34 protein-coding genes and 3 pseudogenes are annotated in these 41119 nt (G+C 73.6%); 16 read left to right on the top strand and 21 right to left on the bottom strand.

Features of this window, described 5'->3' with window-relative positions:
• The 6 genes from ACFWAR_RS30985 to ACFWAR_RS30960 all read right to left on the bottom strand — a co-directional run.
• The coding region (locus ACFWAR_RS30985) for a DEAD/DEAH box helicase (protein WP_385784234.1) at positions 1-1578 on the bottom strand (1578 nt) is incomplete at its 3' end.
• A 101-nt stretch (positions 1579-1679) separates the two neighbouring features.
• Positions 1680-1883, bottom strand: a complete 204-nt coding sequence (locus ACFWAR_RS30980; RefSeq protein ID WP_330329894.1) for a cold-shock protein — start codon at positions 1881-1883, stop codon at positions 1680-1682.
• A gap of 219 nt (positions 1884-2102) precedes the next feature.
• The gene (locus ACFWAR_RS30975) at positions 2103-3260 is read right to left on the bottom strand and encodes an acetyl-CoA C-acetyltransferase (protein ID WP_385784230.1); all 1158 of its coding nucleotides are present in this window, start codon (positions 3258-3260) and stop codon (positions 2103-2105) included.
• 20 nt (positions 3261-3280) lie between these two features.
• Positions 3281-3895, bottom strand: coding sequence for a TetR/AcrR family transcriptional regulator (locus ACFWAR_RS30970; protein WP_385784228.1), 615 nt, complete (start codon positions 3893-3895; stop codon positions 3281-3283).
• Positions 3896-3958: 63 nt separating this feature from the next.
• Complete coding sequence (locus tag ACFWAR_RS30965) at positions 3959-4747, bottom strand: SDR family oxidoreductase (RefSeq protein WP_385784225.1); 789 nt, start codon at positions 4745-4747, stop codon at positions 3959-3961.
• A complete protein-coding gene (locus ACFWAR_RS30960) occupies positions 4744-5892 on the bottom strand; it encodes an acyl-CoA dehydrogenase family protein (RefSeq protein ID WP_385784223.1) in 1149 nt (382 codons plus the stop codon). Before ACFWAR_RS30960 ends, ACFWAR_RS30965 begins: the two co-directional genes overlap by 4 nt.
• 62 nt (positions 5893-5954) lie before the next feature.
• On the opposite strand from ACFWAR_RS30960, the gene ACFWAR_RS30955 reads away from it, so the two are divergent.
• From ACFWAR_RS30955 to ACFWAR_RS30945, 3 genes are read left to right on the top strand one after another with little or no spacing between them, the layout of a single operon-like run.
• A complete protein-coding gene (locus ACFWAR_RS30955; RefSeq protein WP_385784220.1) occupies positions 5955-6848 on the top strand; it encodes an enoyl-CoA hydratase in 894 nt (297 codons plus the stop codon).
• Positions 6848-8011 carry an acyl-CoA dehydrogenase family protein gene (locus ACFWAR_RS30950; protein WP_385784217.1) on the top strand — a complete coding sequence of 388 codons (1164 nt, stop codon included), beginning with the start codon at positions 6848-6850 and terminating at the stop codon, positions 8009-8011. Before ACFWAR_RS30955 ends, ACFWAR_RS30950 begins: the two co-directional genes overlap by 1 nt.
• Complete coding sequence (locus ACFWAR_RS30945) at positions 8011-8985, top strand: acyl-CoA dehydrogenase family protein (RefSeq protein WP_385784214.1); 975 nt, start codon at positions 8011-8013, stop codon at positions 8983-8985. Before ACFWAR_RS30950 ends, ACFWAR_RS30945 begins: the two co-directional genes overlap by 1 nt.
• A gap of 129 nt (positions 8986-9114) precedes the next feature.
• Here ACFWAR_RS30945 and ACFWAR_RS30940 read toward each other — a convergent pair whose 3' ends face one another.
• The 4 genes from ACFWAR_RS30940 to ACFWAR_RS30925 all read right to left on the bottom strand — a co-directional run bounded on the left by ACFWAR_RS30940 (position 9115) and on the right by ACFWAR_RS30925 (position 12992).
• Positions 9115-9840 (bottom strand): class I SAM-dependent methyltransferase, encoded by a 726-nt coding sequence (locus ACFWAR_RS30940; protein ID WP_385784245.1) that lies wholly within the window; start codon positions 9838-9840, stop codon positions 9115-9117.
• Between the two features lie 366 nt (positions 9841-10206).
• Positions 10207-11124, bottom strand: coding sequence for an alpha/beta hydrolase (locus ACFWAR_RS30935; RefSeq protein WP_385784211.1), 918 nt, complete (start codon positions 11122-11124; stop codon positions 10207-10209).
• Positions 11121-11849, bottom strand: coding sequence for an SDR family NAD(P)-dependent oxidoreductase (locus ACFWAR_RS30930; RefSeq protein WP_385784242.1), 729 nt, complete (start codon positions 11847-11849; stop codon positions 11121-11123). Before ACFWAR_RS30930 ends, ACFWAR_RS30935 begins: the two co-directional genes overlap by 4 nt.
• A gap of 12 nt (positions 11850-11861) precedes the next feature.
• Complete coding sequence (locus tag ACFWAR_RS30925; RefSeq protein WP_385784208.1) at positions 11862-12992, bottom strand: LLM class flavin-dependent oxidoreductase; 1131 nt, start codon at positions 12990-12992, stop codon at positions 11862-11864.
• 112 nt (positions 12993-13104) lie between these two features.
• Between ACFWAR_RS30925 and ACFWAR_RS30920 the strand changes: the two genes are divergently transcribed.
• Positions 13105-13710, top strand: a complete 606-nt coding sequence (locus ACFWAR_RS30920; protein WP_385784205.1) for a helix-turn-helix transcriptional regulator — start codon at positions 13105-13107, stop codon at positions 13708-13710.
• Here the strand turns inward: ACFWAR_RS30920 and ACFWAR_RS30915 are convergent.
• Positions 13611-14171 (bottom strand): flavin reductase family protein, encoded by a 561-nt coding sequence (locus ACFWAR_RS30915; protein WP_385784202.1) that lies wholly within the window; start codon positions 14169-14171, stop codon positions 13611-13613. The two genes, ACFWAR_RS30920 and ACFWAR_RS30915, sit on opposite strands and share 100 nt — an antisense overlap.
• A gap of 95 nt (positions 14172-14266) precedes the next feature.
• Between ACFWAR_RS30915 and ACFWAR_RS30910 the strand changes: the two genes are divergently transcribed.
• The 4 genes from ACFWAR_RS30910 to ACFWAR_RS30895 all read left to right on the top strand — a co-directional run bounded on the left by ACFWAR_RS30910 (position 14267) and on the right by ACFWAR_RS30895 (position 18419).
• Positions 14267-15898 carry a FadD3 family acyl-CoA ligase gene (locus ACFWAR_RS30910; RefSeq protein WP_385784199.1) on the top strand — a complete coding sequence of 544 codons (1632 nt, stop codon included), beginning with the start codon at positions 14267-14269 and terminating at the stop codon, positions 15896-15898.
• The gene (locus ACFWAR_RS30905; RefSeq protein ID WP_385784197.1) at positions 15895-17040 is read left to right on the top strand and encodes an acyl-CoA dehydrogenase family protein; all 1146 of its coding nucleotides are present in this window, start codon (positions 15895-15897) and stop codon (positions 17038-17040) included. The genes ACFWAR_RS30910 and ACFWAR_RS30905 overlap by 4 nt, the downstream gene beginning before the upstream one ends.
• 15 nt (positions 17041-17055) lie before the next feature.
• On the top strand, positions 17056-17784 hold the full coding sequence (locus ACFWAR_RS30900) for a VWA domain-containing protein (protein ID WP_385784194.1): 729 nt from the start codon (positions 17056-17058) through the stop codon (positions 17782-17784).
• Between the two features lie 131 nt (positions 17785-17915).
• Complete coding sequence (locus ACFWAR_RS30895; protein WP_385784191.1) at positions 17916-18419, top strand: pyridoxamine 5'-phosphate oxidase family protein; 504 nt, start codon at positions 17916-17918, stop codon at positions 18417-18419.
• A 156-nt stretch (positions 18420-18575) separates the two neighbouring features.
• Here the strand turns inward: ACFWAR_RS30895 and ACFWAR_RS30890 are convergent.
• The 4 genes and pseudogenes from ACFWAR_RS30890 to ACFWAR_RS30875 form a co-directional block, all read right to left on the bottom strand.
• Positions 18576-19196 (bottom strand): annotated as a pseudogene (locus tag ACFWAR_RS30890) (DUF1906 domain-containing protein); the annotation flags it as partial.
• Positions 19197-20039: 843 nt separating this feature from the next.
• The gene (locus ACFWAR_RS30885) at positions 20040-21134 is read right to left on the bottom strand and encodes a hypothetical protein (protein WP_385784188.1); all 1095 of its coding nucleotides are present in this window, start codon (positions 21132-21134) and stop codon (positions 20040-20042) included.
• Positions 21131-21352, bottom strand: a complete 222-nt coding sequence (locus ACFWAR_RS30880) for a hypothetical protein (RefSeq protein ID WP_354384501.1) — start codon at positions 21350-21352, stop codon at positions 21131-21133. The genes ACFWAR_RS30885 and ACFWAR_RS30880 overlap by 4 nt, the downstream gene beginning before the upstream one ends.
• 95 nt (positions 21353-21447) lie before the next feature.
• A complete protein-coding gene (locus ACFWAR_RS30875; RefSeq protein WP_385784185.1) occupies positions 21448-22653 on the bottom strand; it encodes a DNA sulfur modification protein DndB in 1206 nt (401 codons plus the stop codon).
• Positions 22654-22995: 342 nt separating this feature from the next.
• Between ACFWAR_RS30875 and ACFWAR_RS30870 the strand changes: the two genes are divergently transcribed.
• Positions 22996-23247 carry a hypothetical protein gene (locus tag ACFWAR_RS30870; protein WP_385784182.1) on the top strand — a complete coding sequence of 84 codons (252 nt, stop codon included), beginning with the start codon at positions 22996-22998 and terminating at the stop codon, positions 23245-23247.
• A 177-nt stretch (positions 23248-23424) separates the two neighbouring features.
• Here the strand turns inward: ACFWAR_RS30870 and ACFWAR_RS30865 are convergent, their stop codons facing one another.
• The 3 genes from ACFWAR_RS30865 to ACFWAR_RS30855 form a co-directional block, all read right to left on the bottom strand.
• Positions 23425-24885: a glutamate synthase subunit beta gene (locus ACFWAR_RS30865; protein ID WP_385784180.1), complete on the bottom strand. Its 1461-nt coding sequence runs from the start codon at positions 24883-24885 to the stop codon at positions 23425-23427.
• Positions 24878-29437, bottom strand: coding sequence for a glutamate synthase large subunit (gene gltB / locus ACFWAR_RS30860; RefSeq protein WP_385784239.1), 4560 nt, complete (start codon positions 29435-29437; stop codon positions 24878-24880). Before gltB ends, ACFWAR_RS30865 begins: the two co-directional genes overlap by 8 nt.
• A gap of 373 nt (positions 29438-29810) precedes the next feature.
• Positions 29811-30542 (bottom strand): VIT1/CCC1 transporter family protein, encoded by a 732-nt coding sequence (locus tag ACFWAR_RS30855; RefSeq protein ID WP_385784177.1) that lies wholly within the window; start codon positions 30540-30542, stop codon positions 29811-29813.
• A 449-nt stretch (positions 30543-30991) separates the two neighbouring features.
• Here ACFWAR_RS30855 and ACFWAR_RS30850 point away from each other — a divergent pair, with 449 nt between their 5' ends.
• From ACFWAR_RS30850 to ACFWAR_RS30820, 7 genes are read left to right on the top strand one after another with little or no spacing between them, the layout of a single operon-like run.
• Positions 30992-31969 (top strand): ADP-ribosylglycohydrolase family protein, encoded by a 978-nt coding sequence (locus ACFWAR_RS30850; protein WP_385784237.1) that lies wholly within the window; start codon positions 30992-30994, stop codon positions 31967-31969.
• A complete protein-coding gene (locus tag ACFWAR_RS30845; protein ID WP_385784174.1) occupies positions 31966-33198 on the top strand; it encodes an ADP-ribosylglycohydrolase family protein in 1233 nt (410 codons plus the stop codon). The genes ACFWAR_RS30850 and ACFWAR_RS30845 overlap by 4 nt, the downstream gene beginning before the upstream one ends.
• The gene (locus ACFWAR_RS30840; protein ID WP_385784172.1) at positions 33195-34340 is read left to right on the top strand and encodes an ADP-ribosylglycohydrolase family protein; all 1146 of its coding nucleotides are present in this window, start codon (positions 33195-33197) and stop codon (positions 34338-34340) included. Before ACFWAR_RS30845 ends, ACFWAR_RS30840 begins: the two co-directional genes overlap by 4 nt.
• On the top strand, positions 34337-35764 hold the full coding sequence (locus tag ACFWAR_RS30835) for an ADP-ribosylglycohydrolase family protein (RefSeq protein ID WP_385784169.1): 1428 nt from the start codon (positions 34337-34339) through the stop codon (positions 35762-35764). Before ACFWAR_RS30840 ends, ACFWAR_RS30835 begins: the two co-directional genes overlap by 4 nt.
• The gene (gene rbsK, locus ACFWAR_RS30830; RefSeq protein ID WP_385784166.1) at positions 35761-36666 is read left to right on the top strand and encodes a ribokinase; all 906 of its coding nucleotides are present in this window, start codon (positions 35761-35763) and stop codon (positions 36664-36666) included. Before ACFWAR_RS30835 ends, rbsK begins: the two co-directional genes overlap by 4 nt.
• Positions 36663-37886: a CaiB/BaiF CoA transferase family protein gene (locus tag ACFWAR_RS30825; protein ID WP_385784164.1), complete on the top strand. Its 1224-nt coding sequence runs from the start codon at positions 36663-36665 to the stop codon at positions 37884-37886. The genes rbsK and ACFWAR_RS30825 overlap by 4 nt, the downstream gene beginning before the upstream one ends.
• On the top strand, positions 37883-38704 hold the full coding sequence (locus ACFWAR_RS30820; protein WP_385784161.1) for an HpcH/HpaI aldolase/citrate lyase family protein: 822 nt from the start codon (positions 37883-37885) through the stop codon (positions 38702-38704). Before ACFWAR_RS30825 ends, ACFWAR_RS30820 begins: the two co-directional genes overlap by 4 nt.
• A gap of 74 nt (positions 38705-38778) precedes the next feature.
• Here ACFWAR_RS30820 and lgt read toward each other — a convergent pair whose 3' ends face one another.
• The 3 genes and pseudogenes from lgt to ACFWAR_RS30805 form a co-directional block, all read right to left on the bottom strand.
• A complete protein-coding gene (lgt, locus tag ACFWAR_RS30815; protein ID WP_385784158.1) occupies positions 38779-39774 on the bottom strand; it encodes a prolipoprotein diacylglyceryl transferase in 996 nt (331 codons plus the stop codon).
• Between the two features lie 328 nt (positions 39775-40102).
• Positions 40103-40939: pseudogene (locus tag ACFWAR_RS30810) on the bottom strand (DsbA family protein); the annotation flags it as partial.
• 43 nt (positions 40940-40982) lie between these two features.
• Positions 40983-41119: pseudogene (locus ACFWAR_RS30805) on the bottom strand (tryptophan synthase subunit alpha); the annotation flags it as partial.

The raw sequence follows: 41119 nt of genomic DNA, 5'->3' as shown, positions 1-41119 counted from the left end.
GGTCGACGCGCCGCCGCCGGAGCCGCCGCTGCGGCGGCTCTGGCCGCCCGCGCCGGAACCGGAGGTCGCCGAGACCGAGGCCGTGCCGCGGGCGCGGCGCGGACGCTCGCCCGAGCCCGAGGCCGAGCCCGCGCCGCCACCCTGCGGGGCGCCGGAGCGGCGACGGCCGCCACCCTGGCCGCCGCTCTTGGCCGCGGTGCGCGGCTTGGCGGGGGTGGGCTGCGGCACTTCGAGCACCACGGGGATGCCGGAGGGCACGCGGGCGCCGGTGAGGCGGACCAGTTCCTCGTCCGAGGAGCGGATCTGCGCGGTGCGGGGGTTGATGCCCGCGTCCGACATGAGTCGGGTCATCTCGCGCTTCTGCTCGGGCAGGACCAGGGTGATGACGCTGCCGGACTCGCCGGCGCGGGCGGTGCGGCCGCCGCGGTGCAGGTAGTCCTTGTGGTCGGTCGGCGGGTCCACGTTGACGACCAGGTCGAGGTCGTCGATGTGGATGCCGCGGGCCGCGACGTTGGTGGCGACCAGCGCGGTGACCTCGCCCGTCTTGAACCAGTCGAGGGTGCGGTTGCGCTGCGGCTGCGAGCGCCCGCCGTGCAGGCCGGAGGCGCGGACGCCGTCCGCGAGGAGCTTCTTGACCATGCGGTCGACCCCGCGCTTGGTGTCGACGAACATGATCACCCGGCCGTCACGAGCGGCTATGCGCGTGGCCACGGCCTTCTTGTCGGTCTCGTCCATGACGTACAGGACGTGGTGCTCCATCGTGGTGACGGCGCCGGCCGACGGGTCGACCGAGTGCGAGACCGGGTCGTCCAGGAACATCTTGACGAGCTTGTCGACGTTCTTGTCCAGGGTCGCGGAGAACAGCATCCGCTGACCGCCGGGCTCGACCTGCTTGAGCAGCGCGGTGACCTGCGGCATGAAGCCCATGTCGGTCATCTGGTCGGCTTCGTCGAGGACCGTGATCGAGACCTGGTCGAGGACGGCGTCGCCGCGCTCGATGAGGTCCTTGAGGCGGCCGGGGGTGGCGACGAGGACCTCGGCGCCGCGGCGCAGGGCGCCGGACTGCCGGTTGATCGACATGCCGCCGACGACGGTGGTGATGCGCAGGTTCACGGCGGTGGCGTACGGCGTCAGCGCGTCCGTCACCTGCTGGGCCAGCTCGCGGGTCGGTACGAGGACCAGCGCGAGCGGCGCCTTCGGCTGGGCGCGGCGACCGGCCGTACGGGCCAGCAGGGCCAGGCCGAAGGCGAGGGTCTTGCCGGAGCCGGTGCGCCCGCGGCCGAGGAGGTCACGGCCGGCGAGGGAGTTCGGGAGGGTGGAGGCCTGGATCGGGAACGGCTCGGTGACGCCCTGGGCCGCGAGGGTCTTCAGCAGCGCCGCGGGCATGTCGAGGTCCTCGAACGCGGCCACCGGCGGGAGGGCCGGTGCGATCGGGTCCGGCATGGTGAATTCCTGCGGCCGGGCAGGCTGGGCGGAACCGCCCTTGGGCCGGCCGCCGCCAGCCTTCGGACGTCCCTGGGCAGCACCCCGACCCCTGACGGGACGGCGGCTGGGACGTGCGGAGCTGGAGCTGGTCATGCGGGAAAGCCCTCCTGGAACCGGCAGAAAACTTATTGACGGAACAACACACAAGCCGGGGCCCGCACCTCGCGGTGCGGACCCCGGCCGTGCGAAGAGCGTCAGGCAGGCAGGATGTTCTCGGCCTGCGGGCCCTTCTGACCCTGGGTGACCTCGAAGGACACGCGCTGGCCCTCCTGGAGCTCACGGAAGCCCTGGGTGGCGATGTTCGAGTAGTGCGCGAAGACGTCCGGGCCGCCGCCGTCCTGCTCGATGAAGCCGAAGCCCTTTTCCGAGTTGAACCACTTCACGGTGCCAAGTGCCATTTTTAAATCTCCTGAATAGGTGGCAAGGGCCCCATCCGGAAGATGCCGGAAACAAAATAAGCGCCTGAGGAGCAATCCCGTCAGGCGCACATAAAGTTCATGGGTACCACAACTGCAACGTCTCCAACGTACCACAGGAAGACCGTGGGGCTCGGATCCGAGTGTGTGACGCATGTCGCCCGCGGGGCGCCCCGGCGGTCCGCCGGGGCGCGCCGCCGGTCAGAGCCGCTCGATGATGGTCACATTGGCCTGACCTCCGCCTTCGCACATCGTCTGGAGCCCGTAGCGGCCCCCCGTGCGCTCCAGCTCGTGCAGCAGGGTCGTCATCAGTTTGACCCCGGTGGCCCCCAGCGGGTGCCCCAGCGCGATGGCTCCGCCGTTCACATTCACCCGTTCGGGATCGGCTCCGGTTTCCTTGAGCCAGGCGAGGACGACCGGCGCGAAGGCCTCGTTGATCTCCACCAGGTCGATGTCGCCCAAGGACATCCCGGTCTTCTTCAATGCGTACGCCGTCGCGGGAATGGGTGCGGACAGCATGCGGATGGGATCCTCGCCGCGGACCGAGAGGTGGTGAATGCGGGCCCGCGGGGTCAGACCGTGTTCGGCGACGGCCCGCTCGGAGGCGATGAGCATCGCGGCCGCGCCGTCGGAGACCTGGGAGGAGACGGCCGCGGTGATGGTGCCGCCCTCCACGACGGGTTTCAGCCCCGCCATCTTCTCCAGGGTGGTGTCCCGGCGCGGGCCCTCGTCGGTGCGGACGTCCCCGTAGGCGACGGTCTCGCGGTCGAAGCGGCCCTCGTCGATGGCGCGCAGGGCCCGCTGGTGCGAGCGCAGCGCGAACTCCTCCATGTCGAGGCGGGAGACGCCCCACTTCTCGGCGATGAGCTGGGCCCCGTGGAACTGGTTGACGGGGGCGTCGCCGTAGCGGGCACGCCAGCCCCGCGAGCCGATGTAGGGGCCGTCCGTGAGGCCGAGCGGTTCGGCGGCCTGCCGGGAGGCGAAGGCGATCGGGATCATCGACATGTTCTGGGTGCCGCCCGCGACCACCAGGTCCTGGGTGCCGGACAGGACGCCCTGCGCGGCGAAGTGGACGGCCTGCTGCGAGGAGCCGCACTGGCGGTCGATCGTGACCCCGGGGACCTCCTCGGGGAGCCCGGCGGCCAGCCAGGCGGTCCGGGCGATGTCCCCGGCCTGCGGGCCCACGGTGTCGAGGCAGCCGAAGACCACGTCCTCGACGGCGGCCGGGTCCACCCCGGAGCGCTCCACGAGGGCGCGCAGGACGTGGGCGCCGAGGTCGGCCGGGTGGACCCCGGACAGCCCTCCCTTGCGCCGGCCCACGGGGGTGCGTACCGCGTCGACTATGTAGGCCTCGGGCATCGGGACTCCTAGGTGAGGGTTCAGGTACGGAGCGCGATCCCGTCCAGCACCATCGAGAGGTACTGGCGGGCGATCTCCTCGGGGCTGTGCTGGCCGCCCGGCCGGTACCAGGAGGCCGCCACCCACACCGTGTCGCGCACGAAGCGGTAGGTGAGGCGGATGTCCAGGTCGGCCCGGAAGACCTCGGCGGCGACCCCCCGCTCCAGCGTCCCCAGCCACGCCTTCTCGAACTTGACCTGCGAGTCCGAGAGGTAGTGGAAGCGGGGCTGCGCGGACAGGTGCCGGGACTCCTTCTGGTAGATCGCGACGGCGGCGCGGTGCCGGTCGATCTCCCGGAAGGACTCGGTGACGAGGGCCTCGATGGTCTCCCTGGGGCCGAGCCCGGCGTCGAGCACGGTGTCGTAGCCCTGCCACAGCTCGTTCAGGAAGGTCGAGAGGATCTCGTCGAGCATCGATTCCTTGGAATCGAAGTGGTAGTAGAGGCTGCCGGCGAGCATCCCGGCGGCGTCGGCGATCTTGCGGACGGTGGTGGCGTTGTAGCCCTGGGCGGCGAAGACCTCCGCGGCGGTGGCGAGGAGCTCCCGTCGGCGCTCCGGCGAGGCCGTCACCTGCTGCTTCTTCTGGTTCGTTGGCACGCGCCCATTGTGGTCCCAGTGGTCCTCGTGGTCCTACGTCGTCCGACACCGCCCTGCGCCGTCCTACGCGTGCTGGCTGCTGACCGATACGGTCTCGCCCGTCATGTACGACGAGTAGCCGCTGGCCAGGAACACGATGACGTTGGCGACCTCCCACGGCTCGGCGTAGCGCCCGTAGGCCTCCCGGGCCGTCAGTTCGTCCAGGAGCTCCTCGCTGGTGACCTTCACCAGGTGCGGGTGCATGGCCAGGCTGGGCGCGACCGCGTTGACCCGGACGCCGAACTCGGCGGCCTCCAGGGCCGCGCAGCGGGTCAGCGCCATCACCCCGGCCTTGGCGGCGGCGTAGTGGGCCTGCCCGGCCTGGGCGCGCCAGCCGATGACGGAGGCGTTGTTGACGACGACCCCGCCGGTGCCGGCGGCCTTGAGGGAGCGCAGGGCGGCGCGGGTGCAGCGGAAGGTGCCGTTGAGGGTGACGTCGAGGACCTTGGTCCACTGCTCGTCGGTCATGTCGACGAGGGCGGCGGTGCCGCCCAGCCCGGCGTTGTTGACGACGACGTCCAGGCCGCCGTGGGTGGCCTCGGCGAGTGCGAACAGGGCCCGGACCTGGTCCTCGTCGGTGACGTCGCAGGGCAGGGAGGTGATCCGGTCGGCGCCGAACTCGGCGGCCAGCGCCTGCTCGGTCTCCTTGAGGCGGCGGGCGTGCGCGTCGCTGATGAGCACGCGGGCCCCCTCCTCCAGGAAGCGGCGGGCGGTGGCCCCGCCGATCCCGGCGCCGGCCGCCGCGGTGATCACGGCCGCGCGGTCCGCGAGCAGGCCGTGCCCGGCGACGTAGCGGGGAGCGGTGGCGTTCATGCCCGAACCTCCTTGGGAAGGCCGAGGATCCGCTCGGCGATGAGGGTGCGCTGGATCTCGTCGGAACCGGCGTAGATGGTGTCGGCCCGGGAGAAGAGGAAGAGCCGCTGCCAGTCGTCGAGGTCGTACGGGTCCCCCGCGTCCCCGGCCGCGAGGAGCGAGGCGGCTCCGCGCACGTCCATGGCCAGCTCGCCCAGGTCCCGGTGCCAGCGCGCCCAGGAGAGCTTGGCCAGCGGGGGCGCGGTGTCGGGGCGCAGGGCGGCGGCGTGCAGGGCGTCCAGGCCGATCCCGGCCCGGACGAGGCGGTCGCGCAGCAGCGGGTCGGCCAGCGCGCCGCACGCGCGGGCCGCCTCGACGAGGGCGTCGAACTCGCGGCGGAAGCCGACCTGTTGGCCGAGGGTGGAGACCCCGCGTTCGAAGCCGAGGGTGGCCATGGCGACGGCCCAGCCGTCGCCGGGCGCGCCGACGACGTGGGCGGCGGCGGTGCGGGCGCCGTCGAAGAAGACCTCGTTGAACTCGCTGGTGCCGGTGAGCTGGACGATCGGGCGGACCTCCACGCCGGGCTGGTCCAGCGGGACCAGCAGGTAGGACAGGCCCGCGTGGCGGCGGGAGCCTGGGGTGGTGCGGGCGAGGACGAAGCACCACTGGGCCTCGTGGGCCAGCGAGGTCCAGGTCTTCTGGCCGTCGACGATCCACTCGCCGCCCCGCAGGGCGGCGCGGGTGCGGACGGCCGCGAGGTCGGAGCCGGCGTCCGGCTCGCTGTAGCCCTGGCACCACAGTTCCTCGGCGGCCCGGATCGGCGGCAGGAAGCGCCGCCGCTGTTCCTCGGTGCCGTGGGCGACGAGGGTGGGGCCGAGGAGCTGTTCGCCGATGTGGCCGACCCGGGCGGGGGCGTCGGCGAGGGCGTACTCCTCGTGGAAGGCGATCTGCTGCTCGGTGTTCGCGCCGCGGCCGCCGTGCTCGCCGGGCCAGCCGACGCAGGTCCAGCGGTGGGCGGCCATGTGCCGTTCCCAGGCGAGGCGTTCGGCGAAGGCCTCGTGCTCCCGGCCGGGTCCGCCGCGCCCCTTGAGCGCCGCGAACTCGCCGGTGAGGTGGGTCCGTAGCCACTCCCGAACCTCGGTGCGGAACTCCTCGACGCTGCTCATGGGCGTACGTTAACCTACCAAACACTTGTTAGGGAAGGTCACTCGTGAAGGATGGATGCCGCATGCCCGCGCAGCCCCCCGGCGACAGCGCCGATCCCGAAGGCGCCGGTTCCGAAGGCGCCGAGCCGCCGGTCCGCTACGAGCGCCGCGGCCCGGTCGCGTACGTGACGATGGACCGCCCCCGCTACCGCAACGCGCAGAACAGCGCGATGACCTACGCCCTGGACACCGCCTTCTACCGCGCCGCCGACGACCCGGAGGTCAGGGCCGTCGTCCTCGCCGGTGCGGGCGAGCACTTCTCGGCGGGCCACGACATCGGCACCCCCGAGCGCGACGCCCACCTCCCCTTCGAGCGGCGGGCCGGCCTGTGGTGGGACCACACCGGCCGCAGCGGCGCCGAATCCCGCTTCGCCCGCGAGTCCGAGGTCTACCTGGGGATGTGCCGCCGCTGGCGGGAGCTGCCCAAGCCGGTGATCGCCTCCGTACAGGGCGCGTGCGTGGCGGGCGGGCTGATGCTGGCCTGGATCTGCGACCTGATCGTGGCCAGCGAGGACGCCTTCTTCGCGGACCCGGTCGTGCGCATGGGGATCCCCGGGGTCGAGTACTTCGCGCACCCGTGGGCGATGCCCCCGCGGATCGCCAAGGAGTTCCTCTACACCGGCGACCGGATGCCCGCCCGGCGGGCGTACGAGGTCGGCATGGTCAACCGGGTGGTGCCCCGCGCGGAGCTGGCGGCCGAGACCGACCGCCTCGCCCGGCGGATCGCCGAGATGCCCACCTTCGGACTGGCCCTGACCAAGCGGGCCGTCAACCAGGCCGAGGACCTCCAGGGCCTGCACAGCGGCATGGACTCGGTCTTCGGCCTGCACCACCTGGCGCACGCGCACAACGCCGAGACGGCGGCCGACTCGCTCGGCGGAATGAACATCGCGGCGATGAAGGAGGCGACCCGCTGATGGACCTGACCCACACGGCGGAAGTGACCGCTTTCCGGGCGCAGGCCCGGGACTGGCTGCGCGCGCACGTGCCCGCGCGGCCGCTGCCCTCGCTGGAGACGGCCGAGGGCTTCGCCGCGCACCGGGAGTGGGAGGGCCTGCTCGCGGCGGACCGCTGGTCGGTGGTGTCCTGGCCCGAGGAGTACGGCGGCCGGGGCGCGGACATCGTGAAGTGGCTGGTCTTCGAGGAGGAGTACTTCGCCGCCGGGGCGCCCGGCCGGGTCTCGCAGAACGGCATCAACCTCCTCGCCCCCACCCTCTTCGACCACGCGAGCCCCGCCCAGCGGGCCCGCGTCCTGCCGCCGATGGCGCGCGGCGAGGTGATCTGGGCGCAGGCCTGGTCGGAGCCGGAGTCCGGCTCCGACCTCGCCTCGCTGACGTCGCGCGCGGAGCGCACCGAGGGCGGCTGGCTGCTCTCGGGGCAGAAGACCTGGTCCTCGCGGGCGGCCTTCGCGGACCGCGCCTTCGGCATCTTCCGCACGGAGGCGGGCACGCCCAAGCCCCACCAGGGGCTCACCTACCTGATGTTCGACCTGCGGGCCCCTGGGGTGACGGTGCGGCCCGTCGGGCGCCTGGACGGGAAGCCGGCCTTCGCGGAGCTGTTCCTGGACGGGGTGTTCGTGCCGGACGAGGACGTGATCGGCGAGCCGGGTCAGGGGTGGCGGATCGCGATGTCCACGACGGGCAACGAGCGCGGGCTGACCCTGCGCTCCCCCGGCCGCTTCCTGGCGGCGGCGGACCGGCTGACCGCGCTGTGGCGGGAACGGGCGGACGCCGGGGAGAGCCCGGAGGGCGCCGGTGCCGCGCTGCGCGACCGGGTCGCGGACGCGGTGATCGGGGCGCGCGCCTACGAGCTGTTCACCTGGGCCAACGCCTCGCGGTTCGCGGCGGGCGAGACGATCGGCGCCGAGTCGAGCCTGAACAAGGTGTTCTGGAGCGAGTACGACATCGCCCTGCACGAGAGCGCGCTGGACCTGCTGGGCCCGGACGCGGAACTGGCGGACGGGCCGTGGGCGGAGCCGTGGCTCTTCTCGCTGGCCGGGCCGATCTACGCCGGGACCAACGAGATCCAGCGCGACATCATCGCCGAGCGGCTGCTCGGCCTCCCGAAGGGCCGCCGCTGATGCGCTTCCTGCCGACCGACGAGCAGTCGGACTTCGCCCGCACCCTGCGCGCGCTGCTGGGCGCCGCGGACGTGCCGACCGCCGTACGGTCCTGGTCCGCCGGGGCGTACGGGCCGGGGCGGGCCCTGTGGTCCCGGCTCGCGGACACCGGGCTGCTCGCGCTGGCGGCGCCCGAGGAGTACGAGGGGCTGGGGCCGCTCCCCGTCGAGCTGGCCCTGGGCTTCGTGGAGCTGGGGCGCGCGGCGGTGCCGGGGCCGCTGGTGGAGACGGCGGCGGCGGTGCGGCTGCTGTCGGAGCTGGGGGACGCGGGGCTGGCGAAGCGCTTCGTTCCGGCTCTGGTCTCGGGCGGGGCGGTGGCGACGCTCGTCCTCGCGGACGGGGGGGCGTACGCGGTGGACGCCGGGGCGGCCGACCACGTCTTCGTCGTCTCCGGAGCGGGGGAGCTCCGGCTCGCCGCCGGGCCGGGGACCGAGCTGGCCTCCCTGGACCCGGCCCGGCACCTGTCGCGGCCCGCCCCCGGCGGCGAGCTCCTGGCCGCGGGGCCGCACGTGACGGCGGCGGCCGCGGCCGCCCTGCGGTGGGCGCGGCTGCTGACGGCGGCGCAGTGCCTGGGGGTGGGCGAGGCGCTGCTGGCGCGGACCGTGGAGTACGCGAAGCAGCGCACGCAGTTCGGGGTGGCCATCGGGTCCTTCCAGGCGGTCAAACACCGGCTGGCGGACACGCTGATCGGGCTGGAGTTCGCCCGGCCGTTGGTGTGGGCGGCGGCGCTCGGCCTGGTCCCCTGGGAGATCGCGGCGGCCAAGGTCGCGGCCGGCGAGGCCGCGTACCGGGCGGGTCGGACCGCGCTCCAACTCCACGGCGCGGTCGGCTACACGGAGGAGCTGGACCTCTCCCTCTGGCTCCGCAAGGCCCGCCCCCTCCGCGACGCCTGGGGCACCCCCTCCCAATGCCGAGCCGAAATCCTCCCCCACTAGCCCCGAACTCCGCCCGGGGCACGCCCTCAAACGCCGGACGGGCTGGGAGTGGCCCAGGCCAACTCAGCCCCGCTGGACAGCCGACCCGGGCCGATTCAGCCCCGCCGGCGTTTGAGGCGCTGCCCGGGGTCAGGGGTGGGTTACCGACAGGGTGACGACGTACGGTTCGTCGATCTGGCCGTCGGGGAAGAGGGCCAGGAGGCGGGCCCGCTCGGCCGCGCAGAAGTCCGCGGTGGGCCCGGCCCCCAGCACCAGGAAGGCCGAGTGACTGGCCAGGTTCGCCAGGTGCACGTCGACCGGTACCCGCCTCCCCCACCGCACCCGACGCGTGACGAAGTCGAGCCCCGCCGGCAACCCCCGCGCCGCCACCCCCGGCTGCGCCGACAAGCAGGCCGCCACCCGCGCGTCCTGCTCGGCGACCCACGGCACGGACAGGTCCAGGTCGTTCCACCACAGGGCCAGCGCCCCGCCCTCCCGCAGCACCCGCCGCACCTGCGGCACCGACCGCGCCGGATCGGTCCAGTGCCATGCCTGCGCGTAGGTGACCAGGTCGAAGGCCCCGTCGGCCAGCGGCAGCCGGTCCCCGTCCCCCCGCACCAGCGGTATCCCCGGGTGCCCCCGCCGCAGCTCGGCCGCCATGCCGTCACCCGGCTCGACGGCGACGACCCGGGCCCCCCGCGCCCGCAGCAGCGCACTGGCGATCCCGGTCCCGGCCCCCACGTCCGCGACCCGCGCCCCCTCCAGCGACCGCCCGGTCAGCTCCTCGACGGCGTCGAACAACTCCGGCGGATACCCGGGCCGGTTGGCCCCGTACAGCCCGGCGGCGGCGTCGAAGGACCGCGCCCGCTCCCGCACGTGGTCCCGCGCACCCCGGAACTCGTGCACGACCTCGATCCGCCCGACGATGTGCGCGTTGAACTCCGCCAGCTCCTCCGCCGGCACCCACAGCTCCAGGATCGTCTCCCCGCCCGCCTGTTGGACCGGGTACCGGGCGAGGAACTCCGTGTCCACCTCGAAGCGGGTCACGAAGCCCGCCCCGTCGTGCTTGACGTTCCAGTCGCGGGCGATGCGGATCGCGTAGTCCTCGTTCATGACCGGGTAGAAGATCGGCTGCTCGGGCAGCCGCGGCGGCCAGGCCCGCCAGTCGGCCGCCGCCACCAGCTCCAGCTCGACGGGCCCGGTGGGCCGCCACAAGGTCGTCGTAGTCGTCATCTCCCGACCCTAGGTGACCTTGCGCGCCACCCACTCGGCCGCCCCCGCCAGCGCCTCGGCCGCGGCCGGGAGCGGGGTGCCCAGGAAGCCGTGGAAGACGCCCGGGAAGAGCCGGACCTCGCACTCCACCCCCGCCGCCGCGAGCCGCCGCGCGTACGCCAGCCCCTCGTCCCGCAGCACGTCGCAGTCGGCCAGCACCACCAGCGCCGGCGGCAGCCCGGCCAGGTCCGCGGCGGCCAGCGGCGAGACGTACGGGTGCGCCGGATCCGCGGCCGGGCCGAGGTAGCTCTCCCAGTACCAGCTCATGTGCGCGGCCGTGTGGAAGTGGTCGCGGGCGTACGTCTCCACCGACGCGGAGGCCATCGAGGCGTCCAGCGGCGGGTACACCAGCAGCTGCGCCGCCACGAGCCCGGGCGCGCGCAGTGCGGTGACGGCTGCCAGGTTGGCCCCGCTGGAGTCCCCCGCGACCACCACCGCGCCGGGGTCGCAGCCGAGGTCGCCGGTCCGGGCACGGGCCCACAGCAGCACGGTCAGGGCGTCGTCGGGCGCCGCGGGCCAGGGGTGTTCGGGGGCGAGCCGGTAGTCCGCCGAGACCACCACCGCCCCCGACCGCGCGGCCAGCGTCCGGCACGTCGCGTCGTGCGTGTCGGGGCCGCACATCACCCAGCCGCCGCCGTGGAAGTACACCACCAGCGGGCGCCCGACCGCCCCCGGCGCCGGATCGTAGACCCGCACCGGCACCCCGTCGGCCACCGCCTCGCGTACGGCGGCCACCTCCGGCCCGGGTCGGGCCGCGGCGGCGCCCGCGGCGGCCGCGGCCCGCAGCGCACCGGCGTCCCCCGGCGGCGGGAAGTGCGCCGACATCGCGGCGCACGCCTCCCGCGCCCGCGGGGACAGCGCCTCGGGGCGGGCGCGCGGGCGCGTCATCGGGCCGTCATCCCGCCGTCGACGGTGAACTCCGCGCCCGTGATGTAGGCGGAGGCGTCCGAGCACAGGAACCGCACCAGCTCGGCGACCTCCTCCGGCCGTCCCATCCGCCCCAGCGGCAGGTGCGACCAGTCCCGGCCCGCCACCGCCCCGGCGACCATCGGCGTGTCGATCGCCCCCGGGTGCACGGAGTTGACCCGGATCCCGTCCCCGGCCAGGTCCAGGGCCGCCGAGCGGGTCAGCCCGCGCAGGGCGAACTTCGTGGAGCCGTAGGCCGCGTGGCCCGGTATCCCGACCAGCCCGGCGGTGGAGGAGATGTTCACGACGGAGCCGCCCCCGGCCGCCCGCAGCAGCGGGGCCACCGCCTGGATGCCGAGGAAGGGTCCCAGCAGGTTGACCCGGAGCAGCGCTTCGAAGTCCTCGGCGCTCTGCCGCTCCACGTGGGCGGTGCGCCACAGGGCCGCGTTGTTGACCAGGGCCGAGACGCCCCCGTACGCGTCCACGGCGGCCCGCACCACACCGGCCCAGCTCTCCGCGTCGGCCACGTCGTGCCGTACGTACAGCCCCTGGTCGCCGAGGGACGCGGCGACCTCGCGGCCCTCCTCCTCGCGGATGTCGGTGACGACGACCCTGGCTCCGGCCTCCGCGCACAGCCGGGCCTCCGCGGCGCCCTGGCCGCGCCCGGCGCCGGTGATGACGACGACCTTCCCGTCCAACGAGACCATCGCTCCCACGGGTCAGCCCTCCAGCGCGCGGAAGTGGGGGATGACCTTCTCGCCCCACTGGCGGATGGTCTCCATGCAGACGTCCTGCGGGACGGTGCCCATCTGGATCAGGCACATCACCTCGTCGACACCGATCTCGCGGAGCTGCTCGACGTAGGCGATCGCGGTCTCGGCGCTGCCGTAGGCGTGTTCGGCGTTGTAGGTGCCGGTGTCGACGGGGCGGGCGGGGATGTTCGCCTCGTGGAGCCGGGCGACGAGTTCCTCGCGGCCCTTGTGCAGGGCGGCGGCGTGCTGCTCGGCGCTCTCGTCCTCGGCGTATCCGGTGGGCTCGGGGCCGTTGCCGTACCAGTGCGCGATGGACTCGGCGAAGAAGCGCTGGCCGCGGGTGCCCAGCCGCAGGGCGCGCTCGGCGTCGTCGAGGACGATGGTCGGGCAGAGGGCGGAGAGGTGGTCGTTGACGACGTCCGACACGAACCGCTCGCCGCTGCGGGTGGCGATGGCCTCGTCGTAGACCTTGCGCATCGCGCGGACGTCGTCGGCGCCCGCGAAGCCCATCACCAGGGCGCCGATGCCGAGTTCGGCGGCCAGCTTGAGGGTGTCGTGCTTGGAACAGGCCATGAAGAGCGGCGGGTGCGGGTCCTGGACCGGGCGGGGCAGGACCGCCCCGGGGCCGATGTCGATCGAGCCGTGCCACTCGAACCGCTCCTCCTTCCACGCGGAGGAGAAGATCCGCAGGGCCTCCTCCATCTGCGGGTAGGTGTCCTCGGGGCGCACCCCGTACATGGACATCTCCTGGCGGGTGGCGCCGCGCCCGGCGCCGATGTCCACGCGGCCGCCGCAGAGCACGTCGAGCATCGCGGCGCGTTCGGCGACGCGCACCGGGTGCTGGTAGCCGAAGGGCATGGTGACCACGCCGTGGCCGATGCGGATCCGCTCGGTCCGGGCGGCGACCCAGGTCAGGAAGATCTCGGAGGCGCTCATGTGGGCGTACTGGGTGAGGGAGTGGTGCTCCACCGCCCAGATCCGGTCGAAGCCCATCCGCTCGGCGTGGACGGCCTGTTCGACGCAGTCGTGGATGACCTGGCGTTCGCGTTCGGGGGTGGGGTCGACGAGCTGCGCCTCGAAGATCATCGAGAACTTCACGGTGGGATCCCTCCATCACGTACATCCGCGAGTATTCCTAATAGGAATACTTCTAGCAGGCATATCCCGCAGGGGGAAGGGCGCCGCCGGGACCGGTCGTAGACTGCGGTCCGTGGCAGAAGAGACGAACAGGCGCGCGCTCCCCGCAACGAGCTGGGCGGTGCTCGGGCTGCTCTCCTTCGGGGAGGAGCTGTCCGGCTACGACCTGAAGAAATGGTCGGACTGGTCGCTCAAGTTCTTCTACTGGAGCCCCTCCTTCAGCCAGATCTACAGCGAACTCAAGCGCCTGGAGAAGGCCGGCTACGCCTCCTCGCGCCTGGTCGCCCAGGAGACCGGCACCCGCGACAAGCGGGTCTACCGGATCACCGACGAGGGCATGGACGCCGTGCGCGACTGGGCCCGCCGGGCCCCCGTCGACCCGCCCGTCCTCAAGCACGGGCCGATGCTGCGCCTGTGGCTGGGGCACCTGCTGGAGCCGGAGCAGATGCGCGAAGTGCTCGCGCGCCACCAGGAGTTCGCGGAGCAGATGCGCCTGCGGGCGGTCGCGGACGTCGAGGGCGCCAAGGGCGAGGCGGCGTGGGCCTACCCCACCCTCACCCTCAAGTGGGCCGAGCGGTACTACGCCTCCGAGCGCGACCTCGCCGCCGCCATGCTGGAGGACATCGAGGCGCTGGAGGCGGAGCGCGGATCCGCCGCCCCGGGCGGCAACACCCCGTAGGCGCGCCGGAAGTAGAGCAGCGGGGCGACCTCCCGATGCGCGGCCAGGGCGGTGACCCGGCCGAGCACGATCGCGTGGTCGCCCCCGTCCAGGACGCCCTCCAGCACGCACTCGACCGTCGCGAGGACGCCGTCGAGCAGGGGCGCGCCGTTGCCGCCCGGCCGCCACGGCACCCCGGCGAACTTGTCGCCCCCGGTCACCGCGAAGCGTCGGCACAGCTCCCGCTGGTCCGCGGCCAGGATGTTGACGGCGAAGCGGCCGGCCGCGCGGATCCGGGGCCAGCTGGACGAGGTGCGCGCCGGGCAGAAGCAGACCAGCGGCGGATCCAGGGACACCGAGGAGAAGGACTGCACGGCCATCCCGACGGGACGGCCGTCGCCCTCGCACGCCGTGATCACGGCGACGCCGGTGGCGAAGCTGGAGAGCGCGGACTTCATGTCCACGGGAGCAGGGACCAGCATGGCGACCTCCGGAGATATTCCTACTAGGTATATGCCTAACCGAAACAGCTGTGATTGGATACCGCCCACGCTCGCTCGTCAAGTAGGGAGGGTCCGTGTCCAGCCCCCGCCAGACTCCGCAGCACCCCGCACCGCCCGCCACCCTGGCCCGGCTGCCCGCGTACGCCGCCGCCGCGTACGGGGAACTCGAAGCGCTCGCCGACGGGGAGGTCCGCTGGACCTTCGCCCGGCTCGACACCGAGATCGCCGCGGCCGCCCGCGCCGCCGTCGCCCTGGGCGTCCGGCCCGGCGACCGGGTCGCGCTCTGGGCCCCCAACAGCCGCCAGTGGATCACCGCCGCGCTCGGCGCGGTCGGGGTCGGCGCGGTCCTCGTCCCCGTCAACACCCGCTACAAGCCCGCCGAGGCCGCCGACGTCGTCCGGCGCAGCGGCGCCCGCGTCCTCTTCACCGAACGCGGCTTCCTCGGCACCGACTACGTCGACGCCCTGCACGGATCCGGTGAGGACCTCGGCGACCTCGCCGCCACGGTGGTGCTGCGCGGCGGCGGCGCGCAGGACTCCCCCGCCGGGGCACCGGTCCACTCCTGGGCGGCGTACCTGCGCGCCGGGGAGCAGGTCCCGGAGCGGGAGCGGCTGGCCCGGCTGGCCGCCGTACGCCCCACGGACCTCAGCGACATCCTCTACACCTCCGGCACCACCGGCCGTTCCAAGGGCGTGATGACCACCCACGGCCAGAGCGTGCGCCTCTACGACTCCTGGTCGCGGCTGGTCACCCTGCGCCCCGGCGACCGGTACCTGCTGGTCAACCCGTTCTTCCACACCTTCGGCTACAAGGCGGGGGTGCTCGCCTGCCTGCTGCGCGGGGTGACCATGCTCCCCGAGGCGGTCTACGACAGCGACCGGATCCTGCGCCGGATGGCCGCGGAACGGGTCAGCTGCCTGATGGGCCCGCCGACCGTCTTCCACGGCCTGCTCGAACACCCCGGCCGGGCGGCCCACGACCTGTCCGCGCTGCGGCTGGCGGGCACCGGCGCGGCCGCCGTGCCGACCGCGCTGGTCGAGCGGATCCGCGGGGAGCTGGGCGCCCCGGACGTGTTCACGGCGTACGGACTGACCGAGTCCGGCGGCGTCGTCTCCGTCTGCCCGACCGACGCGGACGCCGCGACCCTCGCCCACACGGTGGGGCTGCCGCTGCCCGACACCGAGGTGCGGATCGCGGATCCGCTGGGCCGGGTGCTGCCCGCCGGGGAGCCCGGCGAAGTGCAGGTGCGCGGCTACCACGTGACCACCGGCTACCTCGACGACCCGGCCGCGACCGCCGAGGCGGTGCTCGCGGACGGCTGGCTGCGCACCGGGGACATCGGGGTGCTGGACCCGCGCGGCTACCTCGCCATCACCGACCGGCTCAAGGACATGTACGTGGTGGGCGGGTTCAACGCCTACCCGGCGGAGGTGGAGAACGTGCTGCTGACCCATCCCGCGATCACCGACGCGGCGGTGGTGGGCGCCCCCGACGAGCGGCTCGGCGAGGTCGGGGTGGCCTTCGTGGTCACCACCGAACCGCTCACCGCGGCGGAGCTGACCGCCTGGACCCGGGAGCGGCTGGCCAACTTCAAGGTCCCCCGGCGCTTCACCACCGTGGCCGAGCTGCCGCGCAACGCCGGCGGCAAGCTCCAGAAGGCCCCGCTGCGGCGGGCCGCGCGCGGGGAGCGGGAGGAGCGGCCGTGAGGACCCTGGAGCGGACCCCGGAGCAGCGGGACCTGGGCGCGGCCGTACGGTCGGTGCTCGCCCGGCACCCGGGCGCGGCGGCCTGGTCCCCGCTGACCGGCCGGGTGGGCGCGGCGGCGCTGGCGGTGCCCGAGGAGTACGGCGGGGCGGGCTGCGGGAGCGTCGAGGTGGGCGTGGTCATGGACGCGCTGGGGGGTGCGCTGAGCCCCGTACCGTACCTGGGCTCCGCGGTGCTGACCGTGGGCGCGCTGGTGGCGGCGGGGGACGCGCGGGCCTGTGCGCGGCTGCTGCCGGATCTGGCCGGGGGGACGGCGACCGGGGCGCTGGCCTGGGCGGAGCACGGCAGTTGGGAGCCCTCGGCCCTGCGGACCCGGGCCGTGCGGGATCCGGCGCGGGGGTGGCTCCTGACCGGCGCCAAGGAGCACGTCCTGCCGGGCGCCGGGGCCGGGGTCCCCGAGGTCGTGCTCGTCCTCGCGCGGGGCGGTGCGGGTGCGGGCACGGGTACGGGTGCGGATTCCGGGGACGGCGGGGACTCCGGGGACGGCGGGGCGCTCTCGCTGTTCCGGCTGACCGGGCCGCCCGCCGCCTGGCGGATCCGCTCGACCATGGATCCGAGCCGCCCGCTCGCGGAGCTGGCCCTGGACCGGACCCCGGCCGCCCTGGTCGGCGCCGAGGGCGACGGGGAGCGGGTGCTGGCCCGGGTGCGGGACCTGGGCGTCACCGCACTGGCCGCGGAACAGGTCGGGGCGGCCGCGCGGGCCCTGGCGGTGACGGTGGGGTACGCGGGGGAACGGGTCCAGTTCGGCCGCCCGATCGGCTCCTTCCAGGCGGTCAAGCACCGGCTCGCCGACATGTACGCGGCCGTGGAGAACGCCCGCGGCCTCGCCCTGGCGGCCGCGGCGGCGGACGCGGCGCCCGGCCCGGCGGCGGCCGCCGGTTCGGCGTGCGGGGAGGCGTACTCCTGGGTGGCCGGGGAGATGATCCAGCTGCACGGCGGGATCGGGATCACCTGGGAGCACGAGGCGCACCGGTTCTTCAAGCGCGCCCACGGCGCGGCGCGGCTGTTCGGCGGCCCGTCCGCGCACCGCGCGCGGCTGGCCGCACGACTGACCGCACGACCGGGTCCGACCGGGGCCCGTTGACGTACCCTCGGGGCCATGACCGGTAGTGCGATAAACCTGCGCAAGATGGAAGAAACCGCTCCGGCGCTCGTCAGCCTGTACAAGAGCGCCGGGGTGTCCCTGCGCAAGCACGGCCTGGACGGTCAACGGGCCGCGGTCTACCTGGTACTGGACTACTCCGGCTCGATGCGCCCGTACTACGCCGACGGCACCGTGCAGGCCTTCGCGGACCGGGTGCTCGGACTGTCCGCGCACCTGGACGACGACGGCCGGGTCCCGGCGGTCTTCTTCTCCACGGACGTCGACGCCGTCGAGGAGATCTCGCTGGAGCGGCACGCGGGCGCGGTGGGCCGGATCGTGGCGGGCCTCGGGCACATGGGCAAGACGTCCTACGACGCGGCGATGGACGCGGTCATCGACCACTACCTGGACAGCGGGGCGACGGATCCCGCCCTCGTGGTCTTCCAGACGGACGGCGGCCCCCTCAACAAGGCCGCGGCGGAGCGCCACCTGTGCAAGGCGGCCCGGTTGCCGCTCTTCTGGCAGTTCGTCGGCTTCGGCAACACCCGCAGCACCCAGTTCGACTTCCTGCGCAAGCTGGACGAGCTGCCGGTCCCCCGGGCGCGCGTCGTCGACAACGCGGGCTACTTCCACGCCGGGGAGGACCCGCGCGCGGTGCCGGACGCGCAGTTGTACGACCGGCTGGTCTCGGAGTTCCCGTCGTGGTTGGCCGCGGCGCGGACGGCGGGCATCGTGCGCGACTGAGCGGCGGGCATCGCGGCAGCTCAGCGGCGGGCACCGTGGGCGGCTGCGCGGCGGGCACCGTGCACGCCTGCGCGGTCGGCACCGTGCGCGCCTGCGCGGTCGGCGCCCGGACCAGGCGCTTTCATGGCGGTATGACGACGAACAACTGGGCACATTTCGCCGCGGCCGAACCGGAACTCGCCGAAGCGGTCCGGGCCCGCTTCGGGCAGTACGCGCACCACGTCCTGGCGACCCTGCGCAAGGACGGCTCGCCGCGGGTCTGCGGGCTGAACGCCACCTTCCGGGGCGGCGAGCTGTGGCTCGGGATGATGCCGGGGTCGATGAAGGCCATGGACCTGCGGCGCGATCCCCGGTTCGCGCTGCACACCAATCCGGGTGCGGACGAGTCGATGCCCGACGGGGACGTACGCGTCTGCGGGCGGGCCGTGGAGATCCTGGACCCGCCCGAGCTGCACCGCTTCGCCGAGGAGTCAGGCGAGCCGCCGCACCCGTCCCACCTGTTCCGGGTGGAGCTGACCGAGGTGGTCCTGACCGGGATCGACGGGGACGACCTGGTGGTGCGCGCGTGGACCCCGGCCGCCGGGCTGCGCACGATCCGCCGGGGGAACGACGACGACCCCGCCCGGGAGGAGTGAGGCGCGGTCGCCCTCCGGGACCTCGTCGTCGTACGCGTCCTCGTCCTCCCACGGGGCGGGGGCGACCGGCACCGGGGCCGGGACCGGGACCGGCTCGGGGGCCGGACCGGTCCCGGGGAGGGCGATCGCGGCCGGGTTCACGTCGACCTGGTTGCGGTCGATGTTGATCGTCACGCCGTCGTAGGTCTCGTCGTGGTCGCCCTGGTACTGGTGGGCCCGGCGGCGCCCGCCCCACTGCCCGCCGCCCGCGGGCAGGCCCAGGTCCGAGTCGGTGACCGAGGCGCGCCCGTTCCAGGCCGCGGCCCAGACGACGTCGGGAACGGCGCGCCCGGTGCGCGCGTGCTCGGCGCTGAGCGCCTTCATGCCCGAACCGGCCGCGAGATAGGCGGCGGCCCGGTAGCCGAGTGCGTGCAGGCGCTCGGTCCAGGCGGCGACGTACGCGACCACCGGCCGGTCCCAGGTGGCCCGGTCGGTGTAGTTCTCCAGGTCGTTGTAGAGGACGGTGCCCGCCCCCAGGCCCAGCGCGCGGGCCGCCGAGGCCGCGCCGTCGGCGGCCGTCCGGCCCTGCGCGGCCGCGGTGTCCGGGTCGGTGGACAGCCCGGTGGTGGCGCTGCGCCAGGGCTGGCGGCCCACCCAGATCGGCATCAGGTGCCAGCCCGCGGCGCTCTGCCGCTTGACCCAGTCGGCGGTCAACTGCGGCTGGGCGCAGGCGCGGGCGCCGCCGCCGATGTAGATGCCGACGGCGCCGAAGGGGGACTCCTCGCCCCAGCCGTCCATGGTGGCCTGGCCGGGGGCGGTGCACGCGTCGAAGCCCGGGCCGGTGTAGGCGCCCGGCGTGACCGAGGCCGCCGGTGCGGGGACGGGCCGCAGGACGGAACCGGGGGACGCGGGCCGACCCGGCACGGTGGCCGGGGGACCCGCGTGGCCCCCGGGGCCGCCGACCGGGCGGGCGCCCTCGATCACGGCGCGGACCGCGGCGGGCGTGTCGCCGTAGGAGGCGGTGGCCATCACCCCCGACTGGGCGAGGGCGTAGCGCAGTTCGTTGCTGGGCGTGCGGGGCCCGGTGGCGGGCAGCGCGGTGCCCACCGGTACGTCGACGGTCGGCACGTCGGCGCGCGCCGGGGCGTCCCGTACGGGCTCCAGGTGCAGGGTGTCGGCGCGGTCGGCGACCGCCCGGCCGGCGCACTCGCGCTGCGTCCCGGCGTGGCCGACGTACAACGTGGGCACGTCCAGGCGCAGGCAGGCCTCGGGGGCGCGGTCGAGGTCGACGACCCGCCAGTGCGCGGGGAGCGTGAAGCGCAGCCCCCGGTAGTCGTACTGGCGGGGACCCGGGCCGGGGCCGGGGCCCGGGTCCGGGCCGTCGGCGGCGGCGACGGGCCCCAGCGCGGTGAGCCCGCTCAGCGCGAGCACGACCCCGCAGGCCGAGGCGAGCAGCCGCCCCCACGTCCGGGCCCCGCGACCGCCCCCGGCGCCCTCACCACACCCCGCACCACACCCATCGACACGACTCTCGACACGACACTCGACACTCGACATGACCTTCGACATGACTCGCGACATGACGCTGTGTATACAGGTGCCGCGGCCTCCCGGAGATCCGGCGAGGCCGCGGCGGCCCGGCTAACTACCCGCCTGGTCCTGGAAGGCGGGCAGCTCGAAGACGCGCTGCTTGCCCGCGTCGTCCATCAGCTCCACCAGGGGCAGGACCAGCTCCCACAGGTCCCGCTTGTCGACCTCGCGGACGAGCGCGTCGAGCTCCCCGTCGCCCAGCAGGGCCGCGGTGTCGGCGACCACCTTGCGCCCGTCCTCGGGCAGCACGCCGACCAGCGGCAGGAACTCCCCCCACAGACCGGTCCCGACGACGGCGCGGACCACCCCGCGCAGCACCTCGGGCTCGCGCAGCGCCTCCAGGCGGGCGACGGACCTGCGGTCCTCCTCCCCCAGCAGCGCGACCAGCGGGAGCAGCGCCTCCCAGAGGCCGTGCTCGTGGGTGGCCCGGACCAGCGAGTCGAGGGCGCCGCCGTCCAGCCGGGCCGTCAGCTGGGCGATCCGTTCGCGCTGTTCGCCGTCGACCGACGCGGCGACGGCGAGGGCCTCCTCCCACAGCCCGCCCGCGGCGGCCGCGCGCACCACGCCCGCGAGCCGTTCGTCGCCCATCAGCCGCAGGACGTGCGGCAGCCGCTCCGGCTGGTCGACGTAGAAGCCGGTGCGCAGGACGGCCTCGTCGTCGACCTGTTCGAGGATCCGGGTGAGCGCCCGGTCGCGGATGTGGCCGACGAAGCGGCCCATGGTGAGGAAGTCGGCCGACTCGGCGAGCGCGACGGCGATGCGCACGAGCAGCCCCTCGTCGAGCCGGTCGACCACGCCCGCGATCCGCCGGGGGTCGAGGTGCGCGCAGGACTCGACGGTGAAGGGCACCGGGAGCTTCTCGATGATGTCGGCGGCCCGCCCGGGGTCGAGCCGACCCGCGACCGCCGCCGCGAGGCGGGGGCCGAGCGCCTTCTGCGAGATGGCGGCGGCCACCGCGGCCGGCACCAGCTTGGTCGCGGCGGCGATCCGGTCGAGCATCTCGGGCGCCCCGTCGTACAGCACGGCGGTGACCTGCTCGCGGAAGCGCCGCACGTCCGCGGCGGGCAGCGCCTCCAGGAACCGCAGCGCCCCCGCGTCGCCCTCCCCCAGCAACCGGGCCACCTTCTCCACCTCGGCGCGGCTCACCGGAAGAGCACCTTGCGCACGGCGCCGCGCGCGAGCGCGGGGACGAGCTTCAACGCTTCCTCGGCGGCGTCTCCCAGCCCGACGGCCTGCCGCTCCCGCTCCGCGCGCAACGCGTCGGCGAGCCGCCCGAGCTCCCCGTCCGCCAACCCGGCGAACGACCCGGGCACCGGCGCCCCCTTCAACTCCGCACCCAGCCTGGCGAGTTCTTCTGCACCCACGGGACGACCTCCCACGACGGCGACACCACGACAACGGCTCGCCACCGAGACTGATCCCGTTTTGACTATTAGTCAATACTCGCGGGTAGCTCTACCTAGAGCTCCGGCTCCAGGCCCCGGATCTTTCGACCCGCACCCGAATCGGGCCGGGTGAGGGCTTCGAACACCTTGTAACCGGAGTCCTTCGCCCCGCCCCCCCAGGTCACCTTCCCGTCAGAACGTTCCGTGGCGGCGATGCCGCCCCAAAAGCGCGCGCTCCGCTCCCACCGGACATCACTCAGACCCTCGATGACGGCTTCTCCCTCCACCGGGCCACCCTCGGCGGCCCACGGCACGGCGCGGTGCAGAGTGGCACCCAGGCCGGCAAGCACGGCTGGAGCAGTGATCGCCGAGCGCCCCGCGAACTCCGCGGCAAACCGGTCGACGACGCCCCCGAGCAGGGACGTCACCGCGTGGACGACCTCGCCTTCCCCGTACTCCCCCGGCAGGTCGTCCAGCGCGACGGCGCCGGAGGTGGACTGGATGCCGGACCTGCCGAGCAACGTCGTGACCACGAGCGTCCGCACCGCGGAGAGGGTCACCCACTCCCGCGCGGTGCTGCCGATCTGCCGCTTGCCGGTGAGGACGTAGTCCGCGAGGCGGATCTTCTCGCCCCGGAGCGTGACGACCGTGTCGTCCACCAACGCGCGCGTCACCGAGGTCGCCAGGTCACGCGAGTCCATGGACAGGGCGAGCGACTTGTCGACCGGCACCCCCTTCAGGTTCCGATCATGGAAAATTTGCCTCGCGTGACTGGTGGAGACCCCGTGGAAGATCTCGAAGGCCACATTGACCTGCGAGAAGTCGAAGCCTTCCAGCCCAAACTCCCGATGGTTCTTGCGCACCCGATGCATGGCCGAGACCTGGGTCTCGGCATCAACCGCGATGATCAGGTCGCGCAGCGGAAGAAACGTCTTCCCACCCCGCCCAATACTCAGGGGCCTCGGGCACCACCAGGTGAGCGGCGGCACGGACCAGCCGTCACCGAGGTCGCCCCGAATGCCCCGGGCGATGTACTCGGCGTACGAGGTGATGTTCTTGGCCTTCGAAGTACCGGCGCCACCGATCAAGCGCTGTACCTGGCTCCGCAGTTGCCCGTACTCACCGAGCCCCAGGTCCACTCGCCCCGAGGCAGACAGCTCGACAAGCTGCGGGTCATGAACGATCGCCAGGGCGCTCTCCCAGTCCAGCACCCCGATCGCAAGCTTCGGCCTGACCTCCATCACCGTCACCGGAAGCCCCGTTCGAATGGGCTCAAGCATGCCGCTCCCCCTTCCTGCGGTCGGCTAACTGTGCAATTTCCGACTCCACTTGAGGCGATGCTAGCAAGTGTCACACTCCAACTGCGGTTACCGCAGATCAAGTGGAAGTGCTCCGTAGTTACGGGCATCATCAGTGAAATAGGCACAGGATCATGAGACTTGGTCAGGGCCATCGACCAAGAGGCGCACATGAAAGGCCAGTTACTGAGCTAGGCTGGTCCGCAGACGCTAGAAAAAGGTCTGGGAGGGCCGGTAGCACGGCCCTCCCAGGTCCATTGGCGTTCGCAGGTACCGAGGCGTTGACAGCCGCACAGCACACGTACGTCCAATGGAGGTTCCATCATGACATGCCCCCACACCACGGGGTCCGCGGGCCAGCCCACCGGATACGCCGTCGTCCTGTTGCCGCCGACCTGGCGCGACCGGGTGATCGGTGCCATGGCGGGGCTCCTGGTGGAGCTCGGCGCGGTCGCGCAGCCCATCGCGCAGCCCCACCCCGTGCTCGACCTCACGGCGCTCAGCATCGCGACCCACATCCTGGCCTGCGTCGCCGTCTTCGTCGGCACGCGGGTCCGGCTGGCGCGCCGTAACTGACCCCCACCCGCCCCCGGGCATGCCACAGCGCCCGCCTTCCCTGGTCGGAGACTGGCGGGCGCCGTGTCAGAGTGCCGTACGCCGTTGTACGGACCGTATGAGGGGTCCCTCCCCGCGAGGGGAGGGGTACTGCGTTCCCCGGGTCCCTCCCCGCGAGGGGAGGGGGCCACGGTGGGGTTACACCATCAGCGAGCGGTCCGTCGGCTTGACCGGGTACGGGAGGGTGCTCGCGCCCGTCAGGAAGCGGTCCACGCCGCGGGCCGCGGAGCGGCCCTCGGCGATGGCCCACACGATCAGGGACTGGCCGCGGCCCGCGTCGCCGGCGACGAAGACGCCGTCCACGTTGGTCGCGTACGAGGCGTCCCGCGCGACGTTGCCGCGCGCGTCCAGCTCCAGGCCGAACTGCTCCACCAGGCCGTTGGCCTGGTCGGTGCCGGTGAAGCCCATCGCGAGGGTGACCAGCTGCGCCGGGATGACCCGCTCGGTGCCCTCCTTCTGGACGAGCTTGCCGTCCTCGAAGGCCACCTCGACCAGGTGCAGGGACTGGACGTTGCCGTCCTCGTCGCCCTCGAAGTGGGTGGTGGAGACGGAGTAGATCCGCTCGCCGCCCTCCTCGTGGGCCGAGGTGACCTTGTACAGCATGGGGAAGGTCGGCCACGGCTGGCCGGTGGGCCGGTCCTCGGAGGGACGCGGCATGATCTCCAGCTGGGTGACCGAGGCCGCGCCCTGGCGGTGGGCGGTGCCCACGCAGTCCGCGCCGGTGTCACCGCCGCCGATGACGACGACGTGCTTGCCCGCGGCGGTGATGGGGGGCGCCACGAAGTCGCCCTCCTGCACCTTGTTCGCCAGCGGCAGGTACTCCATCGCGAAGTGGATGCCGTTCAGGTCGCGGCCCGGGACCGGGAGGTCGCGGGAGACCGTGGCACCGGCCGCGATGACGACCGCGTCGTAGCGGCGGCGCAGCCCGTCGGCCGGGATGTCCCGGCCGATCTCGACGCCCGTACGGAACTTGGTGCCCTCCGCGCGCATCTGCTCGATGCGGCGGTTGATGTGCACCTTCTCCATCTTGAACTCGGGGATGCCGTACCGCAGCAGGCCGCCGATGCGGTCCGCGCGCTCGAACACCGCGACCGTGTGCCCGGCCCGCGTCAGCTGCTGGGCGGCGGCGAGTCCCGCCGGGCCCGAGCCGATGACGGCGACGGTCTTGCCGGAGAGCCGGTCCGGCGGCTGCGGGGTGACGTCGCCGTTGTCCCACGCCTTGTCGATGATCGAGACTTCGACGTTCTTGATGGTGACGGCCGGCTGGTTGATGCCGAGCACGCACGCCGACTCGCACGGAGCCGGGCACAGGCGGCCGGTGAACTCCGGGAAGTTGTTCGTGGCGTGCAGGCGCTCGGACGCGGCGGTCCAGTCCTCGCGGTAGGCGAAGTCGTTCCACTCGGGGATCAGGTTCCCGAGCGGGCAGCCGTTGTGGCAGAACGGGATGCCGCAGTCCATGCAGCGACCGGCCTGCTTGCTGATGATCGGCAGCAGCGAACCCGGGACGTAGACCTCGTTCCAGTCCTTCAGCCGCTCGGCGACGGGACGGGAACAGGCGGTCTCGCGGGGGGTGGTGAGGAAGCCCTTCGGGTCAGCCATGGGTCGCCGCCTCCATCATCTTCTCGGTGGTCTCGGACTCGGAGAGTCCGGCCCGCTCAGCGGCGTCCTTGGCGGCGAGCACTGCCTTGTACGTGGTGGGGATGATCTTGCTGAAGCGGTCCACCGAGACGGACCAGTCAGCGAGGAGCTTGGCGGCCACGGTCGAGCCGGTCTCCTCCTCGTGGCGGCGCACCACATCGTGCAGCCACTGCTTGTCGGCGTCGGACAGGTCGGTCTCGACCGCGCCCGCGTTGCCGACGTTGACGTTGCAGGGGTCGAGGTCGATGACGTACGCGACGCCGCCCGACATGCCGGCCGCGAAGTTGCGCCCGGTCTCGCCCAGGACCACGGCCTGGCCGCCGGTCATGTACTCGCAGCCGTGGTCGCCCACGCCCTCCGAGACGACCAGGGCACCGGAGTTGCGGACGCAGAAGCGCTCGCCGGTGCGGCCGCGCAGGAACATCTCGCCGCCGGTCGCGCCGTAGCCGATGGTGTTGCCCGCGATGGTCGAGTATTCGGCCAGGTGGTCGGCGCCGCGGTCCGGGCGGACCACGACGCGACCGCCGGAGAGGCCCTTGCCGACGTAGTCGTTGGCGTCGCCCTCCAGGCGCAGCGTGATGCCGCGCGGCAGGAACGCGCCGAAGGACTGGCCGGCCGAACCGGTGAAGGTGAGGTCGATGGTGTCGTCGGGCAGGCCCGCGCCGCCGAACCGCTTGGTGACCTCGTGGCCGAGCATGGTGCCGACGGTCCGGTTGATGTTGCGGATCGCGACCTGTGCGCGGACCGGGTGGGCGGCCTCGGCGCTCGGGGCGTTCAGCGCGTCGGCGGCCAGCCGGATCAGCTCGTTGTCGAGCGCCTTGGCCAGACCGTGGTCCTGCTCGATGACGGCGTGGCGGACCGCGCCCTCGGGCAGCTCGGGCACGTGGAAGAGCGGGTCCAGGTCGAGTCCCTGGGCCTTCCAGTGCGCGACGGCCTTGGTGGTGTCGAGGAGTTCGGCGTGACCGACGGCCTCCTCGATGGTGCGGAAGCCCAGCTCGGCGAGCAGCTCGCGCACCTCCTCCGCGATGAACTCGAAGAAGTTCACGACGAATTCGGGCTTGCCGGAGAAGCGGTCGCGCAGGACCGGGTTCTGCGTGGCGATGCCGACGGGGCAGGTGTCGAGGTGGCAGACGCGCATCATGACGCAGCCGGAGACGACGAGCGGCGCGGTCGCGAAACCGAACTCCTCGGCGCCGAGCAGCGCGGCGATGATGACGTCGCGGCCGGTCTTGAGCTGGCCGTCGGTCTGCACGACGATGCGGTCGCGCAGGCCGTTGAGCAGCAGCGTCTGCTGGGTCTCGGCGAGGCCCAGCTCCCAGGGACCGCCCGCGTGCTTGAGCGAGGTCAAAGGGGACGCGCCCGTGCCGCCGTCGTGGCCGGAGATGAGGACGACGTCCGCGTGCGCCTTGGACACACCGGCGGCGACCGTGCCCACGCCGACCTCGGAGACCAGCTTCACGTGGATGCGGGCGACCGGGTTGGCGTTCTTGAGGTCGTGGATCAGCTGAGCCAGGTCCTCGATGGAGTAGATGTCGTGGTGCGGCGGCGGGGAGATCAGACCGACGCCCGGGGTGGAGTGCCGGGTCTTGGCGACCCACGGGTAGACCTTGTGGCCGGGCAGCTGGCCGCCCTCGCCGGGCTTGGCGCCCTGCGCCATCTTGATCTGGATGTCGTCCGCGTTGACCAGGTACTCGCTGGTGACGCCGAAGCGGCCGGAGGCGACCTGCTTGATCGCCGAGCGGCGCGCCGGGTCGTACAGGCGGTCCGGGTCCTCGCCGCCCTCACCCGTGTTGGACTTGGCGCCCAGCTGGTTCATGGCGATGGCGAGGGTCTCGTGGGCCTCGCGCGAGATGGATCCGTACGACATGGCGCCCGTGGAGAAGCGCTTGACGATGTCGGCGACCGACTCGACCTCGTCGATGGAGATCGCCGGACGGGCGCCGGCGCCCTCGCCGTTCGCGCTCGTCTTGAAGCCGAACAGGCCGCGGAGCGTCATCAGCCGCTCGGACTGCTCGTTCACCCGGTCCGTGTACTGCTTGAAGATGTCGTACCGGCGGTTGCGGGTGGCGTGCTGGAGGCGGAAGACCGTGTCCGGGTCGAACAGGTGCGGCTCGCCCTCGCGGCGCCACTGGTACTCGCCGCCGATCTCCAGCGCGCGGTGCGCCGGGGCGATGCCGGAGACGGGGTACGCCTTGGCGTGGCGCGCGGCCACCTCCTTGGCGATGACGTCCAGGCCGGCGCCGCCGATCTTGGTGGCGGTGCCGCTGAAGTAGGTGCCGACGAAGTCCTCGTTGAGGCCGATGGCCTCGAAGACCTGGGCGCCCCGGTAGGAGGCGACCGTGGAGATGCCCATCTTGGACATGACCTTCAGGACGCCCTTGCCGAGCGCGTAGATCAGGTTCCGGATGGCCTGCTCGGGCTCCAGGTCCGCCAGGAAGGTGCCCGCGCGCAGCAGGTCCTCGACGGACTCCATGGCCAGGTACGGGTTGACCGCGGCCGCGCCGTAGCCGATGAGCAGGGCGACGTGGTGGACCTCGCGGACGTCGCCGGCCTCGATCAGCAGACCCACCTGGGTGCGCTGCTTGGTGGCGATGAGGTGGTGGTGCACGGCGGCGGTGAGCAGCAGCGAGGGGATCGGCGCGTGCTCGGCGTCGGAGTGGCGGTCCGACAGGACGATCAGGCGGGCGCCGTTCTCTATGGCGGCGTCGGCCTCGGCGCGGATCTCCTCGATCCGCGCGGCGAGCGCCTCGCCGCCGCCCGAGACCCGGTAGAGGCCCGAGAGGGTGGCGGCCTTCATGCCGGACATGTCGCCGTCGGCGTTGATGTGGACGAGCTTGGCCAGCTCGTCGTTGTCGATCACCGGGAAGGGCAGGGTGACGCTGCGGCACGACGCGGAGGTCGGCTCCAGCAGGTTGCCCTCGGGGCCCAGGGAGGACAGCAGCGAGGTGACGAGCTCCTCGCGGATGGCGTCCAGCGGCGGGTTGGTGACCTGCGCGAAGAGCTGGGTGAAGTAGTCGAAGAGCAGCCGGGGGCGCTCGGACAGGGCCGCGATCGGGGAGTCCGTGCCCATGGAACCGAGCGGCTCGCCGCCGGTGCGGGCCATCGGCGCCAGGATGATCTTCAGCTCTTCCTCGGTGTACCCGAAGGTCTGCTGGCGGCGCGTGACCGAGGCGTGGGTGTGCACGATGTGCTCGCGCTCGGGGAGGTCCTCCAGCTCGATCTCACCGGCTTCGAGCCACTCGGCGTACGGAGCGGCGCCCGCGAGCTCGGCCTTGATCTCGTCGTCCTCGATGATCCGCTTCTGGGCGGTGTCGACGAGGAACATCTTGCCGGGCTGCAGGCGGCCCTTGCGGACGACCTTGGCCGGGTCGATGTCGAGGACGCCGACCTCGGAGCCGAGGACGACGAGGCCGTCGTCGGTGACCCAGTAGCGGCCGGGGCGCAGACCGTTGCGGTCGAGGACCGCGCCGACCTGGGTGCCGTCGGTGAAGGTGACGCAGGCCGGGCCGTCCCAGGGCTCCATCAGGGTGGAGTGGTACTGGTAGAACGCGCGGCGGGCCGGGTCCATCGAGGTGTGGTTCTCCCACGCCTCGGGGATCATCATCAGCACGCTGTGCGGGAGCGAGCGGCCACCGAGGTGGATCAGCTCCAGGACCTCGTCGAAGGACGCCGAGTCGGAGGCGTCGGGCGTACAGATCGGGAAGATCCGCTCCAGCGCGCCCTCGCCGAAGACGCCGGAGGCCAGCTGGGACTCGCGGGCCTTCATCCAGTTGCGGTTGCCCTTGACCGTGTTGATCTCGCCGTTGTGCGCGACGAAGCGGTACGGGTGGGCGAGCGGCCAGGACGGGAAGGTGTTCGTCGAGAACCGCGAGTGGACCAGGGCCAGCGTCGAGGCGAAGCGGCGGTCGGAGAGGTCCGGGAAGAAGGGCTCCAGCTGGCCGGTGGTCAGCATGCCCTTGTAGACGATGGTGCGGGCGGACAGCGAGGGGAAGTACACGCCCGCTTCGCGCTCGGCGCGCTTGCGCAGCACGAACGCCTTGCGGTCCAGCTCGATGCCGGTGCTGCCGTTGCTCACGAAGAGCTGGGCGAAGGCCGGCATGGTGGCGCGGGCGCCGTTGCCGAGCAGGTCGGGGGCGACGGGCACCTCGCGCCAGCCGAGCACGGTGAGGTGCTCCTCGGCGGCGATGGCCTCGATCTGCGCGACGGCCTGTGCGGAGTCGTCGGCGGGGAGGAAGGCGATGCCGACGGCGTAGGCGCCGGCCTCGGGCAGCTCGAAGTCGGTGACCTCGCGCAGGAACGCGTCGGGGACCTGGCTGAGGATGCCCGCGCCGTCACCCGAGTCGGGCTCGGAGCCGGTGGCCCCGCGGTGTTCGAGGTTCCGCAGTACGGTCAGCGCCTGCTCGACCAGCGTGTGGCTGGCCTCGCCGGTGAGGTTGGCCACGAAACCGACGCCACAGGCGTCGTGCTCGTTGCGCGGGTCGTACATGCCCTGCTGGGCGGGGCGACCGTCCATGGGCGACCAGGCGGTGGTGCTGGGGCCGGTCGCGGAGTGCGTGGATGCGGAACGCATCGGGACTCCCGTCGTCGTCGTGGCATATGCATAGCCGAGGGACGACGTTGGCCCTCTGCGAAATTTCGTGCAGGTTACATGATGGCGGCAATCCCGGGAACCGGATATCTCGTTCCAGCATGCGGACACTGCGCGAATCGGAAAGAGGGGACCTGCGCGGGCGGATGCGCGGGGCGGAAGTCCCGGGTGGGCTGGGCATCATTGCCCGGCCGCCCTAGAACTATTGCCCGCCGGTCACACGATCGAAACCGATCGAAACTGGTGAGTAACGAACTACTTATGCGGCTCTCTGCATAGTGTCTCATCTTTCGAGCGGTCAGCCTACGACGCCACCGATCCACGTGCCCAGGATGTACGTCACACCCGCGGCCGCGCCACCCAGGAGCAGCTGGCGCATGCCGCTGTACCACCAGGACCGGGCGGTGACCCGGGAGACGACGGCGCCGCACAGGAACAGGCCGACCAGGGCCAGCAGCACCGCGGGCCACAGCGCGGTCGCGCCGAGCAGGTACGGCAGGACGGGCAGCAGCGCGCCGAGCGCGAAGGCGCCGAACGACGACACCGCGGCGACCAGCGGCGACGGCAGGTCGTCCGGGTCGATGCCGAGCTCCTCGCGGGCGTGGATCTCCAGCGCCTGCTCCGGGTCGCGGGACAGCTGCATCGCGACCTCGCGGGCGAGGGCGGGTTCGACCCCGCGCGAGACGTAGAGCTCGGCCAGCTCCTCCATCTCGTCGACGGGGTGCTTCTTCAGCTGCTGGCGCTCGATGTCGAGCTCGGCGAGGACCAGCTCGCGCTGGGAGGCGACCGAGGTGTACTCACCGGCCGCCATCGAGAAGGCGCCCGCGGCCAGACCCGCGAGCCCGGTGATGACGATGGTCTGCGTCGCGACCGCACCGCCCGCCACACCGGTCATCAGGGCGAGGTTGGAGACCAGTCCGTCCATGGCACCGAAGACGGCCGGGCGCAGCCAGCCACCGTTGACGTCACGGTGGGTGTGGTTGTCGCGGTGGGCCTCGTGCAGCGGTGCTTCGATGTCGATGATGGACATGTGGTTCTACTCCCCTTTTGATGCGAAATGGGTGCGCGCGAGCACGACACGGGTATGCCCGGGTCCTGTGCAGGCACCCACTCCCCCTGAACACCTCGAAACTACGCACGATTTCTGACCGCCGCCAGCAAGGTAGGCCGTACTTACCAGGGCTTTCGCCCCTCGGCGACCGGGTGACGGGGAGGTTCGAGGGGTGTTTCGCGGCAAGCGACAAACCCGATGCCATGGCACAAATCCCCCATGGGCTCATGATGAGTTCCACCAAGTGGAGAGGCGCGCCCATGGAGCTGATCGCATCCGATCCGCAGTGGCATCCGCAGCCGCATCCGGAGACGCAACCGGAGCCGCATCCGGAGCCGCATCCGCAGGCCTGTCCGCCGTCGCGTGCGCAGGACCGTCCGCGGGTCGTGCAGGACCGTCCCCGGGTCGTGGAGGACCGTCCCCGGGTCGTGGAGGACCGTCCGCGGGTCGTGCTCGACCGGGCCCGGGGCGCTCTGCTGGGCCTCGCGGTGGGTGACGCGCTGGGCGCCCCGGCGGAGAACATGAAGCCCTCGCAGATCCGGGCCAAGTGGGGCCGGATCGAGGGCTTCGTCTCGGACGACCCGGCCGGGACGGACGACACCGAGTACGCGATCTTCTCGGGCCTGCTGCTGGCCCGGCACGGGTCGGCGCTGACCGTCGCGCACGTCGAACGGGCCTGGCACCACTGGATCGCGGACCTGGACGAGGGTCCCTTCCGCGGTGCGGGCTTCTCGGAGCGCGGCACGCTGGAGAACCTGCGGCGCGGGCTCGCCGCGCCCATCTCCGCGCAGCACCGGCACGCGTGGTCGGACGGCCTGGCCATGCGGGCCGCGCCCTTCGGGGTCTTCGCGGCCGGACGCCCGGCCGAGGCGGCCCGGCTCGTCGCGATCGACGGCACGGTCAGCCACGACGGCGAGGGCATCTACGGCGGCCAGGCCGTCGCGGCGGGCGTGGCCGCGGCCATGGCGGGCGGATCGGCGGCCTCGGTGATCTCGGCGGCCCTGTCCGTCATCCCCTCGGACTCCTGGACGGCCCGTTCGCTGCGCCGGGCCGTGACGGCCGCCCCGCGCGGCGAACGGGCGGTGCGCTCGGCGGTGGTCATCGGCGGCTACCCCTGGACGGACCTGGCGCCGGAGGCGGTGGGCCTGGCCTTCGGCGCGTTCGCCGCGTGCGGCGGGGACTTCGCGGAGTCCGTGCTGACCGCCGTCAACATGGGCCGCGACGCCGACACCACCGCGGCCGTCGCGGGCGCCCTGGCCGGCGCGCTGTCGGGAGCCGCCGCCATCCCCGCCGCGTGGTCCTCGGCGATCGGCCCGGTACGGGGCAGCTGCCTGCCCTCGATGCGGGGCTACCACGTCCTGGACATCGCGGACCTCCTCACCCCGGAAACCGAGCCCTCCCCATGACCGCACCCCCGCTCCCCCACCCGGCCCCCGCCGCCACCCCCACCCACCCCGAAACCCCAGCGCCCGAACCCGCGCCCGCGTCGGACGTGCGGCGGATCGAGGGGCTGCTGCTCGGGCTGGCCGCGGGGGACGCGGCCGGGTGGCCCGCCGCGCGGCACCGGGCAAGCCGGATGCCCGAATGGACCCGCCGCCTCACCCGCGAGCTGGACACCTTCGCCGAGCAGAACGCCACCACCACCCTCCCCGTCCCCATCGCCCTCAACCAGCCCCCCGAACCCCTGCGCCTCGGCCCGAGCGACGACGCCGAGTGGGCCGCCTTCGCCGCCGAGTCCGTGCTCACCGCCGCCGGGGCCCTGCTCAGCGACCTGAGCCGGTCCCGGCGCATGCGGGCCGCGATCGACCTGGCCTGGAACGCCCTGGCCAGCGAGGTCGCGGCGGCCGCCGAGCGGGCCCCCGAGGTCGAGTCGGCGGTCCTGCCGCTGCGCGCGCGGATCTCCGTACGGGCCGGGCTCGGCAACCTCGCGGCCGGCCTGCGCCCGCCCGCCACCGGGCACGACAACCCGCACTACTTCGACGACGCCGCCTGCGTCCGCGCCTGCGTCCTCGCGGTCGTCCACCCCGGGGACCCGGTCGCGGCCGCCGACCTCGCCGAGTTCGACGCCCGCTACACCCAGGACGGCGACGGCGTGCACGGCGCCCGCGCGATGGCCGCCGCCGTCGCCACCGCCCTGACCGGCGCCGGCACCGACGCGGCCGTGGACGCCGCACTCGACCAACTGCCCGCCACCACCGAGATCGGCCGCAACGCCCGGCACGCCGTGTCCCTCGCCCGCGCGCACGCGAGCGGCGGCGCCTTCGCCATCGTGCCGCTGCTGGAACACCAGATCGTGGACCACGTCTACAGCTACGGCATCGCCGCCGCCGAGACCGTCCCGGTCGCCCTCGCCCTCGCGACGGCCGCCCGCGGCCGGGTCGCCGAAGCGGTACCGGCGGCCGCCTGCCTGTCCCGCGTCGCGGATTCGGCGCCCGCCCTCGCCGGGGCGCTGACCGGCGCGCTCGGCGGCGGCGAATCGATCGCCGCCGCCTGGCGCGACGCCTGCCGCACCCTGTCCGGCTGCGCGCTGCCCCGCCTCGCCGGCACCGACCTCGTGGAACTCGCCGCGCTCCTCGCGCGGACGGAACTCACCTCGCCCAAGGAACTCAAGCCCCAGGGGATGATTCGGACATGACGCTCACACTCGAGGACCGGGCCGCGGGCTGCCTGGTCGGCGCGGCCGTCGGGGACGCGCTCGGCGGCCCGGTGGAGGGCTGGTCACCGGAGCAGATCGTGGAACGCCACGGCGGTCCGGTACGGGGCGTCGTCGGCCCCTGGTACGAGGACTGGCGCACCGCGCGCCCCATCGCGCCCTACCACAAGGGCGACGGCCACGTCACCGACGACACCTTGATGACGCACGCGCTGGTGCGCGTCTACGAGGCGGTGCGCGACCACCTGGACGCCTACGCGGTCGCCGACCACCTCGTCCCCGACCTGATGTCGACGCCGCGCTGGATCCCGGAACTGGAGGCGCGGGCCCTGCCGTTGCAGCGGATCTTCCTCGCCGAGAAGTGGATCGTGGCCCGGCTGCACTACGGCCACGTGGACCCGCGCGAGGCGGGCAGCGGGAACATCGTCAACTGCGGGGCCGCGATGTACGCGGCGCCGGTCGGCATCGTGAACGCGGGCAACCCCGCGGGCGCGTACGCGGAGGCGCTGGACATCGCCGGCGCCCACCAGTCGTCCTACGGGCGGGAGGCCGCCGGGGTGTTCGCCGCGGCGGTGGCGGCGGCCTGCCTGCCGGGGGCGAGCGCCGCCTCGGTGGTCGAGGCGACGCTCGCCCTGGCCAAGGACGGCACCCGGGCCGCGATCGAAGCGGTCGCCGAAACCGCCTCCCTGCACCGGGACTTCGCCTCCGCGATCGCGCCGTTGCGGGCGGCGGTGGCCCCCTACGACTCGGTCGGCCCGGACTACCGCGCCCCCTCCCTCGGCGCCCGTCGGCCCTCCCGGCTGCACGCGATCGAGGAACTCCCGGTGGCGCTCGGGATGTTGCTGGTCGCGGACGGCCGCTACGAGGAGGCCGTGCTCGGCGGCGTCAACTACGGCCGGGACTGCGACTCGATCGCCACGATGGCGGGGGCGCTGGCCGGGGCCATGGGCGGCGCGGCGGCGGTGCCCGAGGCGTGGGCCAAGGAGGTCGCCGAGGCGAGCCGCCTCGACCTGCACGCCCCCGCGGCGGCCCTGGCCCGGGTGGCCCGCGAGGTCTTCGACCTCGACCGCGCCCGGCGCCGGGCCCACGAGCACGCCTTCGCCGCGATCGCCGGGCCCCGATGAGCCGGGCCGCCGCGGTGGCCCCCGCGCCGGGGGGCGTCCGGCTGACCTGGGCGCAGCCCGAGGACCTGGTCGGGCACGAGCTGCGCCAGGCCGAGGAGGACGGGCGGGGCCCGGCCGCGCGGCCGTTGCGGCGGGCCTGGCTGGCGGCGGGCGGCCGCCCGGCCCCCGCCCGGGCCGGCGCCTCGTCCACCCCGGCGGCCCCGCACCTGCGCGCCCTCGCCATCCGGATCCTGGACCGACTGGCCGCCCTCCCCCACCCGTCGACGGCGGACGAACCCACCTCCTGGCCCGCCGTCACCGCCACCTGGCCCCCGCACCCGGGCCCCGACGGACACCCGACCCGCGCCCCCGCCCCCGCGCCGGATGCGGCGGCGGCGGACCGGCTGGAGGCCGCCTGGCTCGGGCGGGCCGCGGGGTGCGTGCTCGGGAAGCCCGTCGAGAAGCTGCCGCTCGCCGGGATCCGCGCACTGGCCCGGGCCACCGGGAACTGGCCGCTGGACGACTGGTTCACCGCCCGCGGGGTCCCCGCGGAGCTGCTCGCCGCGCACCCCTGGAACCACCGCTCCGCGCCGACCTCCCTCGCCGAGAACATCGACGGGACCCCCGAGGACGACGACCTCAACTACCCGCTGCTGAACCTGCTCCTGCTCCAGCGCCACGGCAAGGGCTTCACCACCGCGGACGTCGCCCGGCTCTGGCTCGACGAGCTGCCGGCCGGGCGCACCTTCACCGCCGAGCGGGTCGCGTACCGCAACCTCCTGCTCGGCCTGGAGCCGCCCGCAACCGCCACCCGCCACAACCCGTTCCGCGAGTGGATCGGCGCCCTCATCCGCGCCGACGTCCACGGCTGGACCCACCCCGGCGATCCGGTGGCCGCCGCGGCCCAGGCCCACCGGGACGCGGTCCTCACCCACACCGGCAACGGCGTCTACGCCGCCCTGTTCGTCGCCGCCGCCACCGCCGCCGCGGCCGCCCCGGGGGCCGACGCGCACGGCGCGCTCGCCGCCGGGCTGGCCGTCGTACCGCCGCGCTCCCGGCTCGCCGAGGCGGTCGGGTTCGCCCTGCGGGCCGCGCACGAACACCCCCGCTTCGACGACGTGGTCGACCGGCTGCACGAGCGCTACGGCCACTACCACTGGGTGCACGCCGTCCCCAACACCGCGCTGATCGCGGCCGCCCTCACCCACGCCGACGGCGACTTCACCGGCTCCATCTGCCGCGCCGTGTCCGGCGGTTGGGACACCGACTCCAACGGCGCGACCGCGGGCGCGCTCGCCGGACTGCTCGCCGGATCGCCCGACCGCCTCCCGCACCGCTGGACCGCCCCGCTGAAGAACCGGCTCGCGACCAGCGTCCCCGGATTCGACGGCATCGGCTTCGACACCCTCGCCCACCTCACCGCACAGGAGGCAGCACGCTCATGACGGCCATCGCCGTGCTCGGCAGCACCAACATGGACCTCGTCGCCTACGTCCCCAAGGCCCCCCGCCTCGGGGAGACCGTCACCGGCCGCGAGTTCCGCACCGTCCCCGGCGGGAAGGGCGCCAACCAGGCCGTCGCCGCCGCCCGCAGCGGCGGGGAGGTCACGATGATCGGGGCGGTCGGCGCGGATCCCTTCGGGGTACGGCTGCGCTCCGCGCTCTCGGCCGCCGGGGTGGAGACGGCGGCGCTGCGCACCGTCGAGGGCGCCAGCGGCACCGCGCACATCACCGTGGACGACGAGGGCGCCAACTCGATCATCGTGATCCCGGGCGCCAACGCCGGGGTCACCGGCCTGGAGGCCGGCGACGAGGCCCGGATCGCCGCCTGCGACTCCCTCCTGCTCCAGCTCGAACTGCCGCTGAGCGCCGTCCTGGCGGGCGCCCGCGCCGCCCGCGCGCACGGCGTGCGTACGGTCCTCACGCCCGCCCCCGCCCAATCGCTGCCCGTCGAACTCCTCGCCGCCGTCGATCTGTTGGTGCCCAACGAGCACGAGGCGGCGGCGCTCACCGGGCTGACCGACCCGCGGCTGGCGGCGGACGCCCTGCTGCACGACGTACCGGAAGTGGTCATCACCCTGGGCGCGGTCGGGGCCCTGCACGCGGCGCGCGGGCAGGCTCCGTACACCGTGCCCGCGCCCCGGGTCCGGCCCGTGGACACCACCGCGGCCGGGGACACCTTCGTCGGCGCGCTCGCCGTGGCGCTCGGCGAGGGGCGCACCATGCGTGCGGCCCTGGCCTGGGCCTCGGCGGCGGCGGCGCTGTCGGTGCAGCGGGCCGGCGCCCAGGACTCGATGCCCTCGCGCGCCGAGACGGACGCCTTCGCGGGCACCGGACCCCGGCCGTGACCGCCCCCGCCCCCGCGGCGGCCACCGGCGCCGCCCCCGGCCCGCTCGCCGGGCTGCGCGTCCTCGACCTGGCCACCCTCTTCGCCGGACCGCTGGCCGCGACCATGCTCGGCGACTTCGGCGCCGACGTGCTCAAGGTCGAGCATCCCCGGCGCCCCGATCCGTCGCGCGGCCACGGTCCCGCCAAGGACGGCATCGGCCTGTGGTGGAAGCTACTGGGCCGCAACAAGCGGACCATGACCCTCGACCTGTCCACGCCCGGCGGCCGCGAGGTGCTGCTGCGGCTCGCCGCCGGGTCCGACGTGATCATCGAGAACTTCCGTCCCGGCACCCTGGAGAAGTGGGGGCTGGGCTGGGCGGAGCTGTCCGCCGCCAACCCCCGGCTGGTGCTGACCCGGGTGACCGGCTTCGGCCAGTTCGGCCCCTACGCCCACCGCCCGGGCTTCGGCACCCTCGCCGAGGCCATGAGCGGGTTCGCCGCGATGACCGGGGAGCCCGACGGGCCGCCGACCCTGCCCCCCTTCGGGCTGGCGGACTCGATCGCCGCGCTGGCCACCGCGTACGCCGTCATGGCCGCGCTCGCGGGGCGCGACCGCACCGGCGCGGGGCAGGTCGTGGATCTGGCCATCATCGAGCCGATCCTGACCGTCCTCGGCCCGCACCCCCTCTGGTACGACCAGCTCGGCTACGTGCAGCCCCGCACCGGCAACCGGTCCACGAACAACGCCCCGCGCAACACCTACCGCAGCGCGGACGGCCGCTGGCTCGCCGTCTCCACCTCGGCCCAGTCGATCGCGGAGCGGGTGGTGCGACTGGTCGGCCGACCGGAGCTGATCGACGAGCCGTGGTTCACGACGGGCTCGGGGCGGGCCGCGCACGCGGCCGTCCTGGACGAGGCGGTCGGCGGGTGGATCGCCCGGCACAAGGCGGACGAGGTGGTCGCGGCCTTCGAGGAGGCACAGGCGGCGGTCGCACCGGTCTACGACGTGCGCGACGTGCTGGCCGATCCGCAGTACGCGGCCCTGGACACGGTCACCGAGGTCGACGACCCGGACCTCGGCCCGCTGCGGATGCAGAACGTCCTCTTCCGGCTGTCCGAGACGCCGGGCGCCATCCGCTGGGCGGGCCGCGCGCACGGCGCGGACACCGAGGCGGTGCTGGCCGAACTGGGATTGTCCGGAGCGGAGATCGACGTCCTGCGGACCGAGGGAGCGCTGTGATCCTGACCTGGCTGTACGTACCCGGGGACCGGCCGGAGGTCGTCGCGAAGGCGCTCGGCTGCGGCGCGGACGCGGTGATCGTGGACCTGGAGGACGCGGTACCGGTCTCCCGCAAGGAGTACGCCCGCGCGGCCACGGCGGAGCTGCTCCAGCACCGGCCCCCGACTCCGGTGTACGTCCGGGTGAACGCCCTGGACACGCCCTGGGCGCTGGCGGACCTGGCCGCGCTGTCCGGGCTGCACGGCCTCTCGGGGCTGCGGCTGCCCAAGATCACGGCGCCGGAACAGATCGCCACGGTCGCGGACCGGACCGGCGGGGTGGCCCTGTACGCGCTGCTGGAGTCGGCGCTGGGCGTGGAGCGCGCGTACGAGATCGCCCGCGCCCACCCGGCGCTGCGCGGGCTCTCCCTCGGCGAGTCGGACCTGCGGGCGGACCTCGGCGTGAGCGCGGACGCGGGGCTCGACTGGCCGCGCTCCCGGGTGGTCGTGGCGGCCCGGGCGGCCGGTCTGGCGCCCCCGCCGCAGTCCGTCTTCCCGGACATCCGCGACCTGGAGGCACTGGCCGAGTCCTGCGTCCGGGGCCGCGCGCTCGGGTTCCTGGGCCGGGCCGCGATCCACCCGCGGCAGCTCCCGGTGATCGAGCGGGCCTACCTGCCGGGGCCCGCCGAGATCGCCGCGGCCGAGCAGGTCGTCGCGGCGGCGCGCCGCACCCCGGGCGCCCAGGCCCTGCCCGACGGCCGGTTCGTGGATCCGGCGGTCCTGGCGGGCGCGGAGCAGGTCATGGCCCTCTCCCGACGGGAGCCCCGGGTGCTGTCGTGACGCACGCGTGCTCCGCCGGATCGGATCCGGCGGAGCACGGTGTGAAGCGGTGACGCGGTGACGCTGCGCGCGGGTCAGAGCTTCTTGGCCTCGGGCTTCTCGTCCGCCGGCTCCTCGTCCGCGGCGGCCGCATCGGCCTTCTTCGGCTTCACGGCCTTCACGGGCTTCTCTGACTTCTCGGCCTTGTCGGCCTTGTCGGAGGTCGCGGACTTCTGGTCGGCCGGAGCACCGGCCGCGTCCTTGCCCTCCGGGGTGCTGCGGACCGGCTCGACGATCTCCTCGCGGCCCGGCCGCAGCCGCGCCGACAGGATCAGGTAGGCCACGGCGGCCACGAAGACCACGATGGCCGTCCACACGTTGAGCCGCAGGCCCAGCACGTGGTGCGCCTCGTCGACCCGCATGTACTCGATCCAGCTGCGCCCGACGCAGTAGGCGGCGACGTAGAGCGCGAACGCCCGGCCGTGGCCCAGCTTGAAGCGGCGGTCGGCCCAGATCACCAGGGCCGCGACGCCGAGGCACCACAGCGACTCGTACAGGAAGGTCGGGTGGTAGGTGCCCGCGACCCGGTTCGGGCCGTCGCTGATCTCCAGCGCCCACGGCACGTCGGTGGCGCGGCCGTACAGCTCCTGGTTGAACCAGTTGCCCCAGCGGCCGAAGGCCTGGGCCACCGCGATGCCCGGAGCCAGCGCGTCCGCCCAGGCGGGCAGCGGGATGCCGCGCAGGCGACAACCGATCCAGGCACCGACCGCGCCCAGCGCGATCGCACCCCAGATGCCGAGGCCGCCCTCCCAGATCTTGAAGGCGTCGACCCAGTTGCGGCCCTCGCCGAAGTAGAGCTGGTAGTCGGTGATCACGTGGTAGAGGCGTCCGCCGACCAGGCCGAACGGAACCGCCCACACGGCGATGTCCGCCACCGTGCCCGGCTGGCCACCGCGCGCGACCCAGCGCTTGTTGCCGAGCCAGACGGCGACGAAGACGCCGATGATGATGCAGAACGCGTAGCCGCGCAGCGGGATCGGTCCGAGATGGACCACACCGGTCGACGGGCTGGGAATGTAAGCAAGTTCCATGGCAACCCAGACGCTACCTTGCCGGGCGGTGGGCACCGCAACCCGCCCGGCAAGCTGGCGTCAAATCGACACCTGCCGATCATCCGGCGGGCACGGACCCGAGGCCGCCGGATCAGTCCCCGTCGACCGCCGAACTGCCCGAAGAACTGCCCGCCGCCGTGCCCGACGAACTGCCCGCCGACGTGCCCGCCGACGTGCCCGAGGAGCTACGGGCGGAGCTGCCCGCCGAGCTGCGGGCCGAGGGCCGACCCGATGCCGATGCCGACGGGCGCGCCGATGCCTGCGGCGACCCCTCGGGCGACGACTGCGCGGGGGCTCCGGCGCCGGCCGCCGCCGTGACCTTCGCCTTCAACTTCTCCGGGGTGAGCGGGTTGGCCTGGTCCGCGAAGATGTCCTTGCCGTCGAGCAGGATCGTGGGCGTGCCGCGGAACTTCTGCGCCTTGAAGGCGTCGTAGGACTTGGCGACCCAGCTGTTGTGGGTCGCGCCCTCGACGCACTGGCGGAAGGCGGGGGTGTCCAGGCCGTCCACCTTGCCGGCCAGCTCGATCAGCCGGGCGTTCTTGCCGTAGGCGTCGTCGACCTCCTTCGGCTGGTTCTCGAAGAGGACGTCGTGGTACGCCGGGAACTTCCCGACGTCCTGCGCGCAGGCCGCGGCATTGGCCGCCTTCAAGGAGCCGCTGCCGCTCATGTTGCCGTCGATCAGCGTCACCAGGTGGTACTCGACCTTGAGCTGTCCCTTCGCGACCAGGTCGTGGACGGTGGCGCGGTAGGCGTCCTCGAAGGACTTGCAGGCCGGGCAGCGGAAGTCCTCCCAGATCGTCAGGGTCGACTTCGCGGAGTCCTTGCCGTTCTGGATCGCGAGGGCGTCCTTGCCCGAGGCTCCCGAGGGGGCCACGACCGGACCGGCCTTGTCCTTGTCCGCGCCGCTCTTGCCCGCATTGGCCGCGAGCAGTCCGACTACGGCCGCGAGGCCCAGTACGCCGACGACCGCGGCGGACACCACCAGGGTCCGGCGGCGCTTGTCCTTGCTCTTCTGCCGCTCGCGCTCCACCAGGAGTCGCTCGCGGGCCGTTCTCTTCGCATCGCGGTTCGCACCGTCGTTCTTGTCACTCACGCCCCGCCAAACGAAGCGGGGAGGCACTCTCGTGCCTCCCCGCTCCCACATCCACCCGAACGGGCTACAGAACCCCGTTCGCGATCGGCCGCGCCTAGCTCCTGCGTACGCCTTCCGCAAGCTCGGCCGCCAGGGACTGCACGGCCGCGAGGCCGGTCGGGAGGTCCGGGGCGTCCAGGAGGAGCTTGACGAAGGCCGAGCCGACGATCACGCCGTCCGCGAAGACCGCGA

The organism is Streptomyces sp. NPDC059917, from assembly GCF_042730635.1.
Taxonomy (GTDB): Bacteria; Actinomycetota; Actinomycetes; order Streptomycetales; family Streptomycetaceae; genus Streptomyces.
Note: the sequence above shows the minus strand (reverse complement) of the source record. Positions and strands in the feature narration are given on the sequence as shown.

Excerpts from the sequence above, each read along its gene's own strand:
- ACFWAR_RS30980 (WP_330329894.1), bottom strand. The coding sequence starts at position 1,883 with ATGGCACTTGGCACCGTGAAGTGGTTCAACTCGGAAAAGGGCTTCGGC.
- ACFWAR_RS30975 (WP_385784230.1), bottom strand. The coding sequence starts at position 3,260 with ATGCCCGAGGCCTACATAGTCGACGCGGTACGCACCCCCGTGGGCCGG.
- ACFWAR_RS30965 (WP_385784225.1), bottom strand. The coding sequence starts at position 4,747 with ATGAACGCCACCGCTCCCCGCTACGTCGCCGGGCACGGCCTGCTCGCG.
- ACFWAR_RS30960 (WP_385784223.1), bottom strand. The coding sequence starts at position 5,892 with ATGAGCAGCGTCGAGGAGTTCCGCACCGAGGTTCGGGAGTGGCTACGG.
- ACFWAR_RS30955 (WP_385784220.1), top strand. The coding sequence starts at position 5,955 with ATGCCCGCGCAGCCCCCCGGCGACAGCGCCGATCCCGAAGGCGCCGGT.
- ACFWAR_RS30950 (WP_385784217.1), top strand. The coding sequence starts at position 6,848 with ATGGACCTGACCCACACGGCGGAAGTGACCGCTTTCCGGGCGCAGGCC.
- ACFWAR_RS30945 (WP_385784214.1), top strand. The coding sequence starts at position 8,011 with ATGCGCTTCCTGCCGACCGACGAGCAGTCGGACTTCGCCCGCACCCTG.
- ACFWAR_RS30935 (WP_385784211.1), bottom strand. The coding sequence starts at position 11,124 with ATGACGCGCCCGCGCGCCCGCCCCGAGGCGCTGTCCCCGCGGGCGCGG.
- ACFWAR_RS30930 (WP_385784242.1), bottom strand. The coding sequence starts at position 11,849 with ATGGTCTCGTTGGACGGGAAGGTCGTCGTCATCACCGGCGCCGGGCGC.
- ACFWAR_RS30915 (WP_385784202.1), bottom strand. The coding sequence starts at position 14,171 with ATGCTGGTCCCTGCTCCCGTGGACATGAAGTCCGCGCTCTCCAGCTTC.
- ACFWAR_RS30900 (WP_385784194.1), top strand. The coding sequence starts at position 17,056 with ATGACCGGTAGTGCGATAAACCTGCGCAAGATGGAAGAAACCGCTCCG.
- ACFWAR_RS30895 (WP_385784191.1), top strand. The coding sequence starts at position 17,916 with ATGACGACGAACAACTGGGCACATTTCGCCGCGGCCGAACCGGAACTC.
- ACFWAR_RS30875 (WP_385784185.1), bottom strand. The coding sequence starts at position 22,653 with ATGCTTGAGCCCATTCGAACGGGGCTTCCGGTGACGGTGATGGAGGTC.
- ACFWAR_RS30870 (WP_385784182.1), top strand. The coding sequence starts at position 22,996 with ATGACATGCCCCCACACCACGGGGTCCGCGGGCCAGCCCACCGGATAC.
- ACFWAR_RS30865 (WP_385784180.1), bottom strand. The coding sequence starts at position 24,885 with ATGGCTGACCCGAAGGGCTTCCTCACCACCCCCCGCGAGACCGCCTGT.
- gltB (WP_385784239.1), bottom strand. The coding sequence starts at position 29,437 with ATGGACGGTCGCCCCGCCCAGCAGGGCATGTACGACCCGCGCAACGAG.
- ACFWAR_RS30855 (WP_385784177.1), bottom strand. The coding sequence starts at position 30,542 with ATGTCCATCATCGACATCGAAGCACCGCTGCACGAGGCCCACCGCGAC.
- ACFWAR_RS30845 (WP_385784174.1), top strand. The coding sequence starts at position 31,966 with ATGACCGCACCCCCGCTCCCCCACCCGGCCCCCGCCGCCACCCCCACC.
- ACFWAR_RS30840 (WP_385784172.1), top strand. The coding sequence starts at position 33,195 with ATGACGCTCACACTCGAGGACCGGGCCGCGGGCTGCCTGGTCGGCGCG.
- ACFWAR_RS30835 (WP_385784169.1), top strand. The coding sequence starts at position 34,337 with ATGAGCCGGGCCGCCGCGGTGGCCCCCGCGCCGGGGGGCGTCCGGCTG.
- rbsK (WP_385784166.1), top strand. The coding sequence starts at position 35,761 with ATGACGGCCATCGCCGTGCTCGGCAGCACCAACATGGACCTCGTCGCC.
- lgt (WP_385784158.1), bottom strand. The coding sequence starts at position 39,774 with ATGGAACTTGCTTACATTCCCAGCCCGTCGACCGGTGTGGTCCATCTC.